Below are 56,985 nucleotides of genomic sequence, written 5' to 3' on the forward strand. Positions count from 1 at the left end.
CTACTTCGAGGGCGAGAACCAGTACCGTGCCGAAAACGCCACCTGGTCCACCTGTAGCGTCGACGACCCGGACTGGTACATCAAGGCCGGGGACATGTCGCTCGACTACGATCGTGAGATGGGTGTCGCACGTGACAGCACCGTCGTGTTTCAGGGCGTACCGCTGTTCTGGATGCCGTGGGCGGAGTTTCCCCTTGCCGGTCAGCGGCAGTCGGGTGTGCTGCCACCGACCATCGGGTACTCGAACACCACCGGTTTCGACCTGGCTGTGCCGTACTACTGGAATATCGCGCCCAACTACGATGCGACGATCACGCCGCGCTGGATGAGCCAGCGCGGGCTTCAACTCGGTGGTGAAGTGCGCTACATGGGTGAAACCTATCGCGGGGACGTGAGTGCCGAATGGTTGTCACGCGACAACAAGACTGGGGAAGAGCGCACGCTCGGCTCGCTCCAGCACCAGCAATGGATTACGCCGGCACTGTACGGCTCGCTCGACCTGAACGGGGTCTCCGATGACGATTACTTCGAAGACCTGAGCTCCAATATCTCGATCGCCTCCAAAGTAAACCTGCTGCGTGAAGGGCGCCTGATCTACACCGGCAGTGAGTGGTGGAGTGCATCTGCACTGGTGCAGAGTTATCAGACCCTGAACCCCGATCCGGATGAAACGGTCACCACGCCGTATCGCAGATTGCCGCAGTTGCAACTCAACGCATCGCGCCCTGATCTCCCAGGGGGGCTGAATTTTGCGTGGAACAGCGAGTTCGTCAATTTTTCACACCCGGACGAGGACAACCCCGACGCCACCCGTTTCGTGGCCTATCCACAACTGTCGCTGCCGATCGAGCGTTCCGGCTACTACATCACGCCGAAGATCGGCGTGCATTACACCAGCTACGACATAGACCGCGATCCGACGGCGACGCTGCGGGATTCGATTACCCGCTCGATTCCCATTGTCTCGATCGACTCGGGCATGACGTTCGAGCGTGAAGCCAATTTCTTTGGTCGCGATGTCATCCAGACGCTGGAGCCGAGGCTGTACTACCTGAAGACGGCCTACCGCTATCAGGAAGATATCCCGCTGTTTGACACCAGTACCTATGACTTCGGCTTTGCACAGATCTTTTCCGAGAATCTCTACTCCGGTAGCGACCGTATTGCCAACGCCAACCAACTGACAGCAGCGGTAACCTCGCGACTGATTAACCCCGAGACCGGTGCGGAGTGGATGAAGGTTCTGCTTGGTCAGCGTTATTACTTCGAAGATCAGCGCGTCACGAGCAACTACTACGACGAGAGTGGAACGCTGGTTGAGAACGAAACCGCGCGCACCAGCAAACAGGCCGACGTCCTGGCCGGTTTCAGCGGCAGTGTCGCGGCCAATACCACCCTTGAGTCCCTGTGGCAGTACAACCCGCGCGACGACCGTACCGAGCGCTTCAACACGACGCTGCGTTACCAGCCCGGCTTTGCAAAGACCCTGAACCTGAGCTACCGCTACACGAAGGACACCTTGCGTGACCTCGATATCTCCGGCCAGTGGCCACTTGGCGGGCGCTGGTACGGTGTGACCCGCCTCACGCATTCGCTCAAGGAAGATCGTCTGACCGAAGCGATTGGCGGCATTGAGTACGATGGCGGGTGCTGGGTCGTGCGTGTGGCGATGCACCGCTTTGCCACCGATGCCGACGATGTGACCAAGTCGGTCTTCATTCAACTTGAACTCAACGACCTCGCCAGCATCGGCACCAGTCCGGTCAACCTGATCAAACGCAGCGTGCCGGGCTATGGCACGATCAACGAGCCCGGCGGTAACCGTGTCTTCGGCGTCGAATGACCGTTTGCGGCCCATTTCATAGAGAAACCATGAACCGATTCCTGTCCCGTTCCCGTGCCCTGGTGGCAGTTGGCCTGTCTTGTGCTGCACTCGCAATGCCGGCTCATGCCGCTGTCAAGGCAGTCGAGGTCGATCGTATCGTCGCCGTCGTCAACAATGAGGTGATCACCGCCCTGCAACTGCGCGAGCGTGTTGCACAGGCGACGCGCCAGCTTCAGCGTCAGGGCGGTCAGTTGCCGCCTGTTGAGGTGCTCGAGCGCCAGTTGCTTGAGCGACTCATTGTCGAGCGTGCGCAGTTGCAACTTGCTCGCGATACCTCGCTGCGTGTCGACGACGGCATGCTCGAGCGCGCGATCGCCCGCATTGCCGCGAACAACAAGCTGTCGTCGACCGAGTTGCGTGCCGCGCTCGAGCGCGATGGCGTGAGCTGGAGCCGTTTTCGCGATGAGATCCGCACCGAGATCGTGCTGACCCGACTGCGCGAGCGTGAGGTCGACAACAAGGTGGTCGTCACTGATGCGGAAGTCGAAAATTTCCTGACCAACAACCCGGATGCCTTCTCCGGCATCGAGTTCCAGCTCGCGCACATCCTGCTGCGTGCGCCCGAAGGTGCGAGCCCGGAGCAAATCGCCCGGCTGCGCGAGCGCGCTGAGAAGGTGATGGCCCGCCTGCGGTCGGGTGAGGATTTTGCCCGCGTGGCGGCTGAAACCTCGGACGCGTCCGACGGCATCAGCGGTGGCAACATTGGCTGGCGTGAACGCGACCGGTTGCCGGCACTCTATGCGGATGCCGCGCGCGACCTGAAGCCGGGCGAGCTGTCGCCGGTGCTGCGCAGTGCCTCCGGCCTGCATATCGTCAAGCTGGTGGACAAGCGCGGCGGCGCGGCGGCTGGCCCGCAGCAACTCGAACAGACCCGTGCCCGCCATATCCTGATCAAGACTTCCGAGGTGCTTTCCGATACCGAAGCCGAGGCCCGTCTGCTCGCGCTTCGTGAGCGCGTGGTCAATGGCGCGGATTTCGGCGAACTTGCGAAGGCCAACTCCGCGGATCTGTCTGCGGCCAAGGGGGGCGATCTGGGCTGGGTGAATCCGGGCGACACCGTGCCGGAGTTCGAGCGTGCGATGAATGCGCTCAAACCCGGCGACATCAGTGCCCCGGTGCGCTCGCCTTTCGGCTGGCACCTGATTCAGGTGACGGAACGCCGCGTGCAGGACGTGACCGAAGAGCGCAAGCTGAACGCAGCGCGCGCCATCCTGCGTGAGCGCAAGGCCGAGGCCGCATACGAGGACTGGTTGCGTCAGTTGCGTGACAGCACGTACGTCGATTACCGACTGGAACGCGAGTGAGCATCGTGACCGACGATTTTCCGGTGCTCGCGATCACCAGTGGCGAGCCGGCAGGCGTCGGTCCGGAGCTTTGCGCCAGCCTGGCCGACCGTCAGTGGCCTGCCCACCTGGTGGTGCTGGGCGATGCCGAGCTGATCGAAGAGCGCCTTGCCCGCATCGGCAGTGCAGTCCAGGTGCGCGCTTACCAGCCCGGGCTTGCCCCCGAATCGGGGATGATCGACGTGTTGCATCAGCCGCTTGCCAGCCCTGCGGTGGCTGGTGAGTTGAATGCGGACAACGCGCCCTACGTGCTTGCCCTGCTTGACCGTGCCGTGCAGGGCTGCGTGTCGGGCGAGTTTGCAGGCATCGTGACCGCGCCGGTGCACAAGGGCGTGATTTGCGACGCCGGGGTGCCTTTTACCGGCCATACCGAGTATCTCGCGGAAAGGACTTCTACGCCGCTGGTGGTGATGATGCTGGTCGGCGGCGGGATGCGGGTGGCGCTTGCCACGACCCATCTGCCGCTGTCTGCGGTGCCGGCTGCGATTACCCCGGCGCTGCTCGAACAGACGCTGCGTATCGTGCATCGTGACCTGGTGAGCCGCTTCGGCCTCGATGCCCCCCGGATTCTGGTGGCCGGCCTCAATCCGCACGCAGGCGAAGGCGGGCACATGGGGCGTGAGGAGATCGAGGTGATCACGCCCGTTCTCGATCGTCTGCGCGCAGAAGGCATGTTGCTGGTCGGCCCGCTGCCGGCCGACACCCTGTTTGTGCCACACACGCTGGCACAGGGCGATGCGGTACTGGCGATGTATCACGATCAGGGCCTGCCCGTGCTCAAGCACGCCAGTTTCGGCGGCGGCGTCAATGTCACCCTGGGCCTGCCAATCATCCGGACCTCGGTCGATCATGGCACGGCACTTGATCTGGCCGGCAGCGGTCGCGCCGACCCCGGCAGCCTTTTTGCTGCGGTGGAGCTGGCGATTTCGATGGCGGCCTCAAAACGGAAATCCGCATGAGCAACGATCGCGAAACAGACGGCCATCGCGCACGCAAGCGCTTTGGTCAGAACTTCCTGTCCGACCCCAACATCATCCGTCGCATCATCGATGCCATTCGCCCGCAGCCGGGCGAGACCATGGTCGAGATCGGGCCCGGCCTGGGCGCGATGACCGCGCCCTTGCTCGAGCGTATCGATCATCTGCATGTGGTCGAGATTGACCGCGATCTGATTGCCCGCCTGCGCGAACGCTACTCGCCGGAACGCCTCAGCATCCACGAGGGCGATGCGCTGAAGTTCGATTTCGGCACGCTCGGCGATCCGCTGCGCATCGTCGGCAACCTCCCGTACAACATCTCGACCCCCATCCTGTTCCACCTCGCGGCCTTTGCGGAGCAGGTGCAGGACATGACCTTCATGTTGCAGAAGGAAGTGGTGATGCGGATGGTGGCCGAGCCGGGTACCGAGGACTACGGCCGCCTTTCTGTAATGCTGCAGTACCGGTTCCGCATGGGTCGGATGTTCGATGTGCCGCCAGGTGCGTTTCGCCCGGCACCCAAGGTGATGTCGAGCATTGTGCGCCTTGTTCCGCTGCCGGCCGAGGAGCTGACTGCCAGGGACGAAGCCCTGCTCGGCGCGATCGTGACTGCGGCCTTCGGTCAGCGGCGCAAGACGCTGCGCAACACCCTGCGGGAGTTTCTCGATGAGGCAGGGTTCGCTGCGCTGGGGCTCGACCCCGGGCTGCGCGGCGAGCGCCTGTCGGTTGCCGAGTTTGTCGCCATCGCCAACTACTGCAGCGGCGCGGGCAAACGGGCGTGAAAAAAGCCGGGCTCGCCCGGCTTTTCCGTGTGTGCCGTGAAGTTTACTGTTTCTTCATCGGGCAGGTGTTTACACCGAGCAGGGTGTAGGCGGGGCACCAGCCAAGCAGGCCGGTGGCCAGCGGCACGATGCCGATATAGGTCCACGGCGCACCAATGCCCATGATGGCCAGTGCCAGCAACACGATGCCGGCAACGATGCGAAGAATCTTGTCCATGCTGCCCACGTTCGATTTCATGATGTGCTCCAAGGGGAAAGTGACGCCATTGGAGCACGCGGCATGACACGGGGTCTGTAACCGGAGATACATAGCAGGTCATTTCAGCCGCGTGGCGGCGCTTGCCCCGAACCGCGAGTCAGGGGCTGCGGTTGTCGGCGCCGCTGGCAATGCGGCGCAAACCTGCAGGATTGAGGATCTCGATCTGCTCCCTCGAAAGTTTGACCAGACCCTGTGCGGAAAAGCCCTTGAGCAGGCGGCTGACGAATTCGCGCACGCTGCCGAGTTCATCCGCGAGGTGTTGATGCGTCGTATGCAGGATACGTCCCTTGCCCAGCAGCAGGGTGGCAAGGCGCTGATCCAGGCGGTGGAAAGCCACTTCCTCGATCAGCTGCATCAGATCGGCAATGCGTTCGGCAAACAGGTTGAAGACGAAGCCGCGAAAAGCCGGCTCGGCCAGCAGTTCATCGAACACCTGCTTTGGCAGCAGCATCAGCAGGGTGTCGGCCTCGGTGATGCCGCGGGCGTTGTAGTCCTCGTTGCCGAGAAGGCAGGACGAGGAAATGATGCAGGTTTCGCCTGGCGTAACGCGATAGAGCGGAAGCTCCCGGCCATTGGGGGCGCACTTGGCGACTCGCACCGAGCCTTCGATCACGAAAGGGAAACCTTCGCAGGACTGATGGTCGTCGAAAAGCAGCGTGTCCGCCGGCACTTCCATCCATCGTGCGGCGTCGAGCAGGCGCGAGCGTGCAGCGGGCGACAGTTCGTCGATGACCGGATAGTTCTTCTGCAGGCGCTTGGCACTCGTCATGAGGTGCTCACCCTGCGAGTTCGAGGACGACCGGTGCGTGGTCGGAGGGGCGCTCGAGCTTGCGCGGCGCCTTGTCGACGGTGCAACTGCTGCAATCGGCTTGCAACGCGGGCGACACCAGGATGTGATCGATGCGCAGGCCGAAATTGCGCCGGAAGGCCATCATTCGATAGTCCCACCATGAAAAGCTGCGCTCGGGCTGCTCGAACAGCCGGAAGGCGTCGATGAGACCGAGTGCGGTGAGTGCGCGGAAGGCCGCGCGCTCGGGCTCTGAAACGTGAATCTCGTCCTTCCAGTCAGGATGCGCATCGGCCGCTTCGGGAGCGATGTTGAAGTCGCCGGTCAGGACCAGTTTCGGATACTGGCGCATCTCTTCCTCGACCCATTCGGTCAGGGCCGATAGCCAGCGCAGCTTGTATTCGAACTTGTCGGAGCCGACCGCCTGACCGTTCGGAAAGTAGCCGCAGATCACCCTGACACCGTCGATGGTGGCGGCGATGATGCGCTTCTGTTCGTCGTCGAAGCCCGGGATGTTGCGGACCACGGCATCCATTGGTTTCGGGCTCAGGATCGCGACGCCGTTGTAGGTCTTCTGTCCGATGAAAGCTGCGCGATAGCCCGCTGCTTCCAGTTCGGCGACAGGAAAGGCCTTGTCTTCCATCTTCAGTTCCTGCAGGCACAGGGCATCGGGCTTGTTGGCCGCCAGCCAGTCGAGGACGTGAGGCAGGCGGACCTTCAGGGAGTTGACGTTCCAGGTGGCGATTTTCATGAACTCTTGTGGCGCCGGGCGACGCGCACGCGCTTGCGTCGGGTCGACCGCTGCGACGGACAGTGGGAACAGCGCTATTGTGCCATGAGCGCCGGCGCAGGATTCGGGGCGGCACTCTTCTTGCTCACAACAGGACAAGGTACGGCTGGGCGTTGTGCAGACCGGCTTGATGCACCAGCTTGGTGCGGTCGATGGGGCGTATCGCCCCATCCCGTGCTGCAGGCACGGGGAACGGGACGGTCCGATGAGTGCGGTCGACATTGATGTGATGTGGGTGGTGTTGTGTGCGGGCCTGGTGTTCCTGATGCAGGCGGGTTTCCTGTGTCTCGAATCGGGACTCACCCGCAGTCGCAATGCGATCAACGTCGCGATCAAGAACGTGGTGGACTTTGCGGTTGCGGTGGCGCTTTACTGGGCGTTTGGATTTGCGCTGATGTTTGGCTCGTCCGCGGCCGGGCTGACTGGTACCGACCACTTCATGCTTTCGGTCGGACATGGCAGCACGAGCGCGCTGGCCGCCTTCTTCCTGTTTCAGGCCATGTTCTGTTCGACTGCTGCGACGATTGTTTCCGGTGCCGTTGCGGAGCGCATGCGCTTTTCAGCCTATCTCGGTGTGGCTGCGATCATCGGTGGGCTGATCTATCCGGTGTTCGGTCACTGGGCCTGGGGCGGTGCGCTCGGTGGCGAACGTGGCTGGCTGGCTGCCATCGGTTTTGTCGATTTCGCGGGTTCAACCGTCGTTCATGGTGTCGGGGGCTGGGTGGCGCTGGCTGGCGTACTGATCATCGGCGCGCGCAGTGGACGCTTCGATGCGGAGGACAGGGAGCAGCCCATCTCGGGCGGCAATCTGCCGCTGGCGATGCTCGGTGTCATGCTCTTGCTGTTCGGCTGGCTGGGGTTCAACGGCGGCAGCACGCTGGCGCTCGACGGGCGGGTGCCGGGCATTCTGGTCAATACCGTGCTGGCAGCGGTGGCGGGCGTGCTCGCAGGTCTGGCCCTGGGCTGGCGTCAGCGCGGCTACGCCGACGTGGTTCATACCCTGAATGGTGGCATTGCGGGTCTGGTCGCGGTGACGGCGGGGGCGCATGTGCTCGATTCCGGCGCGGCGCTGATCGTCGGCGCAGGCGGTGCGCTGGCGATGGTGTCCTGCCATGAGTTGCTGCTGCGATACCGCGTCGACGACGCGGTCGGCGCCATCCCTGCGCATCTTGCGGCAGGCATATGGGGCACGCTCGCGGTTGCGCTGTTTGCCGACCCGCTGGCACTGGGTACCGGCCTCGGTCGCGGGGAGCAGTTTCTGGTTCAGCTGCTGGGTGTGGTTACGTGCGGCGTGTGGTCTTTCGGGCTCGCCTGGGTGCTGCTGCGCGGACTGGATCGCCTCATTCCCCTGCGTGTCTCTGCGGAGGAGGAGGTGCTCGGTCTCAATGTGTCCGAGCATGGCGCGCGCACCGAGCTGCTGGAGTTGCTGCAGGCGATGGAGGTGCAGGAAAAGACCGGCGAACTGTCGGTACGGGTGCCGGTGGAGCCGTTTACCGAAGTCGGGCAGATCGCTTCCGCATACAACCGCATGATGGAGGCACTGGAGCGTGCGGTGGGGCAGACCCGCGCCATCATCCGCGATGTGCGCGACGGCATTGTCACCTTTGGCCAGGACGGGCTCCTGCGCAGCCTGAATCCGGGCGCGGAGAAACTGCTTGAGGTGCAGGGCGCAGACGCCGTCGGCATGCCGCTGGCCAATCTGTTGGGTGACCCGCCGCTGCGGCCGACACGTCAGGTCGAACGGCTGATGGGACTGCAGGACAAGATGGAGCTTCGACTGCACCGGCAGGGGAAGGCGCCCCGTGTGCTCGAGATCTCGGTCAGTGAGGGCCACGCACAGGGTGAGACGGTCTATACCGGACTGATGCGGGATGTGACCGAACGCCGCCAGATCGCCGACCAGTTGCAGCACGAGCGTGACCTCGCGCAGGTGACGCTGGCGTCGATCGGCGATGGCGTGATCACGACAGACGAGACCGGCGCGGTGCAGTACCTCAACCCGATGGCCGAGCGCCTCACCGGGTGGACGCTGGAGGAGGCCAAGGGGCGCAACATCGCGAACATCTATTGTCTTGAAGAGGAAGTCACCGGGCGCGCGCTGGAAAATCCGGTCCGCACCGTGCTCGCGCACGGCCGCGAGATGCGGGCGCCCGACCATGGCCTGCTTGTGCGCAGGGACGGGGAACGCATTCCGGTGCAGGATTCCGCAGCCCCGATACGCAGCCGCCTGGGCTACCTGATCGGCGTGGTGCTCGTGTGTCAGGACGTCACGGTAACGCTGAACCTGACGCGCGAACTGACCCGGCAGGCCAGTCAGGATGCGCTGACCGGCATCCCCAACCGGCGCGAATTCGAACGCCGGCTTGCCGACCTGCTGACACCCGGCGTACCTCCAGGGACAACGCACATCCTCTGTTATCTCGATCTCGACCAGTTCAAGGTCGTGAACGACACCTGTGGCCACGTGGCCGGCGACGAACTCCTGCGTCAGGTGTGCACGCTGATGCGCGAACGCATGCGCGCAGCAGATCTGCTCGCGCGCCTGGGCGGGGATGAGTTCGGCGTGATCTTCTTCAACTGCCCGGTGGAGAAGGCCATTCCCATGGCAGAGGGTTTCCGCGAGGCGATCCGTGCCTACCGCTTTGCGTGGGAGGGAAAATCGTTCTCGATCGGGGTCAGTATCGGCCTGGTGCCGGTGACGGAGAACGAGCGCGAGATGGGCCGCATCCTCTCGGCCGCGGATACCGCCTGTTATGCGGCGAAGGAGGGCGGGCGCAACCGTGTGCACGTCTACCGCCCCGACGACGACCAGTTGATGGAGCGCCACGGCCAGATGCAATGGGTCGCGAGGTTGCACGGCGCGCTCGACGAAGACCGGCTGCGACTGTTCGTGCAGCCGATCGTGCCGCTTTCGGGGGCGCACTCCATTCACTACGAGGTGCTGGTGCGGCTGGAGGAGGACGGGCGTCTGATCAGCCCGGGGAGCTTCATTCCGGCGGCAGAACGCTACAACCTGATGCCGCGCATCGACGAGTGGGTGTTCCGCAACGTACTGGCATGGGTGAGCGACACCTATCGCAAGGAGGGCCGGGTCGAGGGCACCTGGTGCATCAACCTGTCGGGGAACTCCCTGAGTGACGAGCGTCTGCTGGAGGACATCTGTGCCGGCCTGGTGCGCGCAGCGCTTCCGCAGGGCTCGATCTGCATCGAGATCACCGAGAGCTCGGCGGTGGCCAACCTGTCACGGGTGGTGAGCTTCATGGGCGAGCTCAGAAAGCTGGGGTGTGCGTTTGCGCTCGACGACTTCGGCAGCGGCCTGTCCTCGTTCGCCTACCTGAAGACGCTGCCGGTCGACTATCTGAAGATCGACGGCTCCTTCGTGCGCGATATTGCGACCGACCCGACAAACCGTGCCATGGTGCAGGCCATCAACACCATCGGTCACACCATGGGCCTGGTCACGATTGCAGAGTTCGTGGAAAACGAGTCGGTGCTGGAAGTCCTGCGCGAAGTTGGCGTCGATTATGGGCAGGGCTTCCATCTTGGCGTGCCCAAGCCCCTGTCAGAGATGGGGCGGGTGCGGATGATGCCGCGCTGAACCGCATCCGACTGACGACTTTTGCGCGTTATTTGTGCGATCCGCATGCCGCCAGCCGGAACATGCGGTGATAATGACGCCCTTTCGCGCGAATGCGCGAAGCTTTCCGGGTTAAAGAGGACGTTATGGGCAAGGCAGTTGTGGCAGCAGGTGCGATCGGTGTGGCAGCACTGGCGCTGGTCGGCGGGAGTTACGCGATCGGTGGCAACATCGAAACCGGTTTCAGGGACAGCATGACGGCGATGAGCAGTCCCGCGGTGCAGATCCGGGTGCTCGACTACAAGCGCGGCATCTTTGGTGCCGAAGCGCACACGCTGTGGACCTTGAACGATGGCGACGAGCCGATCGACTTTCGCGTAACGCACCACATCGACCATGGTCCCTTTCCCGCAGGACGCGCAGCGCAGGTTCGTTCGGACGTGGTGCTTCCCGCTGACCTGAAAGAAGGATTCGACGCCGCGCTGCAGGGTCGATCCCCGCTTGAAGTGCTGACGCTGGTCGGCTGGGAGGGCGAAATGCAGCACCGTATCTCGTCGCCCGACTACCGTGGCAAGGCGGGCGAGGCGATGGACCTGGTCTGGGGCGGCATCAATGGCGAGATCAGGATCAGTGCCGACCGCCAGCAGGCGAAGGGGCGCATCGACCTGCCCTTGCTCGACGTCCGCGACCCGGATGGCAATGTGCTGGTTGTCGAGAACCTTGCCTTGACGCTGGATTCCGCCCGGCCGCAACAGTACCGGTTCTGGACCGGTCCCTCGGCGCTGAGCGTCGGCCGCGCAAGCTTCAGCGCGCGCGGCGGTGAGGTAAGCTTCAATCTTGACGGACTGAAGATGGAGTCCCAGGCCGCGCTGGATGGCGAAGTGGTCAACATGAGTGTCGATTTCGGCGTGAAGCAGATGGTCGGCGGCGGTGAGACCGTGGACGACCTCAGTTTCGTGCTCGCCCTCGAGCGCATCGACGCCGGCGCCCTCGACGCCATCACCCGCAGTGTCGAGCAGACCGCCGGCGAAGCGGCCGATATTGAAGCCCAGCAGGCAGAACTGATGGGCGCGGTAATGCAGCAGCTGCCTGTGATGCTGAAGCGCTCGCCCGCGATTGAGCTCAAGCGCGTGGGCGCGAGCCTGAACGAAGGCCGCGCCGAGATGGGCGCCCGGATCGACTACGTCGGTACCGAGGGTGAGGCTGGCATGAACCCCTTCAGCGATCTCGTTGCCAGCCTGCGCGTAAGCATCCCCAAGGCTTTGCTCGTGCGCCTGATCGAAGTGAGCGAGCGTCAGAGCATTGTCGGCTATGTGACCGAAATGGAAATCGATGCGTCCGACGCGGAGATCGATCAGGCTGTCAGTGCTGCGGTGAATGAACGCATTGCCGGGATCACGGGTAACGGTGTCGTGCTGGAGACGGACGGCTTGCTGACGACCGACATGCGCTACAAGGACGGTGCGCTGATGGTCAATGGCGCGCCACTCGATCCCGAGGCGCTCGGAGCCCTTGGGCTGCCGTTCTGACCCGTATCGATCGTCCGCGCGGGATGGTGCGCGGGCGGCGTGTGCGCGGCCCGCGCGTTGTGCGACAGGCTGCGAGGGTGTCTGCTCAGGGCGCCTTGGGGTAGCCCACGTCGTTCAGCAGCCGGTTCCAGGCGCCCGGTTCAAACCCCTTGAATTGCGCGCTTCCCACACTCAGTGACGGTACCTGTTCGGGGACGCCGAAGCGTTCCCGATAGGTCGCCAGATCGGCCTGATTTGCGAGCGGAAACTCGGTGTACGGAATGCCGCGCGAGCCAAGCAGGCTGCGCGCGGATTCGCACAAATCGCCGCAGTTAGTCGCCGTGTACAGCGTGACAGGGAAATCCGCCGTGAGCTTGCGCAAGGTGTAGGACAAGGTCGGGTCGGGTGGTGGCGCTGCAAAGCGCCTGGCTTCGAGCTCCTGGATCTCGGGCGGTGGAGGCCGGTCGGAATAATGCACCTGCCCTTGCGCGTCCACCCACCTGTAAGTGGTCTGCGCCGGCACCGTGGCCGACAGGCCCAGGGCAAGCAGGGGGACGAGCAGGGCAGGTCTGATCATGCGATTACCATTCCGTTGTGTCGCAACAGTGCATCGACCCGTGGCTCGCGGCCACGGAAGGCCTTGAACGACTCCAGGGCGGGACGACTGCCACCGACTGCGAGGATTTCACGCCAGAAACGCGCTCCGGTTTCGGGGTCGAGCAAGCTGCCCTTGCCCGCGCCGGCCTCTTCAAATGCCTCGAACGCATCGGCAGACAGCACTTCGGCCCACTTGTAACTGTAGTAGCCCGCTGCGTAACCGCCAGCAAAGATATGCGAGAAGCTGTGCGGAAAGCGATGCCATGCTGGCGGAATCAGCACCGCGACCTCGTTGCGGACCTCGGTCAGCAGTGCCATCACCCGTTCGATGGCCACCGTGGCCTGGTCGCCTTCGCCACTCGGCTGGATCTCGCTGTGCAGGCGCAGGTCGAACATCGAGAATTCGAGCTGGCGGACGGTCTGCATGCCACTCTGGAAATTCTTGGCGGCGATCATCTTTTCGTAGAGTGCGCGCGGCAAGGGCTCGCCCGTATCGACGTGCCCCGTCATGCCGCTCAACACATCCCATTCCCAGCAGAAGTTCTCCATGAACTGGCTCGGCAGCTCGACCGCATCCCACTCGACACCGTTGATGCCCGACACTGCCAGCTCGTCCACCCGCGTCAGCAGGTGATGCAGGCCGTGACCGACTTCGTGGAACAGGGTCAGGACGTCGTCGTGGGTGAAGGTTGCCGGCTTGCCGTCGACCGGTCCGGAGAAGTTGCACACCAGATAGGCGACGGGGGTCGTTGTGCCATGTCGCCCCAGGTGCCGGCTGCGGGCCGAATCCATCCATGCGCCGCCACGCTTGGTTTCGCGCGCGTGCAGGTCGAGGTAGAAGTGACCGACCAGTTCGCCCGCCTTCTCGATGCGGAAGAAGTGCGCGTCCGGATCCCACAGCGGGGCCTGGTCGGGGAGAATATCGACGCCGTACAGGGTGCGAATCACGCCGAACAGGCCGTCCAGAACCCGGGGCTCGGGGAAGTACTGCTTCACTTCGCGGTCGGAGTAGTCGTAGCGCGCCTGGCGCAGCTTCTCCGAGGCGTAGCCCACATCCCAGGGCTGCAGGTCGGCGATGTCGAGTTCGCGGCTGGCGAAGGCGCGGAGTTCCTCAAGGTCGCGCTCGGCGAACGGCTTGGCCTTGGCGGCGAGCTCGTGCAGAAAACCGAGTGCCTGCTGCGGGGTGTCGGCCATTTTCGGCACCAGCGAAACTTCGGCAAAGTTGCGATAGCCCAGTATGCGCGCCTCTTCGTCGCGCAGCGCGAGAATGCGGCCGATCAGGGGGCCGTTGTCCCATTCGGGCTTGCCCAGCTCCGAGGCGCGGGTGGCATAGGCGCGATACATGCGCTCGCGCATGGCGCGATCATCGGCGTACTGCAGCACCGGCAGGTAGGACGGCATGTGCAGGGTGAACTTCCAGCCCGGCTTGCCTTCCTTCTCGGCAGCGGCGCGCGCGGCGGAGATTGCATCAGCAGGGATGCCGGAGAGCTTCGCTTCGTCTTCCACCCATTCCGCGTGTGCGTTGGTGGCGTCGAGCAGGCTCTCGGAGAACTTGGCGCCGAGCTGCGACATGGCTTCCTGGATAGCCTGGAAGCGCGGCTTGTCCGCGTCCGGCAGCTCTGCACCCGACAGGCGGAAATCGCGCAGTTCGTGGTCGAGGATGCGTTGCCGGGTGGGCGACAGCGTGGCGTATTCCGGGCTTTCGCTCAGGGCCTTGTACTTTTCGAACAGGGCGAGGTTCTGGCCGACCTCGGCATAGAAGCGTGACACTTCGGGCAGCAAAGCGTTATAGGTCTCGCGCCATTCGGGCACGTCCATCACGCTGTGGAGGTGGCCGACCACGCCCCAGGCCCGGCCCAGGCGCTCGCCCGCCTCATTCATTGGCACGACGAAATCATCCCAGGTCGGGGTATCCGTGGCGTGGGTCAGGGTTTCGATCAGGCTGCGATATTCGCCCAGCAGTTGCTGGATGGCCGGTGCGACATGCGCGGGGCGGATGTCGTTGAAACGGGGCAGGCCGGAAAAGTCCAGCAATGGGTTGGCGGTATTCGAGGTAAGCGTTTCTTGCATGATGTCCGGGTTGTCTTGGCCGTTGATGTTTCCATTGTGCCGCAAAAAATGATAAGGGCGCCGCTATCGGCGCCCTTGGCGAAATTCATGGGCGGACAGCTACTCGATCATTTCACGGTAGGCGTGCCAGCTTGCATGGCCGAGCAGGGGCAGCACGACCACCATGCCGATCATCATGGTGGCGAAGCCGATGCCGACCAGTGCCACGATGAGTGCAGCCCATACCGCCATGGCGCCGAGGTTCACGCCAACGGCGCGCATGCTGGTCATCGCGGCGGTGATGCCGTCGGTGTCGCGATCCATGGTCATCGGGATCGAGATCACCGACAGGGAAAATACCACCGCTGCGAGTATGCCGCCGATCACCAGATAGGCGACGACAAAGTGGGTGTAATCGCCGGACAGGAACACATCACGGTAGAAGTTCGACAGATCGGGCGCCCCGCCCTGATACAGCAGAGCGAACAGGATGGCCGAAATGCGCTCCCAGCCGATCAGCGCAATGGCGAAGAAGGCGCCAAAATACATCAGCCCCTCGCGGTGCTTGCGCAGGCCGGCCAGCGAGTCGGAGAACGAGGCGGTCTGTCCCGCAGCATGTCGGCGCGAGATCTCATACAGACCTGCTGCGGCCAGCGGCCCAACCAGAAAGAAGCCGCAGATCGCGGCAGTGAACAGATAAGGCATGTTCGCTGCGTAGGACAAGATAAGGTAGCCGGCGACCGCGAAGAAGACTCCGTAGGTGAGGCTGGCCGCGAGATTGTCCCGCATGTCGCTCAGGCCCAGTGCGAGCCATCTGAATGGGCGGTCTGCCTTGATCTCCCGGACGTGGGGCAGGTGGAAGTGCTGATCCAGAGTGTGAAATGTCTTAGCCATGACAACCTCCTTCGGGTGGATGGATGCCGGCCGGTATCGTCATTGGCGCGGAACCGTTCCGGACGTCCCTTAGAGGGGAACTGCGGCCACGAGTTCGCGACTCGCGTGCGGATTCAGGGGTTTGCGTGAAGTCAGTCAGGACGGACGGCCCGGTTTGCCGTCGCGAGCCATGAAAGCCCTCTCCGTTGCGGAGAGGGCGGGTCGGGATCAGGCCAGCGTGTGCCCGGTCAGCCGGGCATAGGCTTCGCGATACTTGTCGGCGGTGCGCTCGACAACGTCGGCAGGCAACACCGGGCCCGGTGCCTGCTTGTTCCAGTCCAGGGTCTCGAGGTAGTCGCGCACGTACTGCTTGTCGTAGGACGGCGGGCTGATGCCTTCCTGATAGCTGTCAGCCGGCCAGAAACGGGACGAATCGGGTGTGAGTGCCTCGTCGATCAGGTGCAGGGTGCCGGCGGCATCGATGCCAAACTCGAACTTGGTGTCGGCAATGATGATCCCGCGTCCTGCGGCATAGTCGGCCGCTTCGGTGTACAGCGCGAGTGCTGCCTGACGTGCTTCCTCGGCAAGGCCTGCGCCGGTCTTGCCGGTGCCGGCAAGGCTGGCGTTGAGTTGCGCGTCGCAGTTTGCCTGTGCCTGGGCGAACGAGATGTTCTCGTCGTGCGCGCCGGCTTCGGCCTTCGATGACGGGGTAAAGATCGGCGCCGGCAGTTTTGCGGCCTGTTTCAGGCCGGCGGGCAGCGGAATGCCGCAGATTGCGCCGGTTTCCTGATAGTCCTTCCACCCGCCTCCGATCACATAGCCGCGTACCACCGCCTCGATCGGCAACGGCTTGAGGCGCTTCACCACGAGCGCGCGGCCACGCACCTGGTCACGCTCGTCGGCGGCGACGACCGTCTCGGGGTCGATGCCGGTGAGCTGGTTCGGAACGACGTGGCCGAGCTTGTCGAACCAGAAGTTGGCCATCGCGATGAGCACCCGTCCCTTGTCCGGAATCGGGTTGGGCAGGATGACGTCGAAAGCGGACAGGCGATCGCTGGTCACGATCAGCAGCCTGTCGGCGTCGACTGCATAGATGTCACGCACCTTGCCGCGACCGAGCAGCGGCAGGCTCTTGATGGTGGATTCGAAAAGCGGGGAGGTCACGGTGAAGATGTCTCGTCTGGACAAAACAGCATTATAGGGCTCGCTGGCGAGTTGGCTGCGTTTCAAGCGTGGGGGCGAGGCTTGAACGTTCAGATTCGATGTTCCGTCGTCGTGGCCGATGGATGCTCCCTGATTCGTTCTATCTAAAGATCAATTGTCGAGTTTCTTTACAACTGACGGCCAAGATATGCGCAAAAATGAATTAACTTATTGATTTATAAAATGTGGCACGTAGTTTGCTAAAGGTGGTCATGTAACTGTTTATGAACTGACTGCATACTGTTTGGGGGATATGATGAAAATCAAAAAAGTTTTCGCGGCTACGGCATTGGGTCTTGCGATGGTCGGTTTTGGCACACCAGCCCAGTCCGCCATTCTCAGCGACATCATCTTTATCGTGGACGAGTCGGGTTCCATGGGCACTGTCCAGACCAACCTGCGCAATAACATCGGGCTGTTCGCTTCAACCCTGACCGGCACCGGGCAGGTTGATGCCCGATATGGCCTGGTTGGGTACGGAAACAGTTCGGTTGTGCCACGTATGGTGACGGATCTGACCTCCGCATCGCTCTTCGCGACGGCTGCTGCGGGGCTGGGGATTTCGGGTGGTACTGAACCCGCATATACTGCTTCCGCTTTCGCACTGAACGCACTTGATGGTCAGACATCGCTGTTTTCTTTCCGCAGCAATGCGGTCAAGAACATCATCATCTTTACCGACGAGCCTTCCAATGGTGATACCACTGCTCGCGGCACGGTCGGTGGCAGTGCAGTGACGCAGTCAATTGTCGATGGCCTTCTGACCACCAACAACGCGCTGTATAACGCCGTGCTGTCGGGATCGGGTACGGTTACATCGATCGGCCCCCTCGCAACGGGACATAGCGGCCAGGTCTTCAATCTGTCGCTGTTCAACACGACTAATGCAGCCCAGATCACGCAGTTCGTGACCGACTTTGCGAGCGCCAAGTTGCAGGAAACACTGACCTTCTGCCAGCTGAACCCCACGCTGCCGCAGTGTCAGGGTAACAATAACGTTCCCGAGCCTGGCGTGCTCGCGCTGCTCGGTATCGGTATCGCCGGTCTCGGCGTGCTTCGTCGTCGCAAGATGACTCAAGCCTGATTGCTTCTGTCTCAAGCAGTTCAAAACGCCAGCATTCGCTGGCGTTTTTTCATTCTGATTCCTGTGCCAGCTTCTTGCGCAAGCTCCTCAGGCTGATTGCCACCAGCCCGGCAATGACCGGGATCGACACCGCGGTGATGACTTCCGGCGTGGCCGGTTCGATGAGGTGCTTGGCGCCCTTGGCCATGTAGTTCACCAGCTGCGATGCGTAGTAGGTGATGGCGACGATGGACAGGCCTTCGACTGTCTCCTGCAGGTGGAGCTGTATTTTTGCGCGCCGGTTCATCTGCGCGAGCAGTTCCTGATTCTGGCGTTCGAGCTCGATATCGACGCGGGTGCGCAGCAGTTGCGAATTGCGCGCGATCCGGCCGGAGAGATCCTCCTGACGGCGGGCGATGGTGGCGCAGGTGCTGATGGCCGGCGTGAGCCGGCGTTCCATGAACTCGCGCACGGTCGGGAAGCCCGGCAGGCGTACCTCCCGCAGCTCGTCGATGCGCTGTCCCACGAGGCGGTAATAGGCGGCTGCGGCGCCGAAGCGGAAAGTGGTGCGGGCCACCGAGCGCTCGACCTCGGCTGCGAGACGGGTCAGCCGGGCGAGGACGGCGCGGTCGTCCTCGGTAGTGCGCGCCTGCTCCAGCCCGTCCATCAGGTCCGCCAGTTCGTCTTCGGCGCGCGACAGCAGCCGCCCAACCTGTTTGGCGACCGGGAAGGCGAGCAGCGCCATCACGCGGTAGGTCTCGATCTCCACCAGGCGCTGCACCATGCGGCCGGACTGGCGCGGGGTGAGGCCGGCGTCGATCAGCAGGAAATGCGAGAAGCCGTCTTCATGGATGTGGAAATCGGTGAAGACCCAGCCCGCGCCTTCGGCGACCTGTGCGGCCACCAGGGTCTTGCCGTGTGGTGAAACCTGCACCATGACCGTATCGGGGGGCACATCCGAGACCGAGCGCAGCTCGATATGCGTGGCAGCGACGAGCTGGCCGGGAATGTCCTTGCGCCAGTTGGCCGGTACCGCCAGCAGGGCATTCTCGCCCGCGCTGTCATCTGGTGCGATGCGGTGAAAGAAGGTGTAGCTCGAGAACTCGTTGTGGCGCTCCCACTTCAGGCGGAACGATTCGGCATCGATGAAGACGTGGCCAGTCTCGGTCTGCGGTTGCGGGAGGCCGAGTTGCTCAGCCAGTGCTTCGAGGTGCCTGGTCTCGCGTCCGGCGCTGCCCTCATGGTGCAGGAAGGCCAGGTAAGTGACGAACTCAGGGGTGTCGAGCGGAACCGGGGGGCGGGCGTGAACCTCGTCGTTCAGGGACAGGCGCAGGGGATGTTCGTTGAACAGGGGCATGGCGTCGGTTCATGGCCTGGTGGCGCCACGGAGTGGGCGGGATGCCGCATTCTTGCCCAATGCACGCAGGCAGACAAGCACGCCGCGCCGGACGACGCAGCGTGCCTGCATGAATCCTTACTGCTTGATGGCTTCGATCGCGATGTCGAGGGTGACCTCGTCGCCGACGTTGGGGGCGTACTTGCCGGCGTTGAACTCGCTGCGCTTGATCACCGTCGTGGCGTTGGCGCCGATGGCATCCTTCTTCAGCATGGGGTGCGGCATGGCCTGGAAGGAGGTAACCGTCAGGGTGACCGGACGGGTGACGCCCTTGATGGTCAGGTTCCCGTCGATGCTGACCGGCTTGTCGCCGTCGAACACCACGTTCGTCGATTTGAAGTGTGCGGTGGGGAAGGTGGCGGTATCGAGAAAGTCGCTGCCCTGGATGTGGCCGTCGAATAGTTCGAAGCCGGTGTCCACCGATTTCATGTCGATGGTGACATCCACCGCAGCGGTCCGTGCGGCCTTGTCGAGGGTCACCGTACCCGTGGTCTTGTTGAAGCGCGACAGCTGCTTCGAGTAACCGAAGTGGGAATACGAGAAGCGCGGGAAGGTATGCGTCCCGTCAATTGCATAGGTTTCCGGTGCGGCATGCGAGGGTGCGGCGAACAGGGCGAACGGCGCTGCAAGCGCCAGAATGGCGAGGGATTTTTTCATCTTTGGTCCTGATTGAGTTGAGGGTGGGAAAGTGGCGCAGTGGTGGTGCAGTGACGATTTCAGGGTGCAGCCTGAAGCGCGCGCAACTGGAAGTTGATCTGGATCTCATTGGCGACGATGGTGGTGTCGGCCCATTCGCCTTCGCCGATTGCGAAGTCGTTGCGCTTGAGCTTCAAGCTGCCCTTTACGGTGGCCGCCGTGCCCTGCGCTTCGAAGGTGAAGGGGGCGGTCACGTTTCGGGTCTGGCCCTTGATCGTGAGTTTGCCGGCGACTTCGTAGCGCTTGTCTCCAAGTGCCTTGAACGAGGTCGATTCGAAGCGGGCAAGCGGATGCGCGGCCGTGTTGAACCAGGTCTTGGTCTTGACTTCTTCATTGCCCTCGGTCGAGCCGGTGTCGATGCTGGCGACCTCGATGTCGAAGGCGGCGCGCCCGGCTTCGGGATGGGCGGGGTCGAACCTGATATTGGCGGCGAAGCGTTCGAACTTGCCATCCATGCCGACACCCATCTGGGTGTACTGGAAGGTGAAGCGGCTTGCTGCCTTATCGATGGCGGTGAATTCGGCCGCGCTTGCGGCGGTGATTGTGGCCAGCGAGAGGGCAGCGGCCGTGGCGAAGTGTCGCAGTGTGCCTGTTTTCATGAGGGGCTCCGGGTGGGTGAGCGCACTTGCAAGCATGCAAGGGGCTGTTGTGGTGAATGGGGGGCGCGGTTCAGGCCGATCAGCCCTGTCGTTTCCCCGGCAGCATCCGGCGCAGGATGTCGTCGCGGTCGATGAAGTGGTGCTTGAGTGCCGCGCCGATATGGGCGATGACGAGTGCGGCCAGGCTTAGGTTCAGCGCTTCATGCACCGACTGCAGCAGGTCGCCGAGTTCGGCGTTCTTAGACAACAGGTCGGGCAGCGGGACGATGCCGAACCAGACGGTCTGGAAACCCTTGGCCGAACTCATCAGCCAGCCGGAAAGCGGGATGGCAAGCATCAGCAGGTAGAGCGCGACATGGGTGCCATGAGCGATCATCCGCAGTGCCTTGGGCATGCTCTCGGGCAGCGGCGGTGCCGGGTGGCGCAGGCGCCAGGCGAGGCGCACCAGCACCAGCATGAAAAGGCTGACGCCTGCCCATTTGTGCCATGAGTAGAGCTTGAGCTTGAATGGCGACAGCGGCAGTTCGTGCATGTAGACGCCGAGCGAGAATGCACCGATCAGCCCGAGTGCCATGAGCCAGTGCAGCGAAACGGCAGTGCGTGTATAGGTCGTGTTCATCGTCGTGTCCGTCGGGTTTATCGGTTCGGCGGCGCGAGGCCGGGCCCGGTGCCAAACATGAAGCTGTCCATTGCAAGCACGTCGTGCGTGATGCCGCCCGAAATGCGTGCGCTCTGCGTCCAGTCCTTGCCGGCCGCGCCGATTGCCGCGAACAGGGGCAGGAAGTGTTCGTCGGTGGGATGGGCGCGGACCGCAAACGGCGCTTTCGTGCGGTAGTCCAGCAGTTCGCCAAGTGCACCCTCATCGATCTGCTTCCATACCCAGTCGGCAAATGTGCTGGCATAGGCTTCGACGCCGGATTGCGCTGCGTGTTCAGCGAATACTTCGTGCAGGTTGTGGGTGAGGCTGCCTGAGGCGACGAACAGAATGTCCTGCTCGCGCAGCGTGGCAAGGGCCTGACCCAGCTCCAGCAAGGCGAGCGGCGAGGGGACGGCCGGTTGTGAGATCTGAATGACGGGAACGTCGGCTTCGGGGAAAAGGTGCATCAGCGGCACCCATGCGCCGTGGTCCCGACCGCGCCCGGCGTCGGCAATTGCCTCGATGCCGTGGTGGGCGAGCGTCGCGATGACTTCCGCGGCAAGCGCGGGCGCCGCAGGGGCGGGATACTGGAGCGAATACAGTTCTCGCGGAAAGCCGCCGAAGTCGTGAACGGTGTCGAGTGCAGCGCCGCTCTGAACCCTGACCCCACGGGTCATCCAGTGCGGCGACAGCACGACTGCGGCACGTGGTCGTGGCAGTCTGCGACCCAGTTCGCCAAGCCGGGGGCCCAGCAGGCCGGGCTCGACGGCGAACATGGGTGAGCCGTGAGAGATGAAGAGTGTAGGGAGTGGCACGGGGTCCGCCTTGTCCTGGTGCGTATTCGATGCCTGCAGTGTATTGACGACTCAGGGGTGGATAAATAGTTGAGCGTTTGACTTACTGTCTCTGAAATCGAGACAATGCCCCCATGGGACGTTTCCGTGAAATGAACAGCTTTGTTGCAGTCGTCGAGGCGGGCAGTTTTGTCGCAGCGGGCGAAGTGCTGCGCCTGTCCAAGGCAGCGGTGTCGCGCAGTGTGATCGAGCTCGAGACCCGCCTCGGTGCCCGCCTGCTGCAGCGTACGACGCGGCGGCTGTCGCTGACCGAGGCCGGGCGGGCTTACTACGGGCATTGCAAACAGATCCTTGCCGAACTGGAAGAGGCGGATCGTGCAGTGGGCGTGGTCAGTGGCAATCCGGTCGGGCGTCTGCGCATCAATGCACCCTATTCGTTCGGAATACTGCACCTCGCGCCCCTGTGGGGCGGGTTCATTGCGAAGTACCCCGATGTCGAACTCGACATCAGCCTCTCCGACCGACTGGTCGACGTCGTCGACGAAGGGTTTGATGTCGTCATCCGCATCAGCCGCCTGCAGGATTCGACCCTTGTCCATCGACGGCTCGCATCCACCCGGCTGTTGATCTGCGCCAGTCCGGAATACCTTGCGCAGCACGGCATGCCAGCCTCGGTCGAGGACATTGCCCGTCATCGTGTCATTGCATACAGCTATGCAGCGCAGGGTGACGTATGGCGCTTCACGACACCGCAGGGCGAGCAAGAGGTGCAGACCAAACCGCATGTCCGCACCAATAACGGCGACACCTGCCGCGCGCTGGCGCTCGCTCACCAGGGGCTGGTCAAGCAGCCTGATTTTCTGGTGGGAAACGATCTTGCACAGGGACGTCTGGTTGAAGTGCTGCCAGAATGTCTGGTCGGGGAGATCGATGTCTACGCGGTCTATCCTTCGCGCAAACACCTCTCGGTCAAGATCCGTGTACTGATCGACTATCTTGCCGAAGCCTTCGAGCGGCCCGGGTGGGCGTGGCAGGGCGGCGCCAGCCATGGCGGGGGGCGACAGGCGTGTACCGAGCCAGCGCGTCCGTGACGCATGGCGCAAGGTGGCGGACTGCGCGATGTCAGGGGGCTGCTTCATGATGTGCGCTTGCCGGGAACGACCGAACATGACGGAATGCAGACATGCGGCCTGAACAGAATACGGATCCCAGTCCTGACTTTCTCCCCGAGGCTGGGGGAACGATCCTCGTCGTCGATGACGTGCCGGACAATCTCGCCGTGCTGGGGGCGCTGCTGCAGCCTCACTACGATGTGCTGGCGGCGCCTTCGGGCACGCGGGCGCTCGAGATCTGCTCGCGCGGACCCGTGCCGGACCTGATCCTGCTCGACGTCATGATGCCGGGCATGGACGGCTACGAGGTGCTGGAGCACCTTCGCTGGCAGCCTGCGACACGTGACATTCCGGTGATCTTCCTCACCGCGCTGGATGACCCGCGTGACGAAGAGCAGGGTCTGGCGCTCGGCGCGGCGGACTACATCACCAAGCCGATTCACCCTGCGGTTGTGCTCGCCCGCGTGCGCAACCAGCTTGAGATCAAACGCGCGCGCGAAATGCTGCACAACCGGAACCTTGATCTCGAGTCAGAAGTGGCGCGGCGCATGGCCGAGAACGACATGACGCAGCTGGTGACGATCCGCGCGCTGGCTCACCTCGCCGAAACGCGCGACCCGGAAACCGGCAACCACATTCTGCGCACGCAGGGTTATGTGCGTCTGCTGGCCACCCGGCTGCAGGCTCATCCGCGTTTTCAAGCGAGGCTGGACCCGGGCTACATCGAGCTGCTGACGCGCTCGGCGCCGTTGCACGACATCGGCAAGGTCGGTATCCCGGATCATATTCTGCTCAAGCCCGGGCCACTTGGTGCCGATGAATGGATCATCATGAAGACGCACTCCCGCCTTGGTGCGGAGGCGATCGAACTGGCAGAGGGGGACATCGAGCAGCCCGTGCCCTTTCTTGCGCTGGCAAAGGAGATCGCGCGCTGGCATCACGAGCGCTGGGATGGCAGTGGCTACCCGGACGGGCTCAGGGGCGACGAGATTCCGGTTTCGGCGCGGCTGATGGCCGTTGCCGATGTTTTCGATGCGCTGATTTCGGATCGCATCTACAAGGCAGGCATGTCCTACGCCGACGCGCGGAAACTCATCGAGGCGGGGCGCGGACAGCATTTCGACCCGGACGTGGTAGACGCCTTCCTGAGCGGATTCGAGGCATTTGTCGACATCGCGGAGCATCATCGGGATGTCCATCGCGCCCTGTCCTCAGGCGGCACCTGACCGCTGCAGGAGATTGACCGAATGGAAGCAGACCCGTCGGCAACTGCGACAGATTCTGACAGCAGGGCGCTTCGTCGCGCCACCTGGCGGGTGGTGCTGCCCTACGCGTTGTTCGCGAGCGTGTGGATCGTGCTCTCCGACCGTGCGCTCGATCTCTTGCCCGAATCCATCGCAGACAAGGCCTGGCTGCAGACCTTCAAGGGCTGGTTCTTCGTGTTCATCACCTCACTGCTGCTCTATGGCGTGGTGCGCGACATGCTGCTGCGGCTCACCGAGGCGAGTCGGCGCAGGCATGAGGAACAGCGCAGCCGTCTGCAGGCTGCGCGACTCCTGAGCGCGATTGCCGATAGCTCGAGCGATGCGATTTTTGCCAAGGACCTCCGCGGCCGCTACCTGTTGTTCAACAAGGCGGCGACCGACTTTGTCGGCAAGGACGCCGATGAGGTTCTGGGACATGACGACCGCGTGCTCTTTCCCCCTGCTTACGCGCAGATGGTGATGGCCAACGACCAGCAGGTCATGGCAGCCGGGGAGACCATGAGCTTTGAGGAAACGGTGAGGTTGCCCGACCGCGAAGTCACGTATCTTGCCACGAAGGGGGTGTTGCGCGGAGCGAGTGGTGAGGTCACCGGGATGTACGGCATTTCGCGTGACATCTCCGCGCTCAAGGCCGTCGAGTTCGAACTGCGAAAGCTGTCGCAGGTCGTTGAGCAAAGCCCCGAGAGTGTCCTGGTGACCGATCTCGAGGGGCGGGTCGAATACGTCAACGAGACCTTCACGGTGCATAGCGGCTATCTGCCTGCCGAGGTGCTCGGTCAGCCTGCGAGCATGTTCGGCGAGGCCCTGACGCCCGCGTCAAGCTTCGAGGAACTGTGGGCTGCCCTGTCGCGAGGTGAGGCGTGGAGCGGCGAGTTCATCAATCAGCGCAAGGACGGCAGCAGCTATGCCGTGTTCGCCCGGGTGGTGCCGATTCGCCGCGAAGACGGCAGCATCTCGAACTACATGTCACTGCAGGAGGACATCACCGAGAAGAAGCGTATCGAGGCCGAACTGGAGCAGCACCGCAAGCATCTCGAAGAACTGGTGTCGAGCAGGACGGCCGAGCTGAGGGATGCCACCGAACGTGCGAACGCGGCCAGCGAGGCCAAGAGTGCCTTCCTGGCCAATATGAGCCATGAGATCCGGACCCCGATGAATGCCATCATCGGCCTCACCCACCTCCTGCGCCGGGATCATCCCGCGCAGCGCCAGATCGAACGCCTGGACCGGGTGGGCACTGCAGCGCGTCACCTGCTGTCCGTGATCAACGACATTCTCGACCTGTCCAAGATCGAGGCCGGCCGGCTCCGGCTGGAGAGCGGCGAGTTTGCCTTGGGCGCAGTCTTCGAGCATGTGCAGTCCCTGATTGCCGAGCAGGCGAAGGCAAAGGGTCTGACCGTTGAGCTCGATACCCGCGACGTGCCGGGACGGCTGTGTGGCGACGCCACCCGCTTGCGTCAGGCCCTGCTCAATTACGCAGTGAATGCGATCAAGTTTACCGAGCACGGTTCGGTGTCGCTGAGCGCATCCGTTGCAGAAGACCGGGGTGATGCGCTGCTCGTACGCTTCGAGGTCACGGACACCGGCATGGGGGTGGCGGCAGACAAGATTCCGCGCCTGTTCGATGCCTTCGAACAGGCGGACGCCTCTACCACCCGGCGTTTCGGGGGAACCGGTCTTGGCCTGGCGATCACCCGCCGGCTTGCGACCCTGATGGGGGGAGAGGCGGGCGCCGAGAGTGAGCCGGGCCACGGCAGCACCTTCTGGTTCACTGCCGTGCTCAGGCGGGGGCGCGGCGCGGTGGCCAACCCCCCGTCCGTGTCCGCCGGTGAGTCCGAACGCGTCCTTCGCGAGCAACATGCAGGCGCTCATGTTCTGCTGGCTGAAGACAATCCGGTCAATCGCGAAGTGGCACTGGATCTGCTGAGTGCAGTCGGCCTGGCCGTCGAATCGGTCTCCACCGGGCGGGCCGTGCTCGAGCGCTGTCGCACCAGCGATTTCGACCTGATCCTGATGGACATGAGGATGCCCGAGATGGACGGGCTGGCGGCCACGCGCGCCTTGCGGGCGCAGACGCGCAACCGTCACACCCCGGTCGTCGCCCTGACGGCCAACGTTTTCGAGGAGGATCGTCGTGCCTGTTTTGCGGCAGGCATGGACGACTTCGTGGCCAAACCAGTGGATCCGCAGGACCTGTATTCGACACTGCTGCGCTGGTTGCCGCCGCGTGCGGTGGCGGGTGCAGCTGCCGCGCAGGCGTCGGTGCCTGCGGAACCCACCTCTGCTGAGCGCGCGCCCGAAGTGATCGAGGCTGCAGTCGCGCAAATGAAGCTGTATCTGGCGAACGCAAACATGCGTGCCAACCGCCTGCTTGAGGACGAGCGTCGCGTCTTCGCAACGGTACTCGGTTCCGTTTTTTCAGAGTTCGAGCACAATGTAGCCTGCTTCAGGTATCCGGAGGCACTGGCCTTGCTGGCGCAGTGCCGGACACCCGGGCGCGACTGAACGTCGGAAACCGGTTTGAGCCGTTACGATGCATCGTCGGACACGCGCTGATCCGACCACCTTTCGGAGACACGCCCGCCTTGGGTTCTACTCGCTCAGCCATTTCATTGCGTCGAACGCTGCTGCTGCGTGCCCTGCTGCTCGCCTTCGGCAGTTCGCTGGTGGTCACCATCGGCTTTGTCGCGCTTGGCATGGTGCCGGTCCTCGAACGCGTTGCCGAGAGTGATTTCAATCTTGCCGCAGAGCGTGTCGAGGCCAGGCTGCGTCAGACCTTCGAGCCCGAAGAGCGTCAGCTTGCCATCAGCCTGGCATGGATCGGTGGCAACCTGCCTGACGTGGACAATCCGGCGCGTTTCAACGAGTACTTCATGCCGGTCCTCGCCGCGTCGCCGTATATCACCTCGGTGGTGGCCGGTACGTCGACGGGCCAGGGCTGGATGCTGCTGCAGCGTGGAGATGGGCAGTGGCGCAACCGTCTGACCGACATCCCGCGCTGGGGCCAGATGCAGCTTTTCATCGACCTCGCGCCGGGCGTCAAGGCACAGGAACGCCGGGAGGCCCTGGACTACGATGCCCGCAAGCGCCCGTGGTTTACCGGAGCGCTCACGGAGGCCGCGCCCGGAACGGTGCATTGGACGCGACCCTACACCTTCTTCACCACCGGTGATCCCGGCATTACCGCGTCACGGCACACCATGCTGGCGGATGGGCGCGACCTGGTGATTGGCTTCGATCTGACCTTGCGCGACCTGTCGGCTGCGACGCTGGATGCGGAAGTCGGCCGGCAGGGGCTGGCACTGATCATGACCGAGGACGAAAGCGTGCTCGGGCTGCCCAGGCGACCCGACAGTGTTGCCGTCGATGAATGGCTGGGCAGCGTGCTCCTGCCGGTTGGCACCCTGGGCATCGCCGCAGTCAACGATCTGCTGCCCGTGTGGCGACGCGCCAGAGGACAGCCGATCGGTGTGGCGCACTACGAGTCGAACGGAGCGCCCTGGCTGTTCAGCGCGCGTGCCTATCGACTGGGGAAGCAGACCTTCTGGGTACTGGTGCTTGCGCCTGAAGCCGACTTTGCGCCGGCCTGGACGGTCATCGGTTTTGGGCTTGCGGGCGGACTTCTGCTGCTGCTGGCTGCGGCAGGCTGTGTGGCCCAGATGCAGGCGCGCATCATCGCCCGTCCGCTCGAGACACTTGCCGAGTCGAGCGAGCGCATCGGTGCGCTCGATTTCAGCCCGCCGCAACCGGTACAGAGCCGGATCGCGGAGATTGCCCAGCTCGCACAGGCGCAGGAGAGCATGCGCGAACTGCTGCATCGCAACCAGCTGGCGCTGCGCGATCACGCCGAGCGTCTGAACACGCAGGTCCGGGAGCTGCGGGACGCAGAGGACCGCATCAATACGCTTGCCTTCTATGATCCGCTCACCGGCCTGCCCAACCGCCGGCTGCTGAGCGACCGCCTGCAGCGGGCACTGACCAGTTGTGCCCGCAATCATCGCAAAGGGGCCTTGCTGTTCATCGATCTGGACAACTTCAAGACGCTCAACGATACGCTGGGGCATGATCTCGGCGATCTGCTGCTCAAGGAGATGGGCGGGCGCCTCGCCGCGACGATACGCGAGGGTGATACCGCGGCCCGGCTGGGTGGCGACGAGTTCGTGCTCGTCCTCGAGGGCCTGAGTGCCGACGCCGATGAAGCGATGGCGCATACGCGGCTAGTCGGCGCCAAGCTGCTGGAGGCGCTCAACAAGCCCTATCAGCTGGGTGGGCATGAGACCTGCAGTACTGCAAGCATTGGCGCGACCCTGTTCGAGGGGCACGAGGTCAATGTCGACGAGCTCTTCAAGCAGGCCGATCTGGCGATGTACCAGGCCAAGGCCGACGGGCGCAGCCGGCTGTGCTTCTACGGGCCTGCAATGCAGGCAGAGCTCAGCGAGCGCGCTGCTCTCGAGGCCGACCTGCGGCGTGCGCTCGCGCAGGAGCAGTTCGAACTGCACTATCAGCCACAGGTGAGTTCGGCTGGCGGCCTGATTGGCGTCGAGGCCCTGCTACGGTGGAATCATCCGCAGCGCGGCATGGTGTCGCCGCTCAGCTTCATTCCGGTCGCGGAAGATAACGGGCTGATCCTCGACATCGGACGCTGGGTGCTGCTCGCTGCTTGCCGGCAGCTTGCCGAGTGGGCCGAAGTGCCGCGCCTGGCGGCCATGACTGTGTCGGTCAATGTCAGCGCACGCCAGTTCCGGCATCCCGACTTTGTCGACGAGGTCAAGTCCGCGCTCGAGTTCACCGGGGCGGCCAGCCGCCTGCTCAGGCTCGAGCTGACCGAGAGTCTGCTGCTTGAGGATGTCGAGGCGGTCATCGTCCGCATGCAGGCCTTGCGCGCGCTTGGGGTGGGGTTTTCGCTCGACGATTTCGGCACCGGCTATTCTTCCCTGTCCTACCTGAAGCGCCTGCCTCTGACCGAGCTCAAGATCGACATGTCCTTCGTGCGCGACGTGCTGGTGGACCCGAACGACGCGGCAATTGCACGCACCATCATCGCGCTCGCGCACACGATGGGGTTGAGCGTGATTGCCGAAGGGGTCGAGTCCGAAGCCCAGCGCGGCTTTCTCGCGCGTTCGGGCTGCGATGCCTATCAGGGCTATCTGTTTGGCCGGCCGGCGTCTGCCGCGCAGCTCATGCAATTTGCCCACAACGCGACCTCGGTCGCAAGCTGAGTCAGGGGCTGTCGAGACCGCGTGACCCGCACGCGTGCCTCAGCCTGGCAGGCAGACGAATCCGTCCATCACCATGCGCGCACTGCGGCTCATCACGGCCTTGCCCAGCGTCCAACCGGCCTCGGTCCGGTGTGCGTCGACACCGACGCGGGTGCAACCGGAAGGCTGGCCGAGTCTGAGGGGGGCGGTGCCGTGCTCGCAGACATGCTCGGATGCCACCGTGCCAGGGATGGCCGCCGCTGCAGCGATCGCAATGGCTGCCGTGCCGGGGATGGCGTGGTGAAAGACGCCCATCGACAGCACCCGGCAGGAGAGGTCGATGTCGTCGGCGGTGAACGCGCACCCGTCGGCGGCGCGAAAGGCCTTCGCGCGGTCGAGTACGGCGAGCTTGGGCGTATGAGCGCGCGCCTGCGCCTCGGCCGCGTTCGCCGCCAGCCCCATGGCGAGGGCGCCCGCAACGCGGATGCGCTCGCAGCGCGCCAGGAGCCCGGGCTGGGCATTAAGTGCCGCCTGCGAGGCGCTGCAATCGAGTTCGAGCGCGGCCGCGCCGATCAGAACCATTGGATTCCCGGCGTTGATCAGGGTGGCGTCGATGCGCTCGTCCGCCGTTTGAAGGCAGTCGCGCATCCGCCCCGTCGGGAACAGTCCGGCCGCACCGCTTCCTGCCGGGTCGAGAAATTCGAGCCGGATCTCTGCTGCGGGGAAGGCCACGCCGTCGAGCATGAAGTCGCCCGCCTCGCATACTTCGCCTGCAAGCATTGGCACCTGTGCAAGGATGCGTTTGCCGATGTTTGCCTGCCAGATGCGCACCCTTGCCATGCCGTCGGCGGGCGCCTGCAGCAGTCCCCGGCTGATGGCAAACGGGCCGACGGCCGCAGTCAGGTTGCCGCAGTTGCCGGACCAGTCGATGCGCTCGCCTGATACCGGCACCTGCCCGAACAGGTAATCCACATCGCAGCCGGCCCGGCTCGAGGGTGCCAGGATGACGACCTTGCTGGTGCTTGAAGTGGCGCCGCCGAGTCCGTCGATCTGTTTGCCATAGGGGTCGGGACTGCCAAGCAGGCGCGCGAGCAGGGCGTCGCGGGTCGCGTCGTCGGCAGGCAGATCCCTTGCCAGCATGAACAGGCCCTTGCTGGTGCCGCCGCGCATCCATGCGGCAGGGATGCGGCGCTGACGGGTCATGCTGCGGGTGCCACCGGGGCGGCTGTTGCGTCGTTCGGGCTCTGAGCGTGGGCTGGCCGGCGGCGCTCGATTCTGATGGAGCGGGCGCGCAGCTGACCGCAGCCTGCATCGACGTCCTGACCGGCCGAGTGGCGCAGTTTGGTCAGCACGCCACGACGATGCAGCCAGCGGCCCAGCTCGGCCGCGCGCTCCCATGAGGGGCGGCGGAACTCGAGTTCGGGTACGGCGTTGTACGGAATCAGGTTCATGATCGCGTACTTGCCGGTGAGCAGACGAACGATGCCTTCCATCTCCTCCTCGCTGTCGTTGACGCCTTCGATCAGCGTCCATTGATACTGAATCGGATAACCGGTGGCGCGGGCATAGCGTTCGCCCAGTTCGACCAGTTCGGCAGGGGCGATGCGGGGCGCGCGCGGCAGGAGCTTCTCGCGCAGCGCGGGCAGGCTCGAGTGCAGGGACAGGGCCAGCGCCGGTTTGACCGTCATCTGCGGGAGGCGCTCAAATACGCGTGGATCGCCGACCGTGGAGAACACCAGGTTCTTGTGTCCGATGCCGCCGATGGTGCCGAGGAACTCGATGGCTTCGATCACGTTGTCGATGTTGTGGGCCGGTTCGCCCATGCCCATGAACACCACCTTGGTCACCCGGCGCATGCTGCGGGCGAGGGCGACCTGGGCAACGATTTCTGCACTGCCGAGCTGGCGCAGCAAACCGTCCTTGCCCGTCATGCAGAACACGCAACCGACTGCGCAGCCGAGCTGACTCGATACACACAGACCGTCGCGCGGCAGCAGCACGCTCTCGACGGTCTGCCCGTCGGCCAGTTCCACCAGCAGCCGTGAAGAGCCGTCGTCGCCAGGGTGCGCTGAGTTCAGCCGTGCAAGGCCATCGAGCTCGGCCATGAGTTCGGGCAGGGCGTTGCGGATGGACTGCGGTAGAAAGTGCTCGGCGGGGCGACGGCCGGCGTCGAGCGGCCGGCGCTGAATCCAGCCTCGCAGCACCCTTTGCTCATGGCAGGTTTTGGCGCCGAGGTCGTGCAGGCGGCGGGAGATCTGTTCGATACGCATGGGGTCCGAATCCTAGCACCCGCGTCGATGCAGCGGACAAGAAAAAGCCCCGATGGCAGGCCATCGGGGCTTTGGTCAAGCAGTGCCGCTGAAGCGGAACTTACTTGGCGATGTTCTGGAACTTGGCCATGGCAGCCTGACCAACTTCGGTGGCCAGTGCGGTGAAGGCTTCGCCCTGCGACTGCAGGAGCTTGAACAGTGCGGTGTTGGCATCGACGTTGAAGCGAACCAGCTCTTCCGGCGTCTTCAGCTTGGTGGCCTTCTGGGCTTCGGCCTGGAAGAAAGCCATCAGCTCTTCGCTGGCCTTCTTCTGCAGTTCGATGGACTTGCCAATGGTTTGAGCCTGAACGGCCATAAGGGCCTGAACAGCTTCAATCGGGTTCTGGAATTCGGGTTTCGTAGCCATGGTGTTCCTCCGGTGGTTATGTTGCAGTGCACAATATGTATGTAACTCTACCCCAATCGTTCGTGAAGTCAACGCTTTTTTTACGAAGTTTGAATGGGCCGGGTTACAGCCGTGCTGCTTGCCATTCATATGACGCGGTCTTCACACGCTTCGTCTCCCGCGCCTGGGCGGCTTGACGGCTTCAGCCGGTCTTGCGCGGCACGGGCCTGAGGATGGTGCTGTGTTCTCCGCGCATGACCTTGAGCAGTTCGGTGCGCGCCTTGTTGTGAGCAAGCCCCCGTTCCACCAACGATTCGATCAGCTGACCAAAGCGTTCGCGCTGTTTGAGTCCGGCCGCGCTGCGATCGCGGCGGTTGTTGAAGCAGTCCATCAGTGTTGATCCGCAAACGCAGTTGCGAAACAGTTCGACGATGACCGCGCCGTCATCATCCAGGGTTTGCTTGAGTCCGCTGCGTCCGCTACCCACGCGCCCGGTCTGGCCGACGTAGTCGTCGACGTTGGCATAGGTCCGGCCGCACATTGCGCAGCGCTTTGGAAAGGCGTTCGCTGCCAGTTCCTGCAGACCGGCATACAGGCTGCCGTCGATGCCGATGTCGAGTGGTGGGTTCTGCTCGTCTGTCATTCGTGCTCTCCCGGGGCTGGCTTCCTGCACTGAGTGCGGGTTGTCGTTCGACCCTGTTCTTCAGGCACAAGCGTACCCGGAAAAAGCAAAACGGAATATTGCCGATGCGAAGCCCGATCATAAGGTGAAGGGCGCGAGCGATCCGGACCGCAGGCCGACGCGGCCACCACCATCGACGGCAATGGGTTCGGGAGAGATGGAAAAAAATGCCCGCCATCGTGAGGATGGCGGGCACTCAAACCCGGGACGGGCAGGGAATCGGATGGAATGCGGGATGGCTCAGGCCGCGCGCTTGAGCGCGTAGCGCCGGGCAATCGCGTCCAGCGGCAGCGGCTTGATGCGGCTGCCGTGGCCGGCGCAGCCGAAGGCCTCGAAGCGCTCCTGGCAGATGCCTGCGGCGGCTTCTTTCGCGGCCTTGAAGAACTTGCGCGGATCGAATTCCTTGCGCTCCGTGTCGGCAAGTCTGCGCATCGCACCGCTCATGGCCAGGCGCAGGTCGGTGTCGATGTTGATCTTGCGCACCCCGTGGCGGATGCCTTCGACGATGGCGTCCACCGGCACGCCCCAGGTTTCGCCGATGTCACCGCCGTGTTCACGGATGATGCTGAGCCATTCCTGGGGCACGCTGCTCGAACCGTGCATGACCAGGTGGGTGTCGGGAATGCTGAGGTGAATGGCAGCGATGCGGTCGATGGCGAGGATGTCACCGGTGGGCGGTCGGGTGAATTTCCACGCGCCGTGGCTGGTGCCGATGGCCACGGCGAGTGCATCGACGCCGGTGGCGTCGACGAATGCGGCGGCTTCGGCCGGGTCGGTGAGCATCTGTTCGTGCGCCAGCGTGCCTTCCGCGCCGACGCCATCCTCTTCGCCGGCCTGGCCGGTTTCGAGCGATCCGAGGCAACCGAGCTCACCCTCGACCGACACCCCGACAGCGTGCGCCATATCGACGACCCGGCGCGTCACCTCGACGTTGTAGTCGTAGCTTGCCGGGGTCTTCATGTCTTCGCGCAGGGAGCCGTCCATCATCACGCTGGTGAAGCCGGCGCGAATCGACTGCTGGCAGATGGCGGGGCTGGCGCCGTGGTCCTGGTGCAGGCAGACCGGGATCTCGGGCCATTGTTCGACGGCCGCCTCGACCATCTTCTTGATGAAGGCCTCTCCGGCGTAGCTGCGCGCACCGGCCGATGCCTGCAGGATGACCGGGCTGTCGGTCGCGGCGGCGGCCTGCATGATCGCCTGGATCTGTTCCATGTTGTTGATGTTGAAGGCGGGGATGCCGTACTCGTGATCGGCGGCGTGATCGAGCAACTGCCGCAGTGAAATCATGGCCATCGGGTGTCTCCGTGGTGGTATCGAAAGCCGCTCAGTCGGCGCTCATCATGGCGCAGGCTGTATCGAGCATGCGGTTGGAAAAGCCCCACTCGTTGTCGTACCAGGCGGTCACGGTGACGAGTTCGCCATCGACCTTGGTCAAGGTGGCGTCGAACAGGCTGGAGTGCGGGTTGTGGTTGAAGTCGCAGGACACCAGCGGCAGATCGTTGATACCGAGGATGCCGCGCAAGGCGCCGTGGGCCGCTTCGCGCACGAGGTCGTTGACCTCGCCGACGCTGGTGGCGCGTGAAGCCACGAAGGTGAAATGGGTGAAGGACACGTTCGGCGTGGGGACGCGCATCGCATAGCCGTCGAGCCGTCCTGCGAGTTCGGGCAGCACCAGGCCGACCGCCGCCGCCGCGCCCGTCCTGGTCGGGATCAGCGACTGTGTGGCGGAGCGTGCGCGGCGCAGGTCGGGGTGATGAACGTCGATCAGTACCTGGTCGTTGGTGTAGGAATGCACCGTGATCATGTGGCCACGCACGATGCCAAGCGGGCGGTGGAGGGCGAAGGCGAGCGGCGCGAGGCAGTTGGTGGTGCAGCTCGCGTTGGAGACCACGCGGTGCTTGCGTCGCAGTGTCCGGTCATTGACGCCATAGACGATTGTGGCATCCACATCGTCGCCACCCGGTGCCGAGATCAGCACCTTGCCGGCACCGGCATCGAGGTGTGTGCCTGCTTTGTCGCGCGAGGTGAAGAGCCCGGTACATTCGAGCACGACGTCGATGCCCAGTTGCTGCCAGGGCAGTTGCGCCGGATCGCGTTCGGCGAGGACCTGGATGCAGTCGCCGGCAACCGTCAACGTGCCGTGGCCAACCTCGACCGGATGCGGAAACGGGCCGTGAATGCTGTCGTAACGTGTGAGATGGGCGTTGGTTTCGGGGCTGCCGAGGTCGTTGATGGCGACGATCTCGATGTCGTGGCGTTTGCCGCTTTCATAGTGCGCGCGCAGCACGTTGCGGCCGATGCGTCCGTAGCCGTTGATGGCGACTCTGGTGGTCATGCTGTCTCCTCGAGTGGTGTGATCCTGTGTCAGCGCAGTCGGCGGGCCGTATCCACGATGCGTTCGGGCGTCATGCCGAACAGAGTCGCCAGCTCGCCTGCCGGGGCCGATTCTCCAAAGCGGTCAATACCGATGACGGCGGCGCGTGGTGCACCGGCAAGGTATTTCCACCAGCTGTCGGGCTGTGCAGCCTCAATCGCCACGCGCGGAACATCGGGCGGCAGCACGGCATCGCGCCAGCTCGCGGCCTGACGGTCGAAGGCCGCGGTGCAGGGCATGGAGACGACGCGGGTGGCGATGCCGTCGGCCTGCAGCCGCGCGCGTGCCTCCATCGCCAGCGCGACTTCGGAGCCGGTGGCAATCAGCACCATCGCAGGCTGGCCGTCGTCGGCTTCGGCCAGCACGTAGCCGCCGCGTGCGATGTCGCCGAGGCGCTCCGCGTCGCGCGCTTGATGGGGGAGGTTCTGGCGCGAGCAGGCGATCACGCTGGGACCGTCGGCCCGCATCACCGACGCGTTCCAGGCCGCCTGCGTTTCGACCGCGTCGCAGGGCCGCCAGACGTCGAGATTGGGGATCTGCCGCAGGCTGGGCAGGTGTTCGACCGGCTGGTGCGTGGGGCCGTCTTCGCCGAGGCCGATGGAGTCGTGCGTCATCACGTAGACGACGCGCTGGCGCATCAGCGCGCTCATGCGCATGGCGTTGCGGGCGTAGTCGGAGAAGACGAGGAAGGTGGCGCCGAAGGTGAGGTAGCCACCGTGCAACGCGATGCCATTGAGCGCGGCGGCCATGCCGAACTCGCGCACGCCCCAGTTGATGTGGCGCCCCGCCTGGTCGGCGCGCACTGCGCCGCAGCCGGGCCAGTCGGTGAGGTTGGAGTGGGTGAGGTCGGCAGACCCGCCGAGCAGTTCGGGCAGGGCGCGGGCGAGGCGGCCGATGGCGTGCTGGCTGGCCTTGCGGCTGGCAAGTGTGGCGGCTTCGTTGTGCACGCCGCGCAGGATGGCATCGGCGAGGACGCGGAACCCGACGGGCAGGCGCTTGGTGACGCGGCGGGTGAACTCTGCGGCGAGTTCGGGCCACTCCCGGGCGTAGGCGTCGAACTGTGCCTGCCACGCGCTCTGGCGGGCGGCGCCTGTTTTACGGGCATCGAAGCTGTTGCGGATTTCTTCGGGGATGTCGAACGGGGGATGATCCCATCCGAGTGCGGCTCGGGTGGCGGCGATCTCGTCCTTGCCCAGCGGGGCGCCATGAACACTGGCCGTACCCGCGCGTGCCGGGCTGCCGCGACCGATGGTGGTGCGGCAGCAGATCAGGGTCGGGCCGGTGTCGTCGCGCGCGTTCCGGCGGGCGTCCCTGATGGCATGGTCGACGGCGTCGGTGTCGTGGCCGTCGACGTGTTCGATGACGTTCCAGCCATAGGCGCGAAAGCGTGCCGGGGTGTCGTCACCGAACCAGCCTGCAACATCGCCGTCGATGGAGATGCGGTTGTCGTCCCAGAGCGCGACGAGTTTCGATAGCCGTTGCACGCCGGCAAAGCTGGCCGCTTCGTGGCTGATGCCTTCCATCAGGCAGCCGTCACCAAGGAAGACCCAGGTGTGGTGATCAACGATGCGGTGGCCGGGTCTGTTGAATTCGGCAGCAAGGAGTTTTTCGGCGAGCGCCATTCCGACGGCGTTGGCGAGGCCCTGGCCGAGGGGGCCGGTGGTGGTTTCGATGCCGGGGGTGAGTCCGTATTCGGGGTGCCCCGGGGTTTTGCTGTGCAGTTGGCGGAAGCGCTTGAGTTCGTCGAGCGGGAGGTCGTAGCCACTGAGGTGGAGCAGGGCGTAGTGCAGCATTGAGCCGTGGCCGTTACTGAGAATGAAGCGGTCGCGGTCGGGCCAGGTGGGGTCGGTGGGGTTGTGTTTGAGGTGGCGGGTCCACAGTGCGACGGCGATTTCCGCCATGCCCATGGGCATGCCGGGGTGGCCGGACTGGGCGGCCTCGACCGCGTCGATGGCGAGGAAACGCAAGGCGTTGGCGCACAGGGTGTCCTGCGCGGTTTGTGACAGGCGCATGTTCATTGGAGTTGGCTCCGGGATGTTGAATTTTGTTGGTCGCGTCGTGTGTGCCACGAAGCGCTGAGCGCACGTGGTGTTTGTTCTGCAGCCTGCGGAACTCGCCCTGCGGGCTCAGACAGTCCTCGGCTGCGCCACAAACACCCCGCACACTCAGCTTGGCGCGGGTGGCTGCATGCAGTCTGTCAGACGTGGCAGCAACTCATTTCTTTCAGAACTGGCACGTGCTCCGTGGTGTGCGGGGCATTCACGGAGCGGCCGAGGACTGTCTGAGTGAGCGCAGCGAGCGAGTTCCGCAGGCCGACGGAGTGAATGCCCCGCACACCACGAAGCGCAGGCACGGTCGCCCGCAAGCCATCGGACGCTTGCTGTTTCCCTGGCTGACGCAACTGCTCGCTGCACGAGGTCTTTGTTCCACGTTCTGTGGAATGGGCGCGTACAGTCCTCGATCGCTGCACAAACACCTCGTACAGCCCGCACGGCACCTGTGCTGGTGTTGAGTTGGGTGGAGATCGTCACAGCAGCTTCCTCCGCCGTTCCATCAGGCGCCAGATGAAGGGGGTGAAGATCAGCTGCATCGCCAGTTCCATCTTGCCGCCGGGCACGACGATGGTGTTGGCCCGACTCATGAAGCTGCCGTGGATCATGTTCTGCAGATAGGGAAAGTCGATGCCCTTGGGATTGGCGAAGCGGATCACCACCATGGACTCGTCGGCGGTAGGAATGGTGCGGGCGATGAAGGGGTTGGAGGTGTCCACCATCGGTACGCGCTGGAAATTCACATGGGTGCGGGAGAACTGCGGCACCACGTAGTGCACGTAGTCGTGCATGCGACGCAGGATGGTGTCGGTCACCGCCTCGGTTGAGTAGCCGCGCATGTTCTTGTCGCGGTGCAGCTTCTGGATCCATTCCAGGTTGACCACTGGCACCACGCCGATCAGCAGGTCGGGGAAGCGGGCGATGTCGGCGCCTTCCATCTTCACCGCACCGTGCAGGCCCTCGTAGAACAGCAGATCGGTGCCGGTCGGGATCTCCTCCCACTCGGTGAAGGTGCCGGGTTCCTGGTTGTAGGGGGCGGCCTCCTCCAGGTTGTGAAGGTACTTGCGGCGGCGGCCACTGCCCGATTCGGCATAGGTCCGGAACAGTTTCTCCAGCTCTGAAAACAGGTTGGCCTCGGCGCCGAAGTGGCTGAAACGGGACAGTTCTCCGCCAGCTTCGGCTGCGGCCAGTTTCTCGCGCATGGTCTTGCGGTCGAAGGCATGGAAGCTGTCGCCCTCGATCACTGCAGCAGTCACGTTCTCGCGCCGGAAGATTTCCTCGAAGGTGCGCTGAACCGTGCTGGTGCCCGCGCCGGACGAGCCGGTGATGGCAACGATGGGATGGCGTTCGGACATGGTCGTCCTCCTTACTGTGAGAAGGCGTGGTTGTCGCTGAACAGCGAGCGCGTGTTGAACAGCGGCAGCGGACTGTCGAGGCCGGCTGTCGGGTCGGCATGGTAGGTTTCGATGCGCTCAACCTCCTGGCGTGATCCGAAAACAAAGCCAATTCGCTGATGCAGTGCCTCTGGTTCGACTTCAAGAACCGGCATGCGTGCCGTCGAGGCCCGACCGCCTGCCTGTTCGACAATGAATCCGATCGGATTGCACTCGTAGAGCAGGCGCAGGCGGCCAGGGCGGCCGGGGTCCTTGCTGTCGCGCGGGTAGAGAAACACCCCGCCACGCATCAGGATGCGGTGGGTTTCGGCCACCAGCGATGCGATCCAGCGCATGTTGAAGTCGGCGCCGCGCGGGCCGCTGCGGCCTGCAAGGCATTCGTCCACATAGCGCCGCACCGGCGGCTCCCAGAAGCGTGAGTTGGACGCGTTGATGGCGAACTCGCGGGTGGTGTCCGGCACACGGATGTCCGGATGGGTGAGGAAGAAGTCGCCGAGAATCGGGTTGAAGGTGAAGCCCGCCACGCCGGTGCCGACACTCAGCACCAGCATTGTGGAGGGGCCGTAGATCGCATAGCCGGCTGCAACCTGGCGGGTGCCGGGCTGCAGGAAGTCGTCGGCGACCGCGTCCTCGCCGGGCGTGGGCGCGCGCAGGATGGAGAAGATGCTGCCGACCGCGACATTGACGTCGATATTGCTCGAGCCGTCCAGCGGGTCGAACACCAGCAGGTATTTGCCGCGGGCGTGACCTGCGGGCAAGGGGATAGGGGCTTCGTTTTCCTCCGACACCATGCCGGCGAGACCGCCACCCCAGTGGGTGGCACGCAGGAAGATGCCGTCTGCCAGCACGTCGAGCTTTTTCTGCTGTTCGCCCTGCACGTTGGCGCTGCCATGGTCGCCGAGCATGTCGGCGAGTGCGCCGTGGGCCACGGCGCGCGAGATGGCCTTGCAGGCCTGGGCGACCTGCAGGATCAGGGCGTTGAGTTCGCCGGTGGCCTCTGGATGGTGACGGCGTTGGTCGATCAGGTATTCGGTCAGGGTGCTGCGCTCGATGTTGAACATGGGTCGGCCTCTGTGTGCGGGTTCAGTAGTCGCTGCGGTCTGCACCGCGCTCGGGGTCGAAGTCGAGTTCGGCATCAAACGCCGGTTCGGTGATCGTCACCGGCCTGGCAAACTGCCGGCTGGCGCGCACGTCGGCCTCGCTCAGCGTGCACAGTGCGCTGGCATCGACGCTTGCGCCGGACTCGAACAATCGCAGGGCCTGGCGCAGGCGCATGCGGTCGAGGGCGTTGCGAATGCTGCGCGCGTTGGCGAAGTGGGGGCGGGTGCGGCGCAGGGCGATGTACTCGTCGAAGGCGAGGCGCGCGGCAGGGTCGAAGCGATAGTTCCACTGCGCGAGCATGCGTTCGGCGATCTCGCCGAGTTCGCTGCTGGCGTAATCGGGGAAGTCCACATGGTGGGCGATGCGCGACTTCATGCCCGGGTTCGACTCGAAGAAGCGCTCCATGCGGTCGGCGTAGCCGGCGAGGATCACCACCAGATCGTCGCGCTGATTCTCCATCACCTGCAGCAGGATCTCGATCGCTTCCTGACCGTAGTCCTTTTCGTTCTCGGGACGGTACAGATAATAGGCTTCGTCGATGAACAGCACCCCGCCCATGGCGCGCTTGAGGACCTCCTTGGTCTTGGGTGCGGTGTGGCCAATGTACTGGCCGACGAGGTCGTCGCGGGTGACCGCCACGACGTGACCGCGCCGACAGTAGCCGAGACGCTGGAGGATCTCGGCCATGCGCATGGCGACCGTGGTCTTGCCGGTCCCCGGGTTGCCGGTAAAGCTCATGTGCAGCGAAGGTGCGGCGGTCGTGAGCCCGAGTCGCTGGCGCACGCGGTCGATCAGAAGCAGGGCGGCGATCTCGCGCACCCGGCGCTTGACCGGTGCGAGCCCGATCAGATCGTGGTCGAGGCCTTCGAGCACGTCGCCAATGCCGGCGTCGGCGTATTCGGCGGCGAGGTCGATGCTTGCATCTGATGTGGGCGGTGTTTCGCCCGTCAGGCCTTGCAGGTCACTGGCGCTCATGTCGGTCTCCTCCATGCAGCATTCGGTGTGCGGGCGGAATGCGTTGTTCCGCCCTGCGTTCGGCCGGCTTCAGCCGGCGTATCGGGCGCCCTCTGTGCCTGCGCCCACGGCATAGCTCTCGAGCGTGTAGCGCAGGTTTCGTCCTCCGGTCTCCTGGCGTACCAGACGGAAGCCGGGTTCGCTGGGAGGGCGCTGGACGATGAAGGACATGCGCACTGTCTCCCAGCCCTTGGTCGAATCGAATGCGTTTACCCGGATGTAGTGGCCGGGATTGGCCTCGCGGCAGGCCTGCAGCTCCTGCATGACGCCGGCCGGGTCGGCCAGGTCGAACATTGGCAGACCCCACATCGACCAGTAGGTGTTGCGTGGATGCGGATCGTCCGTATATTCGAGCGCGACCGCCCAACCCTGATTCAGGCAGTAGTGGATCTGTGCCCCGATCTGGCTGTCGCTCAGATCGGGCAGGAATGAAAAGCAGCCCTGAGTGATACGCATGGTGGTGTCTCCTCGCTGTGTTCTGATGAATTCGTGCGGCGCGATCAGGCCACGCTGGCGGTGGGCACGAAGTCCGATGTGTCGGTGCTGGTGTAATTGAAGGTGATATCGCCCCAAGTATCGAGGGCGGCGCGCAGGGGCTGACACCACTTGGCGGCGTCGGCGAGGATCTGCGGGCCTTCGTTGACGATGTCGCGGCCTTCGTTGCGCGCCAGCACCATGCTCTCGAGCGCCACGCGGTTGGCCTGGGCGCCGGCCTGGATGCCCATCGGATGACCGATGGTGCCGCCGCCGAACTGCAGCACGACGTCGTCGCCGAAGAGGTCGAGCAGCTGATGCATCTGGCCGGCGTGGATGCCACCCGAGGCGACCGGCATCACCTTCTTGATGCTGGCCCAGTCCTGATCGAAGAACAGGCCGCGCGGCAGATCCTGCTTCGTCACGCTGTCGCGACACACGTTGTAGAAGCCCTGAACCGTCATCGGGTCGCCCTCGAGTTTGCCCACCGCAGTGCCTGCATGAAGATGGTCGACGCCTGCGAGGCGCAGCCACTTGGCGATCACGCGGAAGCTCACGCCGTGATTCTTCTGACGGGTGTAGGTGCCGTGGCCCGCACGGTGCATGTGCAGGATCATGTCATTGTCGCGGCACCAGTTGCTGATCGACTGGATGGCCGTCCACCCGATGATGAGATCGACCATCACCACGCAGGAACCCAGTTCGCGGGCAAGTTCCGCGCGCCTGTACATCTCCTCCATGGTTCCGGCGGTGATGTTGAGATAGTGGCCCTTGATCTCGCCCGTCTGTGCCGCCGCCTGATTGACGCCTTCCATGCAGTACAGGAAGCGGTCGCGCCAGTGCATGAAGGGCTGCGAGTTGATGTTCTCGTCGTCCTTGGTGAAATCCAGTCCGCCACGCAGCGCTTCATACACGACGCGGCCGTAGTTCTTGCCGGAGAGCCCGAGCTTGGGCTTCATCGTTGCGCCCAGCAGCGGCCGGCCGTACTTCTCCAGGCGCTCACGCTCGACCACGATGCCGGTGGGCGGGCCGCGAAAGGTTTTCACATACGCAACCGGCAGGCGCATGTCCTCAAGGCGTGCAGCCTTGAGCGGCTTGAAGCTGAACACGTTGCCGATGATCGACGCGGTAAGGTTGGCGATCGAGCCTTCCTCGAAGAGGTCGAGGTCGTAGGCCACCCAGCAGAAGTACTGGCCTTCCTGGCCCGGCACCGGGTCGATACGGTATGCCTTGGCGCGGTATGTGTCGCTGGCGGTGAGGCGGTCGGTCCACACCACGGTCCAGGTGGCAGTGGAGGATTCGCCGGCGACTGCCGCTGCCGCTTCGACCGGATCCACGCCGTCTTGCGGCGTGATGCGGAAGACCGCGAGCACATCGGTGTCCCTGGGTTCGTAGTCCGGATCCCAGTAGCCCATCTGGGCATACTTGAGCACGCCGGCCTGGTAGCGCTTCTTGGGGTCGAGAATCTGCTGCGGAGTATCGGGTGCGCCCATGTCTGTCTCCTCTGGTCTGGTGAGCAGACATTACGGTTTTGTTGAGATAAGCTCCAATGATGAATGTTGGGGTTTTGAGATAAGGTTTTCTGATGAGACTCGCGCATCGCCTGACGATGAAGCAGCTACGCGCAATCGTCGCCGTGGCCGATACCTCCAGTTTCACGCAGGCGGCCCGCCTGCTGCACCTCACCCAGCCGGCCGTGTCGATGCAGATCAAGGAGCTCGAGACCGTGGTCGGTCAGGTGCTGGTGGACGGGCGGCGGGAGATCCGCCTCACCCCCGCCGGGGAGGTGCTGGTGCGCAGGGCGCGTGAAGCGCTGGCTGCACTGGAGATGGCGGAGGTGGAGCTCAAGTCGATGCGTGGCGTGGCCTCGGGAACGCTCGAGGTCGTGGCCATCACCACCGCAGAGTACTTCGTGCCCCACCTTCTGGCGGAGTTCGGACGCCGCTTCCCGGACATCAAGTTTCGCCTGACGGTGGAGAACCGCGACCGCGTGCATGCACTGCTTCACGAGCAGCGCGCCGACCTCGCGATCATGGGCCAGCCGCCGGGGGGCATGGCCTTGCGCCGGATTCCGTTTTCGCCACATCGACTGTCCTTCGTTGCCCGCCCCGACCACCCGCTGGCGGCGCGACGCAACATCCCGCCCGCCGCGCTCGCCGGTGAGCGCCTGTTGCTGCGCGAACGCGGGTCGGGCACGCGCAGCAACCTCGAGCGCTTTTTGCGCGCGCACGGCGTTAAGCCACTTGCCGCAGATGAACTCGGCAGCAACGAGACCCTGAAGCAGGCAGTGATGGCGGGCATGGGCATCGCCTTCCTGTCCCACCACACGTTTGCAATGGAGGTCGAGAGCGGTCGTCTTATCAGACTTGATGTTGCCGACACGCCCGTTATCCGGGAGTGGAATGTGCTCGTGCATGCAGAGCGCCCACTGACGCCGGCGCTGGAGGCCTTGCTGGAATTTCTGCAGACTGATGGTGCGGCGATGATGCGTGCAATCACTTGCTAAAATGCGCGCGTGGCTTGTTAGGTTTATAACTTTATAACTTTATAACTATGTCTTTTTTTATTAAACCACATTTGTACAAGGGTAAATACGGAGTTCGCCAGAAAGCCTTTCTGTCATAATCCGGCAGTCCCTGTCACGGGTGTGCGCGTTGGCGTAACGATCAAATGAATCTGAACCGTAAGATCACCTTGCTGCTCGCTGCCGTAGCGCTGGGTATTCTGGTGACGCTGGCAATCATCAGCCTCTACGCCTTTCGTAGTTTCTCGATTTCCTCATCCACAGCGCATGTTCGCACGGCTGCCGAAATGGTCAGAGTGCATCTGACCGAGGCCATGATTCATGGTGTGATCGACAAACGCGAGCAGTTTCTCGACCGTCTTCGGGAAGTGCAGGGTTTGCGCTCGGCAAGGGTGATCCGCTCCGAGCATGTCGATCAGCAGTATGGAGCGGGCATGGCTCAGGAAGCGCCGGCCAACGATACCGAGCGACAAGTACTGATTGATGGCCAGGCGCGCTACTTGTTGAGCGACAACGGGAGCGACACCGTGTTTCGAGGCACGATCCCCTTCGCTGCCACGGCGCATGGTTCGCCGAATTGCCTTCAATGTCACCAGGTGCCTGAAGGCACCGTACTTGGCGCAGTAACGATCGAACTGTCCCTCGCCGAGATCAAGCGTCAGGCCTTTCTGGCGATCGCCAGCATCCTGCTGACCGTCGTGGCGATTTCCCTTGCAGCATTGTGGCTGGCACGACGCATCATTCTGCCGGTGGGAAACACTGCGCAGGCAGTCGAAAAAACGGTGCAGCGGGCGCTTAGAGGCGATTTCAAGGGGCGACTCGAACAGCGTACGGACGACGAGATCGGCAAGATCGCCGCGCAGACCAATCAGTTGCTTGGTTTTCTCGATGAGGGTTTGTCCCGCATCAGTCAGCGCGTGATCCAGCTCACAGGCCGCAATCCGAAGCAGGACGAAAACCAGCTTGAGGCGACCATCGACATGGTCAATGGTCTCGCCGATGCGTCAGCATTCAAGCAGGCGATCGAGGAGGACGAGAACAAGCGCGAGATTTACGATCGCTTTGGCAAGGTGCTGGTCGAACGTTTCGGCGTGAGCGAGTTCTCCATCTACGAGACCGAGGGGGCCAAGCTGATGGTGCCCATCATGGTGGATGGAATTCCCGGCGGCGACTGCCGGTGGTGTGATCAGCAGATTCTGGCGCGCAGTGAAATGTGCAGGGCACGTCGCACCGGACATCCCGTGGATGGCCTCATCAGTCCGGAGATCTGTTACGCGTTTCATCCGCCGGGCGATGCGGGCGAGTCGCGGCGGCATTATTGCGTGCCGATCATTCAGTCAGGGTCTGTGGGTAGCGTGATCCAGCTTGTTGCGCCAGCGTCGCGTGCCGAGGCGCTTGCCGAGCTGGTGCCCTATGTTCATGTCTATCTGCGCGAGATGGCGCCGGTGCTCGAGGCCAAGCGTCTGAACGAGACCTTGCGCGAGTCGGCACTGCGCGATGCGATGACCGGGCTGAGCAATCGGCGCTTCCTCGAAGAGTATGTCGATACCTTGATTGCGAATGCGCGTCGGCGCAAGACTCCGCTTGCGGTGCTGATGCTGGATCTCGACTATTTCAAGGTTGTTAACGACACCCATGGTCACGATGCTGGCGATGCCTTGCTGAAGGCAGTGGCCGGAGTGCTGAAGCAGTCGGTGCGGGCTTCGGACATGGTGATCCGCTTCGGTGGCGAGGAGTTTCTGATCGTTCTTCAAGATGCGGACGAGGCTGCGGCCATGAAGGTCGCAGAAAACATCCGTGTGGCGGTCGCCGCACTTAAGGTGCAGATCAACGGACATGTGCTGCAGAAGACCATCTCGATCGGTGTCGGGATGCTCGCCGATGACAGCAATACATTCTGGCAGACGGTCAAGTTTGCCGATGTGGCCTTGTATCGTGCCAAGGATAGTGGCCGGAACCGTGTCGTATGCTTCAGCCCGGAGATGTGGACCGGGCAGGACGAAACCTACTGAGACTTGAGATCAGTCTTCACGAGTGAATTTGCGCTCGAAGCGGGCTCTGCCCTCACGCTCGAATGCGGCCTCGTCCCAGTCACCCGGCAACAGCAGGTGCGCAAGCTCTGGACGGAACACATAGGTGTCGGCGGACAGTTGCTGCCCGTCCGGGCATTCGACCGTGACCGGGGTGCGCCGATACTGCTCCCCTTCGAAGGCATCCAATCGTGCAATGGCGTCGGCGGGCACGGCCAGGTAGAGCACGCCATGAACCTCATCTGCGTCTGATGGCACGATGCCCGGGTAGTCCTCATCCTTGACCGGATGGCGGCTGAAGCCGGTCAGACGGGCGGGTTTTGCGCTGAGTTGCATTCCGCACACGCCGAACATGATGTGCTCGGTCATCAGCGAGCCGTAGGTAAAGCAGTGTCGATTGTGTCCGGTCATCGGGGCAGGTCCGTTCTGTAGTGTCCGAGGCGAAAAAAAGCGCGCCAGTGGCGCGCTCTTGTGCAGCTTCGTCGCCGGAAGGCGATCAGCGTACGACTTGCGTCAGTTCGCCCGCCTTGTAGCGCGCAGCGATCTTCTCCAGCGACAGCGGCTTGATCTTCGAGGCCATGCCAGCGCAGCCAAAGGCTTCGAAACGCGCCTTGCACACCAGCTTGGCGGCTTCGCGAGCGGGCTTGTTGAACTCGCGCGGGTCGAACTTGGACGGGTTCTCGAACAGGAACTTGCGCACCGCGCCCGTCATCGCCAGGCGGATGTCGGTGTCGATGTTGATCTTGCGCACGCCGTGCTTGATGCCCTGCACGATTTCCTCGACCGGCACGCCGTAGGTTTCCTTCATGTCGCCGCCGTACTGGCGAATGATCTCGAGCAGTTCCTGCGGCACGGACGACGAACCGTGCATCACCAGGTGGGTGTTGGGCAGGCGGGCGTGGATGGCCTTGATGCGCTCGATGGCGAGGATGTCGCCGGTGGGCTTGCGGGTGAACTTGTATGCGCCGTGGCTGGTGCCGATGGCGATGGCGAGCGCGTCGCAATCGGTCTGCTTGACGAAGTCGGCGGCCTGATCGGGGTCGGTCAGCATCTGGCTGTGGTCGAGCGTGCCTTCGGCGCCGACGCCGTCTTCCTCGCCGGCCTGGCCGGTTTCGAGCGAGCCGAGGCAGCCCAGTTCGCCTTCGACGCTGACGCCGATCGCGTGCGAGAACTTCACGACCTCGCGGGTGACGGCGACGTTGTACTCGTAGGAGGAGGGGGTCTTGCCGTCTTCGAGCAGCGAGCCGTCCATCATCACGCTGGAGAAGCCGGAGCGGATCGCGCCCATGCAGATGGCGGGGCTCTGGCCGTGATCCTGGTGCATCACGACGGGGATGTTCGGGTAGGTTTCGACCGCAGCTTCGATGAGGTGGCGCAGGAAGGCTTCGCCGGCATACTTACGGGCGCCGGCGGAGGCCTGCATGATCACCGGGCTGTCGGACTCGGCAGCCGCTTCCATGATGGCCTGAACCTGTTCAAGGTTATTGACGTTGAAGGCAGGCAGACCATAGGTGTGTTCGGCGGCGTGGTCGAGCAGCTGGCGCATGGACACGAGAGGCATCAGAAATCTCCGGGGGTCGCCGGCGCTGGGTGGCCGGTCAATGGTCAGGTTGAATAAAGCGGCATTTTATCCCGTGAGCGGCTCCAGCCGGAACCGGCTCACACGGATTGAGACAAACGACGCGGTAATTTCACCACACGCGCGGCCTATTCGTCGCTGTTTGGCGGGTGATGATCGCCGACGCGCACGATCTTCAGGGTGTTGGTGCCGCCGGTGGTGCCGATGGGTTCGCCGATCGTGAGCACGATCAGGTCGCCGTATTCGACGACCCCCTGGTCGAGCAGAATCTGCTCGGCTTCCCACAGCAATACGTCGCGGTCGACATGGAGCTGGCTCATCAGCAGCGGATACACCTCGCGATACAGCGTCATCTGGTTGCGCGCGCTGATCTCAGGGGTGAGGGCGTAAATCGGCACGCCACAGATCGGCCGGCTCATCCACAGCGCGGTCGAGCCGGTCTGGGTCAGCGAGGCGATGGCCTTCACCTTCAGATGGTAGGCAGTCCAGATCGCCGCCATTGCAATCGATTGGTCGATGCGGGTGAATACCCGGTCCAGCACCTCGCGGTCGAGCCCGATTTCAGCCGATTTTTCGGCTTCGAGGCATACCCGGCTCATCGCCTCGACCACTTCGACCGGGAAGTTGCCGGAGGCGGTTTCGGCCGACAGCATCACCGCATCGGTGCCATCGAGCACCGCATTGGCGACGTCCGAGACCTCGGCGCGGGTTGGCACCGGGCTGGCGATCATCGACTCCATCATCTGTGTGGCGGTGATGGTCAGTTTGTTGCGGTCGCGTGCGGCGCGGATCATCTTTTTCTGCAGTGCGGGTACGGCGGCATCGCCCACCTCAACGGCGAGGTCGCCGCGTGCCACCATGATGCCGTCGGAGGCATCGAGGATTTCGTTCAGGTTGGCGACCGCCTCGGTGCGCTCGATCTTGGCGATCAGCATCGCCTCGCTGCCCGCCGCGCGCAGGAGCTGACGTGCCATGTACATGTCAGCTGCACTCTTGGGGAAAGACACCGCGACGAAATCGACGCCGATCTGTGCCGCGGTCTTGATGTCGTCCATGTCCTTGGCAGTGAGCGCCGGCGCCGTCAGCCCGCCGCCCTGGCGATTGATGCCCTTGTTGTTCGACAGCTCTCCGCCGACGCGCACGCGGGTGTGGATCTCGTGACCGAACACGCGCTCCACCACCAGTTTGAGTCGGCCGTCGTCGAGCAGCAGAACGTCTCCGGGTTTGACGTCCTTGGGCAGGTCCTTGTAGTCCAGCCCGACACGTTCGCCGTTGCCGGTCTCGCAGCGTGCATCGAGGATGAAGGGCGCGTCTCCCGTGAGCGTCACCCGGCCATTCTCGAACTTCCCTACCCGGATCTTGGGCCCTTGCAGGTCGGCAAGGATGCCCACCGGCCGGCCGGTGCGCGCCGATGCCTCGCGGATCGCGCTGGCGCGGGCAATGTGATCCTCGGCCTTGCCGTGGGAAAAGTTCATCCGTACCACGTCCACGCCCGCATGAACCATGCGCTCGAGCACATGAGGGTCGGTTGAGGCGGGGCCCAGTGTGGCTACGATCTTGGTATGGCGCGGCATGCAGTCTCCTTGTCTTGTGTTCCTCGCCATGGATGCTCGTCCTGGCGTGGCTAGCTCATGATTCTATCGGAGTGTGGAATGCAAAGGCGGGGGCGACGATGTGCATATCGTGTTCTATGCTGAAAAGAGAACTGCAAGGAGACGCTTTATGGAAAATGCAGCAATGCTGATGGCCTTGGTAGCGGTGGGACTGCTGGCGTTTGTGATCATCAGGAAGAAGGCGGAGGGAGACGAACCCGAGCAGGAGCTCATACGTGAGCAGCCGCACAGACGGTCCTTTCACGCTGTGGAGGTGCGGGCCTCCGGCAAGGCGTGTGCATCCTCACGTGCGCTGAAGGGCAAGCGTTACCTGTCCACCGAAGCCCCGCCCATACCCTTGCCTTCCTGTACCCAGGAAGCCTGCTCCTGTGTCTATGTCCATTTCGACGACAGGCGTGCAACCCAGCGACGCGACGTCTACCTGCATGGTGCGTACGAGCAGGGCGAGCGCAAGCAGGAGCGGCGTGCGCAGAATGGCCGCAGGCAGTCCGATCGTCTGCTGTTCGGGGGCGGCCACTGAATGAAGGCATTCGAGGCGCAGCGTCGAGGATATGCGTTGGTCTTGCCGTGACGCGTGGTGAGTCTGATCCGGCGTGATGAGCTGGCGGGTTGCCATGTGTGGCGCGACTGATCGCTTGACGAAGAATTGAAGCCTGAATGCCACTGCAAGAAAAACGGCCATCCGCAGATGGCCGTTTTCGATAGCACGACGACTTCAGTCGTTGTAGCGCGCCTCAAGTGCCGCAATCGCGGGCAGCGTCTTGCCTTCGAGGAACTCGAGGAAGGCGCCGCCGCCGGTGGAGATGTAGCCGACGTCGTCTGCGATATGGAACTTGGCAATGGCCGCGAGGGTGTCGCCGCCGCCTGCAATCGAGAACGCTTCGGAGTGGGCGATGGCCGAGGCCATCATCTTCGTGCCGCCTGCGAACTGGGCGTGTTCGAAGACACCCACCGGGCCGTTCCAGACGATGGTGCCGGCATGGGCGATGATGTCGGCGAGTTTTGCCGAGCTCTTGGGGCCGAAGTCGAGGATGCGGTCCTGCGGGCCGACTTCGTCGACCGGGATGCGGTTGGCACGCGCCAGCGCTGAGACCTCGTCCGCCACGACCACATCAACCGGCAGCGGCACTTCGGCGCCACGGGCCTTCATGATGTCCATGACCTGATGCGCTTCGCGCACCATTTCTGGCTCGGCGAGGGATTCGCCGATGCGCTTGCCTGCGGCGAGCAGGAAGGTGTTGGCAATGCCGCCGCCGACGATCAGCTGATCGACTTTCTCGGCCAGGGTCTTGAGGATGGTGAGCTTGGTCGACACCTTGGCACCGCCGACGATGGCAACCAGTGGGCGTGCAGGCGCATGCAGGGCCTTCGACAGCGCGTCGATCTCTGCGCCCATCAGCATGCCGGCGCAGGCCACGGGGGCAAAGCGGGCGATACCGTGGGTGGTGGCCTCGGCTCGGTGGGCCGTACCGAAAGCGTCGTTGACGTAGATGTCGCACAGTGCGGCCATCTTCTTCGCCAGCTCTTCGTTGTCCTTCTTTTCGCCCTTGTTGCAGCGGCAGTTTTCGAGCAGAACAACCTGCCCGGGTTCGACGACAAAGCCGCCATCAACCCAGTCGGCGATCAGCTTTACCGGCTTGTTGAGCAGTTGCCCGAGACGCACGGCAACCGGTGCCAGGGTGTCGTCGTGGCTGACCGTGCCCTCGGTGGGGCGACCGAGGTGGGAGGTGACCATCACCGCGGCGCCATTGTCCAGACAGTACTGGATGGACGGAATCGAGGCACGGATGCGGGTGTCTTCCGTGATGTTGCCGGCGTCGTCCTGGGGGACGTTGAGGTCGGCTCGGATGAAGACCTTCTTGCCGCGCACATCGAGCTCGGCGAGTTTCTTTACTTGCAGGGGCATCTTGTGACTTCCGGAGTAAGAAGGGCCGGGCACAGGCCCGACCCTTCTGGGTGATTACTGGTAACCGTCTTCGGTTGCGTCGTGGTTGATGCCGATCAGCACGCCACGTCCGCCGCCGATGCCGCCGCCGGTATAGATCAGACTGCCCTGACCCTTGTAGTAGGTCTCGAAGCGATGTCCGTCAGTGCCGAAGTAGAAAGGAATCCAGGCTTTGCCGGTGACATAGCTCTTCATGTCGGAGCCGCGGCCGATCTTGTCTTCGACTTCGCCCTGCGACATGCCGATCTGCAGCGAAGTAAACTTGCTGTTCCTGGCGGGCTTGCCCCAGATCTCGCCATCGAAGCTGCCGTCGCGCGACTTGACCGTGCGATAGTCCTTGCCGTCTGCGGTTGTGCTTGCAGCAGGCTTGTCGGCAGCCTGTTCGGCCGGCTTGAGCGGGTTGGAGACGCAGCCGCCAGCGAGCAGTGCTGCGGCCGAAAGGAGTGCAACGAGGGAACGGTTCATTGTTGTGAATTCCTCGCAGGATCAGGCTTGAGCGACGGCTTTGGCAGCGTCGAGCATGCGGCAGGAATAGCCCCATTCGTTGTCGTACCAGGCCAGCACCTTGACCAGCGTGCCGTCCATGACGCGCGTCTGGGTGGCGTCGAAGGTGGACGAGTGCGGGTCGTGGTTGAAGTCCATCGACACGAGCGGTGCCTCATTGACCGCCAGCACACCCTTGAGCGCGCCCTTGGAGGCTTCGGTCATGAGCTGGTTGATCTCTTCCTTCGAGGTCGGGCGGCTTGCGGTGAAGGTGAGGTCGACCAGCGATACGTTCATGGTCGGCACGCGCAGTGCGAAGCCGTCGAACTTGCCCTTGAGCGCCGGCAGCACCAGGCCGACGGCCTTGGCCGCGCCGGTCTTGGTCGGGATGATGTTCTGTGCGGCGGCACGTGCGCGACGCAGGTCCTTGTGACGCACATCCACCAGCACCTGGTCGTTGGTGTAGGCGTGGATGGTGGTCATCAGGCCTTGTTCGATGCCGATGTTGTCCTGCAGAACCTTGGCGACCGGTGCCAGGCAGTTGGTGGTGCATGAGGCGTTGGAGACCACGGTCATCGCGCTCGTGAGCACGTCGTGGTTGACGCCATAGACGATGGTCGCATCGACGTCGTCGCCGCCCGGCGCGGAAATCAGGATCTTCTTTGCGCCCTGCTTGAGGTGAACTTCGGCCTTGGCCTTGGTGGTGTAGGCACCGGTGCACTCGAGCAGCACATCCACGCCGAGATCGCCCCAGTTGATGTCGAGCGGGTTCTTGGTGGAGAAGAAGGGGATGCGGTCACCGTTGATGATGATCATGTTTTCGCCTTCGGTTTCAACCGGGAAGGCGAAGCGACCATGGGTGGTGTCGTACTTGGTCAGGTGAGCGTTGGTGGCCAGGTCACCTGAGGCGTTGATGGCGACGATTTCGAACTGGTCACGCAGACCGAGTTCGTAGAGGGCGCGGACGGTACAGCGGCCGATGCGGCCGTAGCCGTTGATGGCGATCTTGATGGTCATCGAAAAGTCTCCCTGACTGGAATGGCTGAAAAATCGAGTACCGACGCCCCCGGCGCCGGCACCTCTCGCGCCGGTCCGGGAGCGACGGCTTGCTTAGCTGATGCGTTGTTTTACGGACTGGACCACATGTTCGGTGGTGATGCCGAAATGCTTGAAAAGCTCGCCGGCGGGTGCCGATTCGCCAAAGCTGTCGATGCCGATGACGTCACCTTCGAGGCCGACATACTTGCGCCAGCCGTCGGTGACGCCCGCTTCCACCGCAACACGCGGCACGCCTGCCGGCAGCACCGACGCCTTGTAGGCGGCATCCTGACGGTCGAACACGTTGGTCGAAGGCATCGACACCACACGCACCGTGATGCCGTCGTCGAGCAGTGCCTTCTGTGCTGCGATGGCAAGGGCGACTTCGGAGCCGGTGGCGATGATGACTGCCTGCGCCTTGCCGCCTGCGGCCTCGGACAGGATGTAGCCACCGCGACGGATCTCGGCGATCTGTTCGCCGCTGCGGGCCTGGAAGGGCAGGTTCTGGCGCGAGAAGCACAGCGACGACGGGCCGGTCTTGCGCTCGATTGCGCATGCCCAGGCAACGGCGGATTCGGTGGTGTCGCAAGGACGCCATACATCCATGTTCGGGATCAGGCGCAGGGTGGCGGTCTGCTCCACCGGCTGGTGGGTCGGGCCGTCCTCGCCGAGGCCGATCGAATCGTGGGTGAAGACGAACACCTGACGCAGCTTCATCAGCGCAGCCATGCGCAGTGCATTGCGGGCGTACTCGCTGAACATCAGGAAGGTGGCGGTGTAGGGGATCAGGCCGCCATGCAGGCTGAGGCCGTTGGCAATGGCCGCCATGCCGAACTCGCGCACACCGTAGTACACATAGTTGCCACCGGTCTCGCGGCTGACGCCCTTTGCGCCGGACCACAGCGTGAGGTTGGAGCCGGCGAGGTCGGCCGAGCCGCCGATCAGTTCGGGCAGCTTGGGCGCAAACGCTTCGATGCTGTTCTGGCTCGCCTTGCGGGTGGCGATGGTCTCGGCCTTGTCGGTGATCTTTGCGATCACGGCTTCGACGTGCGAGGACCAGTCGGCCGGCAGAGCCTTGTCGATCACGCGACGGCGGAATTCGGCGGCCTGCTCGGGGAAGGCTGCAGTGTAGGCAGCAAGCTTGTCGTTCCAGCCGGCTTCTGCGGCAGCGCCCGCCGAACGGGCGTCCCAGGCTGCGTAGACATCGGCCGGTACTTCGAACGGAGCGTGGCTCCAGCCGATCAGCGCGCGCGCAGCTTCGATCTCTGCTGCACCCAGCGGCGCACCATGTACGTCGTGGCTGCCCTGCTTGTTGGGGGAGCCTGCACCGATCACGGTCTTGCAGCAGATCAGGGTCGGCTGAGCGGTGTTGGCCTGCGCCGCCTTGATCGCAGCGTCGATCTCGACCGGGTCGTGGCCCTGCACGTCGCGGATCACCTGCCAGCCATAGGCCTCGAAGCGCTTCGGCGTATCGTCGGTGAACCAGCCGTCCACATGGCCGTCGATCGAGATGTTGTTGTCGTCGTAGAAGGCAATCAGCTTGCCCAGGCCCCAGGTGCCGGCCAGCGAACAGGCTTCGTGGCTGATGCCTTCCATCAGGCAGCCGTCGCCAAGGAAGGTATAGGTGTGGTGATCGACGATGTCGTGGCCGGGGCGGTTGAATTCGGCAGCGAGCACCTTTTCGGCCAGCGCCATGCCCACTGCGTTGGTGATGCCCTGTCCCAGCGGACCGGTCGTGGTTTCAACGCCCGGGGTATAGCCGTATTCGGGATGCCCCGGCGTCTTGCTGTGCAGCTGACGGAAGCGCTTGAGCTCCTCGATTGGCAGATCGTAGCCGGTGAGGTGGAGCAGGGCGTAGATCAGCATCGAGCCGTGGCCGTTGCTGAGCACGAAGCGGTCACGGTCTGCCCACTGCGGATTGGCCGGGTTGTGCTTGAGGTGATGGCGCCAGAGGACTTCGGCAATTTCAGCCATACCCATCGGAGCGCCCGGATGGCCGGAGTTGGCCTTCTGCACTGCATCCATTGCCAGCGCGCGAATCGCGCCTGTGATGGGGTTGAAAACCGGGGGCTTGACGTTTCTGGACTGCGACATGGTTTCCTCAAAGCCGGGAGGGGCGGCTGGAAAAAACGCGAATTATCGCCGAAAACAGGGGGTGTTTGGTAGTGGCGAGCCCTTTTGCAACAGTGGCCGGCCTGCCCGTTCAAAGCACATCGGCATGAATGGCCAGTCGGGCAGGCGCGCCAGCGGCGGACTCAGACCCACTGGCGGCGTCTTTCCATGAGCTTCCAGATGAGCGGGGTCAGGATCAGCTGCATGGCAAGGTCGAGCTTTCCGCCGGGGATTACGATGGTGTTGGCCCGGCTCATGAAGGCATCGTGGATCATTCGCAGCAGGTAGGGAAAATCCACGCCGCGCGGGTCCTTGAAGCGGATGACCACCATGGATTCATCCTGCGTGGGGACATCTCGCGCGATGAAGGGGTTCGATGTGTCGACCACCGGCACGCGCTGGAAATTGATGTGGCTGCGGGAGAACTGCGGCACGATGTAGTGCACGTAATCGTGCATGCGGCGCAGGATGGTGTCCTGCACTGCCTCCGGGGAGTAGCCGCGTACCCGTGTGTCGCGGTGGATCTTCTGAATCCACTCGAGGTTGATCGTGGGTACGACGCCGATCAGCAGATCGACGTGGCGGGAAACATCCACCCGCTCGGAGACCACTGCACCGTGGAGGCCTTCATAGAACAGGCAGTCGGTGCCGACCGGGAGGTCTTCCCATGCGGTGAAGCTGCCCATGGGAAGGTTCCAGCGCATGGACTGGGCTTCGTTGTGGATGTAGTAGCGGCGGCGGCCCGTGGCGGATTCGCCGTAGGCGCGGAACAGGTTCTCAAGATCTTCCAGCAGATTGGCTTCGGGACCGAAGTGGCTGATGCCGCGTTCGCCCGCGCGCTCGGCCTCCTCGATTTGCGCTTTCATCTCGGCGCGGGTGAAGCGATGAAAACTGTCGCCCTCGACGATCGCCGCGTTGACGTTTTCGCGATGAAAGATCGCCTCGAAAGTATGCTTTACTGTCGTCGTGCCTGCGCCCGAGGAGCCGGTCACCGCGATGATGGGATGTTTCAGGGACATGATCTGATCCGGAGGCGATGGTCGGAAGTAGGGCTGGGGTCGGGGCGGGCGCTCAGCGGCCGATTCAGTCGTCCGCGTAGACGCGGGCGCAAGCCACCACCAGGACGTGAACCTCGGCCGCAGTCAGTTCGGGATAGCGGTCCCTGACGACGCGGTAGGCAAGGTGGTCGAGCGTACTGTTCGCCCAGCGACTCTCACGCGCAAAAAAGGGCGCGATCAGGAGGCTGGCTTCGTCGAAGATCTCCCGTACGCGGTGATATCGGCGCTGTTCAGCGCTTTCATCCTGCATGGACTGGGCTGATGCGGGTGAGTTCATAACGCTATCGGGGATGGCTGTTTGCGCAAATCATAACGCGATATGGTGCAGTGCAGTATCCTGCGATGATCCTTTTGGGCTTCAGGAGTGCGACTGCAGCCATGCGCGCCATTCGTCGAACAGGGCCGGGCTGGCCGCCGCAATCACGCCGCGTTTGACCGCGGGGCCGGCCATCAGGGTGCCGCCATCGAGTGCCATCGCCAGTCCGCCGGACTCCGAAAGAATCAGCTGGCCGGCTGCATAGTCCCAGAGCATTTGTCCGCCGTGCAGGTAGACGTCGAGTCGTCCGGCGGCCACGAAACACCACTCCAGCGCGCTCGAGCCGAAATTCCGTTGCGAATAGTAGGGCGGCCGTACCGCCAGTTCGTCCCCGAGATGGTGGCTGATGCGCTTGAAGTCGACGCCCGCAACCGCCTCTCGAAGGCGCTTGGAGCCCTTGCGCAGGGGCAGTTCGGTACCGTTGAGAAAGGCGCCCGCACCCTTGGCGGCATAAAAGCTCTCGTCCGTGATCGGGTTGTACACCACGCCGAAGCGGGGCTCGTAATCGACGAGGTAGGCGATCGACACCGCAAAGAAGGGGATGCCATTGGCGAAGTTCGTCGTGCCGTCGATCGGGTCGATGCACCACATGCCACGCCGGCCCTTGCTCCACAGATGGCCCTGCTCTTCGGCGCTCATCTCCTCGCCGAGCACCGGCCCGGGCATCAGTTCGGGCAGGGCCTCGGTGAAGCGCTGCTGGGATGCGACGTCTGCCTCGGTGAAGAAGCTGCCGTCCGCCTTGCTGTTACGTGAGGATTTCAGGTAGCGGGGCAGGATCTCGTCACGCGCGATCTCCCGAACCAGGGATTCGAGGGCGCGGGCGCGGGCCAGGCGTTGTGCTGCAGTGGGCATCTCAGGCACTCCGTCGTGGGTGTGGGTTACGAATAGCGCGGCCTCGCCAGCATCCGGCATGCCCTGCACGCAGGGAAGATGTTGGTGGCGAGGTGCCGCGGGGGAAGGTGCATGCCTATAATCTTACGATGATTTCACGCTTTCATTTTGATGGTGTCCTCCCGCCGGACGGCGAGGTCCCCCTTCCCGCTGCCGTTTCTCACCATGCCTTGCGCGTATTGCGTCTGGCAGAGGGTGAGCCCATGGTGCTGTTCGACGGTTCCGGTATCGAGGTCGATGCCCGCCTTGTGGTGCGGGGAA

Annotated in this window: 49 protein-coding genes (2 of these 49 running past the window's edge); 15 read left to right on the forward strand and 34 right to left on the reverse strand. The window is 63.6% G+C overall.

Features of this window, described 5'->3' with window-relative positions; genetic code table 11:
* The 4 genes in view from CEW83_RS20410 to rsmA are tightly spaced (at most 29 nt apart) and all read left to right on the forward strand, a layout consistent with a single transcriptional unit that may run on beyond the window.
* Nucleotides 1-1,843, forward strand: partial view of an LPS-assembly protein LptD gene (locus CEW83_RS20410; protein WP_234418934.1) — the 3' portion only. 701 nt of this gene lie to the left of the window's left edge; only the last 1,843 of its 2,544 coding nucleotides appear in the window; the start codon falls outside the window, past its left edge; the stop codon is at nt 1,841-1,843.
* Between the two features lie 29 nt (nt 1,844-1,872).
* On the forward strand, nt 1,873-3,189 hold the full coding sequence (locus CEW83_RS20415; RefSeq protein ID WP_108951003.1) for a peptidylprolyl isomerase: 1,317 nt from the start codon (nt 1,873-1,875) through the stop codon (nt 3,187-3,189).
* Nucleotides 3,186-4,187, forward strand: coding sequence for a 4-hydroxythreonine-4-phosphate dehydrogenase PdxA (gene pdxA, locus CEW83_RS20420; protein WP_234418936.1), 1,002 nt, complete (start codon nt 3,186-3,188; stop codon nt 4,185-4,187). The genes CEW83_RS20415 and pdxA overlap by 4 nt, the downstream gene beginning before the upstream one ends.
* Nucleotides 4,184-4,987: a 16S rRNA (adenine(1518)-N(6)/adenine(1519)-N(6))-dimethyltransferase RsmA gene (gene rsmA / locus CEW83_RS20425; protein WP_108951004.1), complete on the forward strand. Its 804-nt coding sequence runs from the start codon at nt 4,184-4,186 to the stop codon at nt 4,985-4,987. The genes pdxA and rsmA overlap by 4 nt, the downstream gene beginning before the upstream one ends.
* A 43-nt stretch (nt 4,988-5,030) precedes the next feature.
* On the opposite strand, the gene CEW83_RS20430 is transcribed toward rsmA, so the two are convergent.
* The 3 genes from CEW83_RS20430 to xth form a co-directional block, all read right to left on the reverse strand.
* On the reverse strand, nt 5,031-5,225 hold the full coding sequence (locus tag CEW83_RS20430) for a YgaP family membrane protein (protein ID WP_108951005.1): 195 nt from the start codon (nt 5,223-5,225) through the stop codon (nt 5,031-5,033).
* A 118-nt stretch (nt 5,226-5,343) separates the two neighbouring features.
* Nucleotides 5,344-6,015, reverse strand: a complete 672-nt coding sequence (locus CEW83_RS20435; protein ID WP_108951006.1) for a Crp/Fnr family transcriptional regulator — start codon at nt 6,013-6,015, stop codon at nt 5,344-5,346.
* A 7-nt stretch (nt 6,016-6,022) separates the two neighbouring features.
* Nucleotides 6,023-6,784, reverse strand: a complete 762-nt coding sequence (gene xth, locus CEW83_RS20440; protein ID WP_108951007.1) for an exodeoxyribonuclease III — start codon at nt 6,782-6,784, stop codon at nt 6,023-6,025.
* 244 nt (nt 6,785-7,028) lie between these two features.
* On the opposite strand from xth, the gene amt reads away from it, so the two are divergent.
* Complete coding sequence (gene amt / locus CEW83_RS20445) at nt 7,029-10,421, forward strand: ammonium transporter (protein WP_108951008.1); 3,393 nt, start codon at nt 7,029-7,031, stop codon at nt 10,419-10,421.
* A 125-nt stretch (nt 10,422-10,546) separates the two neighbouring features.
* The gene (locus CEW83_RS20450; RefSeq protein ID WP_159099518.1) at nt 10,547-11,929 is read left to right on the forward strand and encodes a YdgA family protein; all 1,383 of its coding nucleotides are present in this window, start codon (nt 10,547-10,549) and stop codon (nt 11,927-11,929) included.
* A gap of 85 nt (nt 11,930-12,014) precedes the next feature.
* Here CEW83_RS20450 and CEW83_RS20455 read toward each other — a convergent pair whose 3' ends face one another.
* From CEW83_RS20455 to CEW83_RS20470, 4 genes are all read right to left on the reverse strand, one after another.
* Nucleotides 12,015-12,485: a glutaredoxin family protein gene (locus CEW83_RS20455; RefSeq protein WP_108951010.1), complete on the reverse strand. Its 471-nt coding sequence runs from the start codon at nt 12,483-12,485 to the stop codon at nt 12,015-12,017.
* Nucleotides 12,482-14,575: a M3 family metallopeptidase gene (locus tag CEW83_RS20460; protein WP_108951554.1), complete on the reverse strand. Its 2,094-nt coding sequence runs from the start codon at nt 14,573-14,575 to the stop codon at nt 12,482-12,484. The genes CEW83_RS20455 and CEW83_RS20460 overlap by 4 nt, the downstream gene beginning before the upstream one ends.
* A 99-nt stretch (nt 14,576-14,674) precedes the next feature.
* The gene (locus CEW83_RS20465; RefSeq protein WP_108951011.1) at nt 14,675-15,448 is read right to left on the reverse strand and encodes a DUF2189 domain-containing protein; all 774 of its coding nucleotides are present in this window, start codon (nt 15,446-15,448) and stop codon (nt 14,675-14,677) included.
* A gap of 207 nt (nt 15,449-15,655) precedes the next feature.
* On the reverse strand, nt 15,656-16,591 hold the full coding sequence (locus CEW83_RS20470) for a phosphoribosylaminoimidazolesuccinocarboxamide synthase (protein ID WP_108951012.1): 936 nt from the start codon (nt 16,589-16,591) through the stop codon (nt 15,656-15,658).
* 292 nt (nt 16,592-16,883) lie between these two features.
* Between CEW83_RS20470 and CEW83_RS21560 the strand changes: the two genes are divergently transcribed.
* Nucleotides 16,884-17,714 (forward strand): vWA domain-containing protein, encoded by an 831-nt coding sequence (locus CEW83_RS21560; RefSeq protein WP_108951013.1) that lies wholly within the window; start codon nt 16,884-16,886, stop codon nt 17,712-17,714.
* 49 nt (nt 17,715-17,763) lie between these two features.
* Here CEW83_RS21560 and CEW83_RS20480 read toward each other — a convergent pair whose 3' ends face one another.
* The 5 genes from CEW83_RS20480 to CEW83_RS20500 form a co-directional block, all read right to left on the reverse strand.
* Nucleotides 17,764-19,050: a DUF3422 family protein gene (locus tag CEW83_RS20480; protein WP_108951014.1), complete on the reverse strand. Its 1,287-nt coding sequence runs from the start codon at nt 19,048-19,050 to the stop codon at nt 17,764-17,766.
* Between the two features lie 117 nt (nt 19,051-19,167).
* Complete coding sequence (locus CEW83_RS20485; RefSeq protein ID WP_108951015.1) at nt 19,168-19,746, reverse strand: YceI family protein; 579 nt, start codon at nt 19,744-19,746, stop codon at nt 19,168-19,170.
* A 59-nt stretch (nt 19,747-19,805) separates the two neighbouring features.
* On the reverse strand, nt 19,806-20,384 hold the full coding sequence (locus CEW83_RS20490; protein WP_108951555.1) for a YceI family protein: 579 nt from the start codon (nt 20,382-20,384) through the stop codon (nt 19,806-19,808).
* A 79-nt stretch (nt 20,385-20,463) separates the two neighbouring features.
* Nucleotides 20,464-21,003 carry a cytochrome b gene (locus tag CEW83_RS20495; RefSeq protein ID WP_108951016.1) on the reverse strand — a complete coding sequence of 180 codons (540 nt, stop codon included), beginning with the start codon at nt 21,001-21,003 and terminating at the stop codon, nt 20,464-20,466.
* Nucleotides 21,004-21,020: 17 nt separating this feature from the next.
* Entirely contained in the window at nt 21,021-21,836 is an 816-nt protein-coding gene (locus CEW83_RS20500; RefSeq protein ID WP_234418938.1) for a DODA-type extradiol aromatic ring-opening family dioxygenase, read from the reverse strand.
* Between the two features lie 113 nt (nt 21,837-21,949).
* Between CEW83_RS20500 and CEW83_RS20505 the strand changes: the two genes are divergently transcribed.
* From CEW83_RS20505 to CEW83_RS20520, 4 genes are all read left to right on the forward strand, one after another.
* Nucleotides 21,950-22,906 (forward strand): LysR family transcriptional regulator, encoded by a 957-nt coding sequence (locus CEW83_RS20505; RefSeq protein WP_108951018.1) that lies wholly within the window; start codon nt 21,950-21,952, stop codon nt 22,904-22,906.
* Nucleotides 22,907-22,998: 92 nt separating this feature from the next.
* On the forward strand, nt 22,999-24,153 hold the full coding sequence (locus CEW83_RS20510; protein ID WP_108951019.1) for a response regulator: 1,155 nt from the start codon (nt 22,999-23,001) through the stop codon (nt 24,151-24,153).
* Nucleotides 24,154-24,174: 21 nt separating this feature from the next.
* Nucleotides 24,175-26,697 carry a PAS domain-containing hybrid sensor histidine kinase/response regulator gene (locus tag CEW83_RS20515; RefSeq protein ID WP_108951020.1) on the forward strand — a complete coding sequence of 841 codons (2,523 nt, stop codon included), beginning with the start codon at nt 24,175-24,177 and terminating at the stop codon, nt 26,695-26,697.
* A gap of 80 nt (nt 26,698-26,777) precedes the next feature.
* Complete coding sequence (locus CEW83_RS20520) at nt 26,778-29,411, forward strand: EAL domain-containing protein (RefSeq protein ID WP_234418940.1); 2,634 nt, start codon at nt 26,778-26,780, stop codon at nt 29,409-29,411.
* 39 nt (nt 29,412-29,450) lie between these two features.
* On the opposite strand, the gene prpF is transcribed toward CEW83_RS20520, so the two are convergent.
* The 12 genes from prpF to CEW83_RS20580 form a co-directional block, all read right to left on the reverse strand.
* Nucleotides 29,451-30,593 (reverse strand): 2-methylaconitate cis-trans isomerase PrpF, encoded by a 1,143-nt coding sequence (gene prpF / locus CEW83_RS20525; RefSeq protein ID WP_108951021.1) that lies wholly within the window; start codon nt 30,591-30,593, stop codon nt 29,451-29,453.
* A complete protein-coding gene (locus tag CEW83_RS20530) occupies nt 30,590-31,660 on the reverse strand; it encodes an RNA methyltransferase (protein WP_108951022.1) in 1,071 nt (356 codons plus the stop codon). Before CEW83_RS20530 ends, prpF begins: the two co-directional genes overlap by 4 nt.
* A 100-nt stretch (nt 31,661-31,760) precedes the next feature.
* Nucleotides 31,761-32,066, reverse strand: a complete 306-nt coding sequence (locus CEW83_RS20535) for a hypothetical protein (protein ID WP_108951023.1) — start codon at nt 32,064-32,066, stop codon at nt 31,761-31,763.
* A gap of 181 nt (nt 32,067-32,247) precedes the next feature.
* Complete coding sequence (locus tag CEW83_RS20540; protein WP_108951024.1) at nt 32,248-32,688, reverse strand: oxidoreductase; 441 nt, start codon at nt 32,686-32,688, stop codon at nt 32,248-32,250.
* 279 nt (nt 32,689-32,967) lie between these two features.
* Nucleotides 32,968-34,020, reverse strand: coding sequence for a class II fructose-bisphosphate aldolase (gene fba / locus CEW83_RS20545; protein ID WP_108951025.1), 1,053 nt, complete (start codon nt 34,018-34,020; stop codon nt 32,968-32,970).
* A 31-nt stretch (nt 34,021-34,051) separates the two neighbouring features.
* Nucleotides 34,052-35,062 carry a type I glyceraldehyde-3-phosphate dehydrogenase gene (gene gap, locus CEW83_RS20550; RefSeq protein ID WP_108951026.1) on the reverse strand — a complete coding sequence of 337 codons (1,011 nt, stop codon included), beginning with the start codon at nt 35,060-35,062 and terminating at the stop codon, nt 34,052-34,054.
* A gap of 29 nt (nt 35,063-35,091) precedes the next feature.
* Nucleotides 35,092-37,119, reverse strand: coding sequence for a transketolase (gene tkt, locus CEW83_RS20555; RefSeq protein WP_199915172.1), 2,028 nt, complete (start codon nt 37,117-37,119; stop codon nt 35,092-35,094).
* A 509-nt stretch (nt 37,120-37,628) separates the two neighbouring features.
* Nucleotides 37,629-38,507 carry a phosphoribulokinase gene (locus CEW83_RS20560; protein WP_108951027.1) on the reverse strand — a complete coding sequence of 293 codons (879 nt, stop codon included), beginning with the start codon at nt 38,505-38,507 and terminating at the stop codon, nt 37,629-37,631.
* Nucleotides 38,508-38,518: 11 nt separating this feature from the next.
* Nucleotides 38,519-39,607 carry a class 1 fructose-bisphosphatase gene (locus CEW83_RS20565; RefSeq protein ID WP_108951028.1) on the reverse strand — a complete coding sequence of 363 codons (1,089 nt, stop codon included), beginning with the start codon at nt 39,605-39,607 and terminating at the stop codon, nt 38,519-38,521.
* 22 nt (nt 39,608-39,629) lie between these two features.
* Nucleotides 39,630-40,622 (reverse strand): CbbX protein, encoded by a 993-nt coding sequence (gene cbbX, locus CEW83_RS20570; RefSeq protein ID WP_108951558.1) that lies wholly within the window; start codon nt 40,620-40,622, stop codon nt 39,630-39,632.
* Between the two features lie 69 nt (nt 40,623-40,691).
* The gene (locus CEW83_RS20575; protein ID WP_108951029.1) at nt 40,692-41,117 is read right to left on the reverse strand and encodes a ribulose bisphosphate carboxylase small subunit; all 426 of its coding nucleotides are present in this window, start codon (nt 41,115-41,117) and stop codon (nt 40,692-40,694) included.
* A gap of 44 nt (nt 41,118-41,161) precedes the next feature.
* On the reverse strand, nt 41,162-42,628 hold the full coding sequence (locus CEW83_RS20580) for a form I ribulose bisphosphate carboxylase large subunit (RefSeq protein WP_108951030.1): 1,467 nt from the start codon (nt 42,626-42,628) through the stop codon (nt 41,162-41,164).
* 92 nt (nt 42,629-42,720) lie between these two features.
* On the opposite strand from CEW83_RS20580, the gene CEW83_RS20585 reads away from it, so the two are divergent.
* A complete protein-coding gene (locus tag CEW83_RS20585; RefSeq protein WP_108951031.1) occupies nt 42,721-43,641 on the forward strand; it encodes a LysR substrate-binding domain-containing protein in 921 nt (306 codons plus the stop codon).
* Nucleotides 43,642-43,805: 164 nt separating this feature from the next.
* Nucleotides 43,806-45,671, forward strand: coding sequence for a diguanylate cyclase (locus CEW83_RS20590; RefSeq protein ID WP_108951032.1), 1,866 nt, complete (start codon nt 43,806-43,808; stop codon nt 45,669-45,671).
* Between the two features lie 9 nt (nt 45,672-45,680).
* Here CEW83_RS20590 and CEW83_RS20595 read toward each other — a convergent pair whose 3' ends face one another.
* The 3 genes from CEW83_RS20595 to pyk form a co-directional block, all read right to left on the reverse strand.
* Nucleotides 45,681-46,100 carry a gamma-glutamylcyclotransferase family protein gene (locus CEW83_RS20595; protein ID WP_108951033.1) on the reverse strand — a complete coding sequence of 140 codons (420 nt, stop codon included), beginning with the start codon at nt 46,098-46,100 and terminating at the stop codon, nt 45,681-45,683.
* Between the two features lie 85 nt (nt 46,101-46,185).
* The gene (gene fba, locus CEW83_RS20600; protein ID WP_108951034.1) at nt 46,186-47,250 is read right to left on the reverse strand and encodes a class II fructose-bisphosphate aldolase; all 1,065 of its coding nucleotides are present in this window, start codon (nt 47,248-47,250) and stop codon (nt 46,186-46,188) included.
* A 146-nt stretch (nt 47,251-47,396) separates the two neighbouring features.
* Complete coding sequence (pyk, locus tag CEW83_RS20605) at nt 47,397-48,842, reverse strand: pyruvate kinase (RefSeq protein ID WP_108951035.1); 1,446 nt, start codon at nt 48,840-48,842, stop codon at nt 47,397-47,399.
* Between the two features lie 148 nt (nt 48,843-48,990).
* Here pyk and CEW83_RS20610 point away from each other — a divergent pair, with 148 nt between their 5' ends.
* On the forward strand, nt 48,991-49,401 hold the full coding sequence (locus CEW83_RS20610) for a hypothetical protein (RefSeq protein ID WP_108951036.1): 411 nt from the start codon (nt 48,991-48,993) through the stop codon (nt 49,399-49,401).
* A 195-nt stretch (nt 49,402-49,596) separates the two neighbouring features.
* Here CEW83_RS20610 and CEW83_RS20615 read toward each other — a convergent pair whose 3' ends face one another.
* The 7 genes from CEW83_RS20615 to CEW83_RS20645 form a co-directional block, all read right to left on the reverse strand.
* A complete protein-coding gene (locus CEW83_RS20615) occupies nt 49,597-50,781 on the reverse strand; it encodes a phosphoglycerate kinase (RefSeq protein ID WP_108951559.1) in 1,185 nt (394 codons plus the stop codon).
* 60 nt (nt 50,782-50,841) lie between these two features.
* Entirely contained in the window at nt 50,842-51,291 is a 450-nt protein-coding gene (locus tag CEW83_RS20620; protein ID WP_108951037.1) for a hypothetical protein, read from the reverse strand.
* A 21-nt stretch (nt 51,292-51,312) separates the two neighbouring features.
* Complete coding sequence (gap, locus tag CEW83_RS20625) at nt 51,313-52,326, reverse strand: type I glyceraldehyde-3-phosphate dehydrogenase (protein WP_108951038.1); 1,014 nt, start codon at nt 52,324-52,326, stop codon at nt 51,313-51,315.
* Between the two features lie 93 nt (nt 52,327-52,419).
* On the reverse strand, nt 52,420-54,441 hold the full coding sequence (gene tkt, locus CEW83_RS20630) for a transketolase (protein ID WP_108951039.1): 2,022 nt from the start codon (nt 54,439-54,441) through the stop codon (nt 52,420-52,422).
* 161 nt (nt 54,442-54,602) lie between these two features.
* The gene (locus tag CEW83_RS20635) at nt 54,603-55,478 is read right to left on the reverse strand and encodes a phosphoribulokinase (RefSeq protein WP_108951040.1); all 876 of its coding nucleotides are present in this window, start codon (nt 55,476-55,478) and stop codon (nt 54,603-54,605) included.
* A gap of 64 nt (nt 55,479-55,542) precedes the next feature.
* The gene (locus tag CEW83_RS20640) at nt 55,543-55,794 is read right to left on the reverse strand and encodes a hypothetical protein (protein WP_108951041.1); all 252 of its coding nucleotides are present in this window, start codon (nt 55,792-55,794) and stop codon (nt 55,543-55,545) included.
* 81 nt (nt 55,795-55,875) lie between these two features.
* Entirely contained in the window at nt 55,876-56,685 is an 810-nt protein-coding gene (locus CEW83_RS20645; RefSeq protein ID WP_108951560.1) for an inositol monophosphatase family protein, read from the reverse strand.
* A 128-nt stretch (nt 56,686-56,813) separates the two neighbouring features.
* On the opposite strand from CEW83_RS20645, the gene CEW83_RS20650 reads away from it, so the two are divergent.
* Nucleotides 56,814-56,985, forward strand: partial view of a 16S rRNA (uracil(1498)-N(3))-methyltransferase gene (locus CEW83_RS20650; protein ID WP_108951042.1) — the beginning only. The gene runs 551 nt beyond the window's last position; 172 of the gene's 723 nt are visible here — the first part of the coding sequence; the start codon lies at nt 56,814-56,816; the stop codon falls past the right edge of the window.

The sequence above is a fragment of the Parazoarcus communis genome (assembly GCF_003111645.1).
GTDB lineage: Bacteria > Pseudomonadota > Gammaproteobacteria > Burkholderiales > Rhodocyclaceae > Parazoarcus > Parazoarcus communis_A.

What these genes read in the sequence shown, in the direction of transcription:
- CEW83_RS20415 (WP_108951003.1), top strand. Translation starts at nt 1,873, where the DNA reads ATGAACCGATTCCTGTCCCGTTCCCGTGCCCTGGTGGCAGTTGGCCTG.
- CEW83_RS20490 (WP_108951555.1), bottom strand. Translation starts at nt 20,384, where the DNA reads ATGAAAACAGGCACACTGCGACACTTCGCCACGGCCGCTGCCCTCTCG.
- cbbX (WP_108951558.1), bottom strand. Translation starts at nt 40,622, where the DNA reads ATGAGCGCCAGTGACCTGCAAGGCCTGACGGGCGAAACACCGCCCACA.
- CEW83_RS20450 (WP_159099518.1), top strand. Translation starts at nt 10,547, where the DNA reads ATGGGCAAGGCAGTTGTGGCAGCAGGTGCGATCGGTGTGGCAGCACTG.
- CEW83_RS20640 (WP_108951041.1), bottom strand. Translation starts at nt 55,794, where the DNA reads ATGAACTCACCCGCATCAGCCCAGTCCATGCAGGATGAAAGCGCTGAA.
- fba (WP_108951025.1), bottom strand. Translation starts at nt 34,020, where the DNA reads ATGGCCATGATTTCACTGCGGCAGTTGCTCGATCACGCCGCCGATCAC.
- CEW83_RS20480 (WP_108951014.1), bottom strand. Translation starts at nt 19,050, where the DNA reads ATGCCCCTGTTCAACGAACATCCCCTGCGCCTGTCCCTGAACGACGAG.
- CEW83_RS20495 (WP_108951016.1), bottom strand. Translation starts at nt 21,003, where the DNA reads ATGAACACGACCTATACACGCACTGCCGTTTCGCTGCACTGGCTCATG.
- CEW83_RS20575 (WP_108951029.1), bottom strand. Translation starts at nt 41,117, where the DNA reads ATGCGTATCACTCAGGGCTGCTTTTCATTCCTGCCCGATCTGAGCGAC.
- CEW83_RS20455 (WP_108951010.1), bottom strand. Translation starts at nt 12,485, where the DNA reads ATGATCAGACCTGCCCTGCTCGTCCCCCTGCTTGCCCTGGGCCTGTCG.
- amt (WP_108951008.1), top strand. Translation starts at nt 7,029, where the DNA reads ATGAGTGCGGTCGACATTGATGTGATGTGGGTGGTGTTGTGTGCGGGC.
- CEW83_RS20430 (WP_108951005.1), bottom strand. Translation starts at nt 5,225, where the DNA reads ATGAAATCGAACGTGGGCAGCATGGACAAGATTCTTCGCATCGTTGCC.
- CEW83_RS20505 (WP_108951018.1), top strand. Translation starts at nt 21,950, where the DNA reads ATGGGACGTTTCCGTGAAATGAACAGCTTTGTTGCAGTCGTCGAGGCG.
- CEW83_RS20585 (WP_108951031.1), top strand. Translation starts at nt 42,721, where the DNA reads ATGAGACTCGCGCATCGCCTGACGATGAAGCAGCTACGCGCAATCGTC.
- CEW83_RS20515 (WP_108951020.1), top strand. Translation starts at nt 24,175, where the DNA reads ATGGAAGCAGACCCGTCGGCAACTGCGACAGATTCTGACAGCAGGGCG.
- CEW83_RS20535 (WP_108951023.1), bottom strand. Translation starts at nt 32,066, where the DNA reads ATGGCTACGAAACCCGAATTCCAGAACCCGATTGAAGCTGTTCAGGCC.
- CEW83_RS21560 (WP_108951013.1), top strand. Translation starts at nt 16,884, where the DNA reads ATGATGAAAATCAAAAAAGTTTTCGCGGCTACGGCATTGGGTCTTGCG.
- tkt (WP_199915172.1), bottom strand. Translation starts at nt 37,119, where the DNA reads ATGAACATGCGCCTGTCACAAACCGCGCAGGACACCCTGTGCGCCAAC.
- CEW83_RS20435 (WP_108951006.1), bottom strand. Translation starts at nt 6,015, where the DNA reads ATGACGAGTGCCAAGCGCCTGCAGAAGAACTATCCGGTCATCGACGAA.
- gap (WP_108951026.1), bottom strand. Translation starts at nt 35,062, where the DNA reads ATGACCACCAGAGTCGCCATCAACGGCTACGGACGCATCGGCCGCAAC.
- CEW83_RS20540 (WP_108951024.1), bottom strand. Translation starts at nt 32,688, where the DNA reads ATGACAGACGAGCAGAACCCACCACTCGACATCGGCATCGACGGCAGC.
- CEW83_RS20620 (WP_108951037.1), bottom strand. Translation starts at nt 51,291, where the DNA reads ATGAACCGTTCCCTCGTTGCACTCCTTTCGGCCGCAGCACTGCTCGCT.
- CEW83_RS20530 (WP_108951022.1), bottom strand. Translation starts at nt 31,660, where the DNA reads ATGCGTATCGAACAGATCTCCCGCCGCCTGCACGACCTCGGCGCCAAA.
- CEW83_RS20580 (WP_108951030.1), bottom strand. Translation starts at nt 42,628, where the DNA reads ATGGGCGCACCCGATACTCCGCAGCAGATTCTCGACCCCAAGAAGCGC.
- CEW83_RS20595 (WP_108951033.1), bottom strand. Translation starts at nt 46,100, where the DNA reads ATGACCGGACACAATCGACACTGCTTTACCTACGGCTCGCTGATGACC.
- CEW83_RS20645 (WP_108951560.1), bottom strand. Translation starts at nt 56,685, where the DNA reads ATGCCCACTGCAGCACAACGCCTGGCCCGCGCCCGCGCCCTCGAATCC.
- CEW83_RS20560 (WP_108951027.1), bottom strand. Translation starts at nt 38,507, where the DNA reads ATGTCCGAACGCCATCCCATCGTTGCCATCACCGGCTCGTCCGGCGCG.
- prpF (WP_108951021.1), bottom strand. Translation starts at nt 30,593, where the DNA reads ATGACCCGTCAGCGCCGCATCCCTGCCGCATGGATGCGCGGCGGCACC.
- rsmA (WP_108951004.1), top strand. Translation starts at nt 4,184, where the DNA reads ATGAGCAACGATCGCGAAACAGACGGCCATCGCGCACGCAAGCGCTTT.
- CEW83_RS20610 (WP_108951036.1), top strand. Translation starts at nt 48,991, where the DNA reads ATGGAAAATGCAGCAATGCTGATGGCCTTGGTAGCGGTGGGACTGCTG.
- xth (WP_108951007.1), bottom strand. Translation starts at nt 6,784, where the DNA reads ATGAAAATCGCCACCTGGAACGTCAACTCCCTGAAGGTCCGCCTGCCT.
- CEW83_RS20590 (WP_108951032.1), top strand. Translation starts at nt 43,806, where the DNA reads ATGAATCTGAACCGTAAGATCACCTTGCTGCTCGCTGCCGTAGCGCTG.
- gap (WP_108951038.1), bottom strand. Translation starts at nt 52,326, where the DNA reads ATGACCATCAAGATCGCCATCAACGGCTACGGCCGCATCGGCCGCTGT.
- CEW83_RS20635 (WP_108951040.1), bottom strand. Translation starts at nt 55,478, where the DNA reads ATGTCCCTGAAACATCCCATCATCGCGGTGACCGGCTCCTCGGGCGCA.
- CEW83_RS20460 (WP_108951554.1), bottom strand. Translation starts at nt 14,575, where the DNA reads ATGCAAGAAACGCTTACCTCGAATACCGCCAACCCATTGCTGGACTTT.
- fba (WP_108951034.1), bottom strand. Translation starts at nt 47,250, where the DNA reads ATGCCTCTCGTGTCCATGCGCCAGCTGCTCGACCACGCCGCCGAACAC.
- CEW83_RS20565 (WP_108951028.1), bottom strand. Translation starts at nt 39,607, where the DNA reads ATGTTCAACATCGAGCGCAGCACCCTGACCGAATACCTGATCGACCAA.
- CEW83_RS20465 (WP_108951011.1), bottom strand. Translation starts at nt 15,448, where the DNA reads ATGGCTAAGACATTTCACACTCTGGATCAGCACTTCCACCTGCCCCAC.
- pyk (WP_108951035.1), bottom strand. Translation starts at nt 48,842, where the DNA reads ATGCCGCGCCATACCAAGATCGTAGCCACACTGGGCCCCGCCTCAACC.
- tkt (WP_108951039.1), bottom strand. Translation starts at nt 54,441, where the DNA reads ATGTCGCAGTCCAGAAACGTCAAGCCCCCGGTTTTCAACCCCATCACA.
- CEW83_RS20510 (WP_108951019.1), top strand. Translation starts at nt 22,999, where the DNA reads ATGCGGCCTGAACAGAATACGGATCCCAGTCCTGACTTTCTCCCCGAG.
- CEW83_RS20485 (WP_108951015.1), bottom strand. Translation starts at nt 19,746, where the DNA reads ATGAAAAAATCCCTCGCCATTCTGGCGCTTGCAGCGCCGTTCGCCCTG.